The organism is Planctomycetaceae bacterium (assembly GCA_041398785.1).
GTDB lineage: Bacteria > Planctomycetota > Planctomycetia > Planctomycetales > Planctomycetaceae > JAWKUA01.
The window spans coordinates 115,343-157,309 of sequence record JAWKUA010000020.1 but is presented as its reverse complement, the minus strand read 5'-3'; the positions used below and the strand labels follow the sequence as shown (position 1 = coordinate 157,309).

The 41,967-nt window shown below is 60.3% G+C and carries 30 protein-coding genes (1 of these 30 running past the window's edge); 10 read left to right on the top strand and 20 right to left on the bottom strand.

The genetic code is table 11. The annotated features are described in order from the left end of the window. A partial coding sequence (locus R3C19_21060; protein MEZ6062841.1) for a deoxyribodipyrimidine photolyase occupies nucleotides 1-442 on the top strand: 442 nt, incomplete at its 5' end. A gap of 141 nt (nucleotides 443-583) precedes the next feature. Beyond that, nucleotides 584-1,090, top strand: coding sequence for a PH domain-containing protein (locus tag R3C19_21055; GenBank protein ID MEZ6062840.1), 507 nt, complete (start codon nucleotides 584-586; stop codon nucleotides 1,088-1,090). A gap of 10 nt (nucleotides 1,091-1,100) precedes the next feature. On the opposite strand, the gene R3C19_21050 is transcribed toward R3C19_21055, so the two are convergent. Both R3C19_21050 and R3C19_21045 read right to left on the bottom strand, forming a co-directional pair. Continuing rightward, nucleotides 1,101-2,153: a hypothetical protein gene (locus R3C19_21050; GenBank protein MEZ6062839.1), complete on the bottom strand. Its 1,053-nt coding sequence runs from the start codon at nucleotides 2,151-2,153 to the stop codon at nucleotides 1,101-1,103. 121 nt (nucleotides 2,154-2,274) lie between these two features. Continuing rightward, nucleotides 2,275-2,958: a hypothetical protein gene (locus R3C19_21045; protein MEZ6062838.1), complete on the bottom strand. Its 684-nt coding sequence runs from the start codon at nucleotides 2,956-2,958 to the stop codon at nucleotides 2,275-2,277. Between the two features lie 320 nt (nucleotides 2,959-3,278). Between R3C19_21045 and R3C19_21040 the strand changes: the two genes are divergently transcribed. Continuing rightward, nucleotides 3,279-4,901 carry a transglutaminase-like domain-containing protein gene (locus tag R3C19_21040; protein MEZ6062837.1) on the top strand — a complete coding sequence of 541 codons (1,623 nt, stop codon included), beginning with the start codon at nucleotides 3,279-3,281 and terminating at the stop codon, nucleotides 4,899-4,901. A 17-nt stretch (nucleotides 4,902-4,918) separates the two neighbouring features. On the opposite strand, the gene R3C19_21035 is transcribed toward R3C19_21040, so the two are convergent. Then, nucleotides 4,919-6,490, bottom strand: coding sequence for a hypothetical protein (locus tag R3C19_21035; GenBank protein ID MEZ6062836.1), 1,572 nt, complete (start codon nucleotides 6,488-6,490; stop codon nucleotides 4,919-4,921). A 387-nt stretch (nucleotides 6,491-6,877) separates the two neighbouring features. Between R3C19_21035 and R3C19_21030 the strand changes: the two genes are divergently transcribed. After that, entirely contained in the window at nucleotides 6,878-7,303 is a 426-nt protein-coding gene (locus R3C19_21030) for a biopolymer transporter ExbD (GenBank protein MEZ6062835.1), read from the top strand. After that, nucleotides 7,300-9,696 (top strand): hypothetical protein, encoded by a 2,397-nt coding sequence (locus R3C19_21025; GenBank protein MEZ6062834.1) that lies wholly within the window; start codon nucleotides 7,300-7,302, stop codon nucleotides 9,694-9,696. The genes R3C19_21030 and R3C19_21025 overlap by 4 nt, the downstream gene beginning before the upstream one ends. 59 nt (nucleotides 9,697-9,755) lie before the next feature. Here the strand turns inward: R3C19_21025 and R3C19_21020 are convergent, their stop codons facing one another. Further along, nucleotides 9,756-10,796, bottom strand: a complete 1,041-nt coding sequence (locus R3C19_21020) for a hypothetical protein (GenBank protein ID MEZ6062833.1) — start codon at nucleotides 10,794-10,796, stop codon at nucleotides 9,756-9,758. Then, on the bottom strand, nucleotides 10,793-12,724 hold the full coding sequence (locus R3C19_21015; protein ID MEZ6062832.1) for a hypothetical protein: 1,932 nt from the start codon (nucleotides 12,722-12,724) through the stop codon (nucleotides 10,793-10,795). Before R3C19_21015 ends, R3C19_21020 begins: the two co-directional genes overlap by 4 nt. Nucleotides 12,725-13,216: 492 nt before the next feature. Here R3C19_21015 and R3C19_21010 point away from each other — a divergent pair, with 492 nt between their 5' ends. Continuing rightward, on the top strand, nucleotides 13,217-16,213 hold the full coding sequence (locus R3C19_21010; GenBank protein MEZ6062831.1) for a c-type cytochrome: 2,997 nt from the start codon (nucleotides 13,217-13,219) through the stop codon (nucleotides 16,211-16,213). A gap of 222 nt (nucleotides 16,214-16,435) precedes the next feature. Here the strand turns inward: R3C19_21010 and R3C19_21005 are convergent, their stop codons facing one another. Continuing rightward, on the bottom strand, nucleotides 16,436-17,233 hold the full coding sequence (locus tag R3C19_21005; GenBank protein ID MEZ6062830.1) for a hypothetical protein: 798 nt from the start codon (nucleotides 17,231-17,233) through the stop codon (nucleotides 16,436-16,438). A 152-nt stretch (nucleotides 17,234-17,385) separates the two neighbouring features. Between R3C19_21005 and R3C19_21000 the strand changes: the two genes are divergently transcribed. After that, nucleotides 17,386-18,345: a DUF1572 family protein gene (locus tag R3C19_21000; protein ID MEZ6062829.1), complete on the top strand. Its 960-nt coding sequence runs from the start codon at nucleotides 17,386-17,388 to the stop codon at nucleotides 18,343-18,345. A 102-nt stretch (nucleotides 18,346-18,447) separates the two neighbouring features. Here the strand turns inward: R3C19_21000 and R3C19_20995 are convergent, their stop codons facing one another. The 13 genes from R3C19_20995 to R3C19_20935 all read right to left on the bottom strand — a co-directional run bounded on the left by R3C19_20995 (nucleotide 18,448) and on the right by R3C19_20935 (nucleotide 37,132). Beyond that, entirely contained in the window at nucleotides 18,448-20,385 is a 1,938-nt protein-coding gene (locus tag R3C19_20995) for a VCBS repeat-containing protein (GenBank protein MEZ6062828.1), read from the bottom strand. Between the two features lie 2,405 nt (nucleotides 20,386-22,790). Then, nucleotides 22,791-25,223 (bottom strand): DUF1549 and DUF1553 domain-containing protein, encoded by a 2,433-nt coding sequence (locus R3C19_20990; protein ID MEZ6062827.1) that lies wholly within the window; start codon nucleotides 25,221-25,223, stop codon nucleotides 22,791-22,793. Nucleotides 25,224-25,341: 118 nt separating this feature from the next. Further along, the gene (locus R3C19_20985) at nucleotides 25,342-27,174 is read right to left on the bottom strand and encodes a hypothetical protein (protein MEZ6062826.1); all 1,833 of its coding nucleotides are present in this window, start codon (nucleotides 27,172-27,174) and stop codon (nucleotides 25,342-25,344) included. A gap of 393 nt (nucleotides 27,175-27,567) precedes the next feature. Then, entirely contained in the window at nucleotides 27,568-28,233 is a 666-nt protein-coding gene (locus tag R3C19_20980; protein ID MEZ6062825.1) for a class I SAM-dependent methyltransferase, read from the bottom strand. Between the two features lie 8 nt (nucleotides 28,234-28,241). Further along, nucleotides 28,242-28,979, bottom strand: a complete 738-nt coding sequence (locus R3C19_20975; protein MEZ6062824.1) for a TylF/MycF/NovP-related O-methyltransferase — start codon at nucleotides 28,977-28,979, stop codon at nucleotides 28,242-28,244. Between the two features lie 262 nt (nucleotides 28,980-29,241). After that, nucleotides 29,242-29,643, bottom strand: coding sequence for a sulfotransferase domain-containing protein (locus R3C19_20970; protein ID MEZ6062823.1), 402 nt, complete (start codon nucleotides 29,641-29,643; stop codon nucleotides 29,242-29,244). Then, nucleotides 29,640-30,071: a sulfotransferase gene (locus R3C19_20965; protein MEZ6062822.1), complete on the bottom strand. Its 432-nt coding sequence runs from the start codon at nucleotides 30,069-30,071 to the stop codon at nucleotides 29,640-29,642. The genes R3C19_20970 and R3C19_20965 overlap by 4 nt, the downstream gene beginning before the upstream one ends. 319 nt (nucleotides 30,072-30,390) lie before the next feature. Next, complete coding sequence (locus R3C19_20960; GenBank protein ID MEZ6062821.1) at nucleotides 30,391-31,656, bottom strand: DegT/DnrJ/EryC1/StrS family aminotransferase; 1,266 nt, start codon at nucleotides 31,654-31,656, stop codon at nucleotides 30,391-30,393. Next, nucleotides 31,653-32,240: a hypothetical protein gene (locus tag R3C19_20955; GenBank protein MEZ6062820.1), complete on the bottom strand. Its 588-nt coding sequence runs from the start codon at nucleotides 32,238-32,240 to the stop codon at nucleotides 31,653-31,655. Before R3C19_20955 ends, R3C19_20960 begins: the two co-directional genes overlap by 4 nt. Beyond that, nucleotides 32,233-34,350 carry a tetratricopeptide repeat protein gene (locus R3C19_20950; protein MEZ6062819.1) on the bottom strand — a complete coding sequence of 706 codons (2,118 nt, stop codon included), beginning with the start codon at nucleotides 34,348-34,350 and terminating at the stop codon, nucleotides 32,233-32,235. Before R3C19_20950 ends, R3C19_20955 begins: the two co-directional genes overlap by 8 nt. Nucleotides 34,351-34,602: 252 nt before the next feature. Continuing rightward, a complete protein-coding gene (locus R3C19_20945) occupies nucleotides 34,603-35,835 on the bottom strand; it encodes a hypothetical protein (GenBank protein ID MEZ6062818.1) in 1,233 nt (410 codons plus the stop codon). Nucleotides 35,836-35,857: 22 nt separating this feature from the next. Continuing rightward, nucleotides 35,858-36,604 carry a WbqC family protein gene (locus R3C19_20940; protein MEZ6062817.1) on the bottom strand — a complete coding sequence of 249 codons (747 nt, stop codon included), beginning with the start codon at nucleotides 36,602-36,604 and terminating at the stop codon, nucleotides 35,858-35,860. Between the two features lie 120 nt (nucleotides 36,605-36,724). Continuing rightward, nucleotides 36,725-37,132 carry a GNAT family N-acetyltransferase gene (locus R3C19_20935; GenBank protein MEZ6062816.1) on the bottom strand — a complete coding sequence of 136 codons (408 nt, stop codon included), beginning with the start codon at nucleotides 37,130-37,132 and terminating at the stop codon, nucleotides 36,725-36,727. Between the two features lie 396 nt (nucleotides 37,133-37,528). Here R3C19_20935 and R3C19_20930 point away from each other — a divergent pair, with 396 nt between their 5' ends. Together R3C19_20930 and R3C19_20925 are read left to right on the top strand one after the other, a co-directional pair. Next, on the top strand, nucleotides 37,529-38,596 hold the full coding sequence (locus tag R3C19_20930; GenBank protein MEZ6062815.1) for an APC family permease: 1,068 nt from the start codon (nucleotides 37,529-37,531) through the stop codon (nucleotides 38,594-38,596). Next, nucleotides 38,550-38,768 (top strand): hypothetical protein, encoded by a 219-nt coding sequence (locus R3C19_20925; protein MEZ6062814.1) that lies wholly within the window; start codon nucleotides 38,550-38,552, stop codon nucleotides 38,766-38,768. Before R3C19_20930 ends, R3C19_20925 begins: the two co-directional genes overlap by 47 nt. Nucleotides 38,769-38,901: 133 nt before the next feature. Here the strand turns inward: R3C19_20925 and R3C19_20920 are convergent, their stop codons facing one another. Then, nucleotides 38,902-41,058, bottom strand: a complete 2,157-nt coding sequence (locus tag R3C19_20920; GenBank protein MEZ6062813.1) for a hypothetical protein — start codon at nucleotides 41,056-41,058, stop codon at nucleotides 38,902-38,904. 760 nt (nucleotides 41,059-41,818) lie between these two features. Between R3C19_20920 and R3C19_20915 the strand changes: the two genes are divergently transcribed. After that, a protein-coding gene (locus R3C19_20915; protein ID MEZ6062812.1) for a plastocyanin/azurin family copper-binding protein crosses the window boundary here: on the top strand, nucleotides 41,819-41,967 show its start. 1,768 nt of this gene lie beyond the right edge of the window; the window shows 149 of its 1,917 coding nt (coding positions 1-149); the start codon lies at nucleotides 41,819-41,821; the stop codon falls past the right edge of the window.

Sequence of the window (41,967 nt, the reverse complement as noted above, 5' to 3'; positions counted from 1 at the left end):
TCCCGACTGGGCACTGAAGACGATTCAGGAACACGCCGGCGATCCGCGTCCGGAAAAATATTCTGCCGACGAGTTGTGCCACGCTCAGACGGCCGACGAAATCTGGAACGCAGCCCAGACGGAATTGGTCACCGAAGGCCGCATGCACAATTACCTGCGGATGTTGTGGGGCAAGAAGATTTACGAATGGTCCGAGACTGCTCAGCAGGCTCTGGACGTCATGATCGATCTGAACAACCGCTTCGCAGTCGACGGCCGCAATCCAAATTCGTATTCCGGCATCTTCTGGGTGCTGGGCCGCTACGACCGAGCGTGGGGGCCCGAACGTCCGATTTTCGGCAAGCTGCGGTACATGACGTCGGAGAGTACTCGCCGGAAGCTGAGGTTGTCCGATTATCTGAGCTGGCATTCGAAGGCGTCGCGGCAGGATCGCTTATTTTGAGAAGTCGCAGGTGCGCGAACTTCCCGTTCGGGCGAAACGTTCCGGTGCTACAGCGGGACGGTAGAATTCCAGAGCCTGCACTGCTAGTTTCCGCCGTCGTTCTTGTGTTGTTCACACGCTTTTCGTAAGTGGCGGTTTCTCATGTCCGTGCAGGCGATTGCAGGCGTTAGTCCCGGCTCCGAAGCCGTTGTGATGACCGAATATCCGTCAATTTCCTCCGGCGGTATCGGTCAGATGCTGGGAAGCCTCTATGAGTCGATTCCCTTGCGAGTCGCCGGGCCGAAGTTGTCCTATCTGCTGTTCACGCTGCCCACCGCTCCGATCGGGATCCTGCTTTATCTGTTCAGCAAAGTGTTCGGCGAACGCTACGTATTGACGAATCGATCGGTGCAGATCTGGGCGGCCCGCAGTGACCGCATGATCGGCAAGGTGGATCTCGATGCGATCGAAACTGTGGAACTCGATCAGCATCCCGGACAGGTGTTCTTTCGAGCGGCGGATCTCCGTCTGAAAGATGCTTCGGGAAAGACGCTGCTGCAGTTGAAGGGCGTGCCGGATGCCGGATCGTTTCGCAATGCTGTTCTTAGTTCCGCCAGCGCTCGCCGTCTGACGAAAGCCGCCGCTGCCACGATCGCGGCACGCGGTTGAGTCTCGCCGCTTACGGAACCGGCGGCAAATCGTCCGCGGGATCGTGAGGCGTGGCGCCCATCGCGGACGGTGCGGACGGTGAGGCAGGCGGCTGTGACGTTCCTGCTGGCTGATCCAGCATAGGAACCGAACGGCCTTTGCGGTTGCGCCGATCGGCGGACGTCCGGAGTTCTGCGTTGCGTTTGGTCCAGCGCGTGGCGAAATCTTCTTCCAGCAGCATGTTCAGCAGCGAATCGCCGTAGCGTGCCCAGAGTTCCTCGGCCGGAGTGTTGTCAGGGATGGCAAGCGTCATCACTTCGCAGAAATCACTTTCGGCAAGGAAGCGTTCAAGCGTTCCAGTTGCCGACTGGCCCGGCAGTTCGACCAGACCGAACTGCAGCCAGTTTGCCAGTTCCGTTGCAGGGGACAGTGCCGAACGATTTGCGGCGACGACGCCCCGGCTGTCGGAGATCGTGCGCAGGTGGATGACGCGATCCGGCTGTCGGCTTCGAACTTCATTCAGCAGGAATCGGACCTCGGGAGCGCTGCCGGACAAATCATCGCTGTTCGATGCCTCGGGGAAAGCTCGATGCAGAGCGATGCCGTCGGCGTTGGTGTGCGTCGACGACGCTTCGCCGTCCGGGTTGCCGCTTCGGATCACGGTGACGTGGACTCCGCCGAGCACAAGTTCGTTCTGGTGCAGGTATCTGGCGAGCTGCTCGTTCAGTTGAATTGCCAGGGGATCATGTCCACCCAGACTCCCGACGACAATTGTCTGCCGTTCGCCATTGCCGATCGTCACGGTCTGAATCAGCCGTCCTCCCGCGCTGAGGGCTGACGTCTTCCATGCGAATGGTGTTGGCGCGGAAACCAGGCCGCGTGAAGGATCCTTGCCGGCGATTTGTCGCGGCGGAGTGCCGTTCGATTCCGTGGCTGACCCCGGAAACTCGCCTGGCTCGAACACCGGAGCATCCGACGCGGCATACTGCGGCAGCGACTGCCGGAACGCCGCGAGCGAACCGCAGCCGCTGGCAGCCAGCAGCGGCAGCATCACACAAACGGCGAACGGTACGCGAACTTGCATGATGTGATGGGGAGTCCACATCGGCGTGTTTCGAAGTCAGGGGATTCGATCGTGAACGGGCGCTTCCGGGCCGACCGGCGCACGGCCGCTCGACTCCGGCATCCGGCCGGCGTCGCATCGATCAGTCATCGATGCCAAGCTGGTAGCAAAGCTGATCGAAGCGTTCGTGGAACTCATCCGTCGACGAATGAATGTGCTCGGATTCCGTAATAAACCGCATCTCCTCGCGGCATTTCACTCCGTTGTCTTCTAAAGCTCGCTTGTATTCGGCGTTGTCCTGTCCATAGACGAACAGCAGCTTGTGTTCATCAAGCTGAACTTCCATCGGTCGGCGCGGATTCAGGACGGCGATGCCGCAGCAGCCGTCGTCCAGCAGCAGATCTTCAAAGTCGTACAGGATGCTTTGCAGCACCGGCAAATCGATCTGTTCGCGATATAGATCCGTGTGCTCGCCGTTGTTCTTGTCGTGGCTGGTTTCCAGTACGACGTCAACCGATTCACCCAGCGGATCCAGCAGCGACAGAAATGTGTCGAACAGTTTTTCGCGGCTGACGGATGCCATCAGGACGGGGATGCGAGTTCCGGATTCCTGATCGACATACCATTCGTGGCGATATCCCGTCTGAGGAACGACATCCAGCTTGTACGACGGACGAACCGCGTCGGTCAGCGTGAAGTCGCCGTACCGCGCCACACTCATGTGGGCTTCCAATTCATCTTCGGACAGATGCTGAAAACTGCTGGTGCCGTGTGACATTTCGTCGTCGCGATACGTCGATTTCAGGAATTTCTTCAGGAAACCCATCAGAACCTCACGGTTGTTCGGAGCGGAAAGTTCGTCGATTCGTGCAGCACGGCGACCGGCACTCGGACAACGGCATTGCACCCGCGACGCAACCCTAGCACGTGATTCGCCTTCGACGTGTGGGATTTAGTCCCGTCACCGATTTACCGGCACACAGCACATCACCAAGCGCGAACGTGCCGTCAGGCAAAACTCTGACGGTCTGGCGAAAATCGACGGCTGAGCGTTCGAAGTCGCATTTACCCGCAATTGGAATCCCGAAAGAATGCTGCAATCGGCAGAACTGACGCAGACGTTATCAACAGAACCGGATTGCAATCGTGGCAGACTCTCACCAGCGGCAACAGCAACAGCGGCAGCTGCCGCAATTGAGCCCACAGCACCAACAGAACGCCGTCAGTTCATTCGCAGCGAGACGGTTGCCGGCAGTCAGCCTTCTGGTCCTGGTCGCCCTCACCGCGTTTCCCCTGTCGGCGGCGAAAGCGCAGTCGACGCCTGTGCATCCCGCCGGCAACAGTCCCGTAGCGACCGCCGACTGGTATGTGATTCGGTTCAATGACGACGCCGTCGGCTACGAGCGGATTACATCGCAGCCGCCGATCCGCTCCGAACGATCCGGTTCCAGCGCCGTTGCCCTACTGCGGCATCGGCTGACCAGGCTGCAGTTGAAGCGACTCGGCCGGGATCTGTCGGTGGCGGCCTCTCTGGAAACCTCCGAAGCGACCGACGGAAGCCTGCTGAGTTTTTCCCTGCAGCGCACCGACGCATCAGGAGCCTCAATCGAGCGGTCGGGAGTTCGGCAGGAAGACAGCGGATCGTTTGAGATTGAAGAAACCGTTCAGGCGACACATCGCAAGTATCGGCTCACCGCGCCGCCGCATGTGTGGTCGCCGATCATGGCCGCGTGGGTTGGTGGACCGGTTCTGGCGAACATCCGGCGCGACACGCGTCCGGTGCTGTTTCCCGAAACGGCGGGCATCAGTGATATCGTTGTGGAAAGCGGACGGACACGAGTTGTGCGACTATCCGACCAGCAACAGTTGAAGCTGCAGTCCGCCGCCTTTTACCCGTTTTCCGATCCGACGCAGCGAACCGCCATCTACATCGACGACGGCGGCACCGTGATCGTTCAGGAACAGCCGCTGCTTGGAGGAACGCTGAAGCTGGAAAAGACGTCGGCGGAAGTTGCTCTGTCGTCGCTGAACGGGAAATCCATCGATCTGGACACGATGGCTGTGATCCCCGTCGACACGGCGGTCCGGAACGCGACGGCCGGCGAATCACAGATACTGGAACTTCGGACCAAAGGGCCGCTGCGGAATTTGATACCGGCCGGTTCGTTCCAGCACGTGGAACTCGCGGGCGACCGTTCGGCACGGATCACGCTGCTGCCGGTGGAACGTTCCCGGCGGCGAACTCCCGCCCCTCTGGGACAGCGTGAAAAGCTGCCGTCCACTCGCTGGATGCCGACGGACGATCCGCGAATTCAGCAGCTTGCCTTTTCCGGCGCGGTCGGAGAAACGGATGGCATGCAGCTCTGTCTGCGGCTGGAACGCTTCCTTCATTCGAAGATGCAGCATTCGGCGTTTTCCACAAGCATGGTTCCGGCCGATGAAGTGGCACGCACTCTGCGCGGTGACTGTACCGAACACGCCGTGCTGCTGGCGGCGATGATGCGAGTTCACGGAATTCACTCGCGAGTCGTGTCCGGCCTGGTGGCAGCCACCCGCGGCGTTGGATTTGTCGGACACATGTGGACGGAAGCCAGAATCGGAGACGAATGGGTGCCGTTCGATTCCACGCTGCAATCCAGTGAATTCGACGTCCCTCACATTCGCCTGGCCGATTCAGAACTCCCCGACGACATGGTCAGCGGCGTTACGCTCTTCATCCCGGTCCTGGACCTGGCGGGACGCGCGGAGATTCATGTCATCCGGGAGTAATCAGCAGCGGCTGAAGCTCAGGCTTCGACTCCCAGAAGCCGGCATGCTTCTTCGTAACCGGCGGCCCGGAAGCCGTGCTGATCCTCCCGGTTGTAGCCGTAGCTGCTGGCAGTCACGCGCGCCAGGCCGACAATCTGTCTCCAGCGGAACGCCGGACGGATGGTGCGGTATTCTTCGCGAACGGTGTGGAAGTATTTCTCTCCGTGCAGGCGACCGTCTTCGCTGACGGCATACTTCAGCATCAGCGCGAAGACGGGTTCGACCGGATGTCCGTGTTCGCCGTAGATCTGAATCGCAGCCGTCGCGCGGCCCTGATCGTTGTGACGGATCGCGTCTTCCGCTTCGGCCAGCAGTGCCGACTGATCCGTTGCCTGAATCTGAGCACGATGTTCCTCGGTCGGGAACGCCGGTGTCTGATACGGTGCCGACTGCACTCCGGCGTGATACGCGGCGACAATCAGGCCGGAAACAGCATGCCGCGTGTCGACCACGCGAGCCATGTTTCGCCAGGCGTTCGTCGCGTCGGACGAATGGACGCCCGCCGAATCACCATGCGTGCGCCAGTTGTCCGTTCCCTGCCGCAGCACGTACAGATTCGACGCCAGCGATATGGCTTCGCCGATAACCTCCGGATCGATGCCGTCCGCGAGGGCTGCGGCAACGGCTTCGGCGGCATGTTCGCGGGAACCCTGGTAGATCACTTCGCTCAGTTCGTTGACTGCAGCGTCGCCGGGATCGCGCGTTCCAGGTGTCCTGCCAGCCAGTTTGAACTGATCCAGCAGTTTCGGCAGCAGTGCACGAACCGGCGACTCCGTCCCGTGCTGGTCGATGCGCATCTGCTCGTGGTTGATGCAGAATCGAACGCACTGTCGCAGCAATGAATAGGAATAGTCAGCGCCCAGCAGATCCACCAGACCGTAGGTGCGATGAGCGAACACAAATCGGTGTACGTTCAGATCGTCCTGAATCGCGGGCTGCAGAGCGTTGAACGCGGCCAGCGGAGTCGTTCCGGCCTCCGCGAGCAGTTGTTCGCCGAGATTCACGTCGACGTTGCGACACGCGGCGCGGATTTGGTCGCCGACATCTTCTGCGGCGTGCTCCGCTGCCGCTGCGGCATTCAGGTCATGGAGCTGCGTCGTTGAAGCGCCTCCCACATTCTGAATCTGCTGAGCATTGCGAAACAGGACCTTCAGCACCGGCAGCGCACTGCGGCCGGAAGACAGTTGCTTGCTCATTTCCAGCGCCGGCAGCATTGCCATCGCCGTGTGGAATCCGACATAGTCGCAGCCGCCGAATGACACCGCGTTGGCCAGCGCTCCGGCCGCTGTGAGTTGCTTCAGGCTGGCTTCGCCCTTCATCAGTTTTCCGGCCAGAATCGGCTGCAGAGTTTCCGCAGGCGTGCTGCGCATCAGTTCAACCAGTGCCGCGTATTCGCCCAGCGGAATGGAATCAGAACCCTGGTCGGCGAAGACTGTCGGGAAGCCCAGGTCGTGAGCCAGCGCGCCTCCCAGACCGGCCACCAGCATTCCACGGCCAACATCAGACAGGAACGTTCGACGACTTGCAGACGCCAGTTTTGTGCGCGACATGGGATGCTCCCGTTGCAGGGGCCGAAGTCGGTCACCGGGAAACCGGGAACGCAACGACGACCTGGATATGTCCATAGTGTCCCATTCCGAAATCAAATTTGCGAGTGGCATGTTCGAAAATGGAGGCGTTGCAGCGGCAGCCCTCCCCTGGCAGAACACTGGCGTCCCTCGTCCTGGAACGAAAGACGCATGTTTCCGTGACCCGGCAGGCATCGGCGTGATCGGCCTGCGCAGGAAAAGCACCGAATGATGTGACGCATCCTGATGCGCGGTTCATTGCGTTCCATGCGGCCCGGCGGGAGGTCGCGCAAATCTCTGTCTGAAATCGTCAGCGGTCTCGATATACTTTCCCGACACGCCTTCATCTGTCTGTTCGGATTCCGTCCCATGCCGCTGCGAACTGAGTCGCTGGAACAACCCAGCCTGAACCTGACGCCGATGATCGACATCGTGTTTCTACTGATCATCTTCTTCATGGTGGGGACCCGATTCAGCGAAATTGAGCAGCAGTACGACGTGGAGCTTCCCACGGCGGCTGCCGTTGAGCCCATGTCGCGCCGTCCGGACCCGCTGGTGGTCAACGTCACGCGGTCCGGCGAATTCAGCATCAACAACGAACGGCTATCCGCGGAGGCACTCCAGCAGCGGCTGGAGGCGGCGCGCAGGGCATGGTCGGATCAAGCGGTGTTGATTCGCGGAGACGGCGAAGGCACGTACCAGGCAGTCATTGACGTGATGAATATCTGCCACCTGGCTCAGATCAAGAGCTTCTCACTGGCGTTTCAGCCGACTTCGCCGGAGACCTCCGAATGAACACGCTTCGAGCCGTGGTTCTGAAGATCTGGCACGGCGATTCACTGAACGGCGACGATATCGTTGCGCTGGTTCTGCTGCTGGCGATGATTGCGTCGCTCGCTCACCTGCTGACGATGCTGATTACTCGCTGGGGTGACCGCCATATCGCGCTGAAGTCGCTGGCCGCTTCGCTGCTGGTGCACACCGTTTGTATTCTGGGACTGGAAGTGTTTGATCCGCTGGACCGAAATCTGGCGAGTGCCGCAGTTGTGGAATTCCGCCGCCCGGACCTGCAGACACATATCCTTGTGGAAAGCGACGACACCGTTCCTCTGAGTGAATCGGGAAACACGCCGCTGCCCGATCGGCCCACGGCCCCCGATATCCAAATGCAGCGGCTGCCGACGGAATCTCGTCAGATGCAGCTTCCGGAAATTCCGGATCGTGAGCAACAGCCGCTGGAGGCACTTCGTACCGAACAGGACAACGTGTCGCAATTCGAACCGGATGACAGCGCAGCCGCTGCGGTTCCCGTCGATCACGGCGAACGCGGACCGAAACAGATTGCCGCCGAAGATCCGCTGGCCGACATGGAGACAGAACTCGAACGCAGCACCGCAGACGTTTACGTTCCCGAGAGTGAGCGAACGGTTACCGAACGAGGTGCCATCATTCCCGATGAATTCCCGCGCGAACGGCAGGTTCCGGCTGGCGCCGTCGGTCGGCTCGACAGTGAAATCATTCCCGATGATGTTTCCATCGCGGTAACAACGTCTAATGATCCGGATGCGGCGGTGGCATTGCCGATCATCGAACCCACCGGAACTCCCCGGCGCAGTGCGGCTCCGGTGACCGGAACGGATCCTCTGGAAACGGCCGGCCTGAACATCGAGGCACCGACGGAACGCACGCTGCCGGCGCGGTCATTTGAATCGCGGCTGCCGCGACCGGAACGTTCGTTCGCCACCGACAATCCATCCGATCGACCGGTGCGTGAGACGTTTTCGAATCCACGGACGGAGATTCCCCTGTCGACGGATTACAACGAAGTCCGCGTCGGCCGGATCGCTCCCGCGATGAGCGACGCATTGAGGTCGGCGGCACTGCTGGTGGACACCGACGTTCACAACATCCGTCCTCGCGATGCGGTGGCTCCGTCTTATCAACTGCGAAATCTTGAACTTCGTCGCGAAGCGGCTCGGCGGTTCGGCGGAACGGCCGAATCCGAATCGGCGGTCGAGCGCAGCCTGCAGTGGCTGGCAAACATGCAATCCGCCGACGGCCACTGGGATGCCGCGACGTTCGGAGCCGGGCAGATTCAACACGACGAAACTCGCCGGTCTCAGGAATACGTGGGCCGGGATGCCGACACGGGACTGACGGCACTGGTGATGCTGTCGTTTCTGGGAGCCGGCTATACCCATGAAACCGGAAAGTATGCTCTGAACGTCGATCGGGCGATGGACTGGCTGATCTCCGGCCAGGACGAAAACGGAAACCTCAGCGGCCGCGCCGGGCACTATGCCCGGATGTATTGCCACGCGATGGCGACCTACGCTCTGGCCGAAGCGTTTGGAATGCAGAAGGCCGATCTTGCCTACGGGCCGATCGTCTCCCCGCATGTGTTTCAAAGCGGAGCGACAGTCGCCAATTCCGTGAATGCCGCGGTGATTTCGTCGCATGGAATCCCGGTGATCGCGGGATTCAGCGTTTCGGAATACTCGACGTCGACGGCCACAGATCTGACGGCCTATCACCTTCGACGAGTCGATGATCTGCGACTGCGGGCGGCGTTGCTGCGAGCGATCACGTTTACCATCAGTCAGCAGAACCCGGACACGGGCGGCTGGAGATACAGGTTTGGCCAGGAAGGCGACGTCAGTATGTTCGGCTGGCAGATGATGTCGCTGAAAAGCGCGGAGATTGCGGGAGTGCGGATCGATCCGCAGGTTCGTCAGCGAATGGTCGCGTTTCTGAACAGCGTAAGGCAGGGAAACGACGGCGGCCTGTTTGGTTACCGTCGCGGCGAGAAGGTGAGTCCGGCGATGACGGCGGAAGCGCTGTTCTGCCAGCAGATGCTTGGCTATACCAGGGATTCGCCCAGCAGCCAGGAATCCGTTCGCTACCTGCTGCAGAACATGCCGCGGCTGTCCGAACTGAACCTCTATTATTGGTACTACGGAACTCTGGCGATGTATCAGTTCGGCGGAGAACCGTGGGAACAGTGGAACTCCGCCGTTCGAGACACGCTGATTCGGCAGCAGCGAACCGACGGCAACTTCGCCGGAAGCTGGGACCCCGACGATCCGTGGGGACGCTACGGCGGACGGCTGTATTCGACGGCCATCGCGACGCTGACGCTGGAAGTCTACTACCGTTTGTTGCCGCTGTACCGGATGAACGAAGAGTGACGCTGCCGGGATGCGTCGGCACGCGGCTCACCCCGACTCTATTTGTACCAGCCTGTCCTTCAGGCGGCGTGTTCCGCGGAGGTCTCCCGCTTGGCTTCCAGTTCGCCGTGAATCAGCAGCCCGCGCAGGACGGCGGTTGTTTCATCATCCGCGTTTCGCACAAACTGAATGCGGGGAGCGATGTCGTGATCGACCAGACGCTCAGTCAGCGCGCTGGCGAATCCCGCCGTTTTTGTCGCGCCTCCCGCGCACAGGACGGGCAGCCGCTGATCACCGAAGTCGCTCTTCACGCGAGTATCGTTCAGCAGCTTGTGGATTGAACGGGCGACTCGGTCAAGCAGCACGCCGTACAGTCGCGAGAACATCTTTTCCCGTTCACCGACGGCATTGCGCAGATGGACATCCGACTCCAGCTTCCACTGTCGCACGGCTTCCGGATCAAGATAGCAGACACCGGAATCGTCCCAGATCTGCAGTTTGAACTGCCGAGCCATCTCCATGTCGACCCATTCCGCGCCGGCGGAGATCACGGACGACACCAGTTCGACTCCCTGGCGAGCGATGCTGATATGTGTCGTTTCCGCTCCCATAACGATTGTGATTCCGGAGAACGCCGTTTCGCTGCCGGCAGCCAGCAGCGCCGCCTGCGTCGGGCGGACGCTCATGGGAACGTAGCCGTTCATCAGAATCAACCGCGCCAGAAACTGTTCGTTGCGCATTCGGTGTTCGGAACCGGGGACCGTAAAGACGCAGATCCGGCGATTGTCGCGCTGCACGGGAAGCATGCAGTTCACCAGGATGTTCAGCATCTGCCGTGCGGGAGCGTCATCGGACGGCACGCATCCGTCGCTGAAGATCGCTGCGCGCGGACGCCGGCTCAGCCAACTGACGTCGGCCGCTCGATTGCCAAAAATCACCAGACTGTCCTCACACTCGGCATACGGCGTGTGGGCCGCTTCCAACGCATTGCGGAACGGTTCCGTGTTCGGCAGCTCCGCGTATTCGGTACGCTCACAGAACATCGTGATCCGGTCGGGAGTCCGCGGGTCGCGATAGGCGGAACGAATGGCGTGGCAGCCGAAATCCATTGCTGTAATCATGATTCCGTCGGTTCCTGAAGTGAGTTCAGTGCGCGATCCAGATGGCTGGGCGATGCGGAAGGCGCGATGGTTTCACCGGACATCATCGGTTTGGTCGCAGACGACGATGCGGCGGAAACAGATGATCCCGCGGCAGTTGCCTGCTGTGCCGGACGATTGGCATTCCGGCCGGCCGTGTTCATATGCGGAGCCGGCACTCCCTGGTGTGCCGCGTCAATCCGCAGCCGGCGCGGCCCGGCGGGGCGTCCGAACAGGGCAATCCTCAGCGGCAGGTCCGCTACCTGAAGATTGATCGGCAGGCGGTTCTGAATCATCGCTTCCAGTGCATCGATCGTTTCAGACGTGTCACTGATTTCGTCCATCGCTGCCGGGTCCATCGCTGCCGATTTCATCACGGCCGAGTCCATCATTGCCGGACGGCGTCGGATCTCGTCCGTCGAATCACAGGCGACCATTTCAGCACGCGTTTCGTCCCGTTCATCCGTCGGACACGAATCCGACGCAATCCCGGAGGGTGCGGCCGAAGATATCCATTCGCCTCCAAACCACTCAACGTCGCCCACAAGTGCTCGTGGCGGCGCGGTGGCTTCCGAGGCGATCTGATCCTGACTGATGGTCGCCGCGTCTTCGATGTCGGCGGCGGGTGCTTCTTCACGCGTTTGAAGCTTCGGCATGACGGATTCGGCAGCGGAGGTCTGCATGTACTGCAGCAGCGAAGAAGAGTCTTCGGCAAGTTCGTCACTGGCTTCGTTGTGACCGGTCTGGTCACGATCGATGGCCGTCTTCGGGCTGACGAACCGGCTGAGTTTTGAATCCCGTTCGGCTCGCTGTTCGTGCTCCGCGCGACTCTTCAGCCACCCGGACACCACCAGGCCCAGTGACATCACCAGCCCGGCAATAAACACCAGGTTCCAGAACGCGGAATTGCTGTCAGAAGCTGCTTTCGGGAAGGCGTCGTTGAGCGCTGCGGTCAGGGCGGCGCTTTCAGCCGTGTCAGCTTTGGACGCGGTGGAAGTGAACTCGTCGTTCGCCGACATCGCGCCGGCGTTCGCCGACACGGAGGGAGCCGACGGCTGTGCAGCACCGCCTGCCATTCCCGGAATCAACAGTCCTCCACCAGTGGTGATGGACGCGGTGTCGCCGGCGTCGGATGTTGTCTGCAGCGAAGCCGTTGTCATCGGCGGCGCCGAATTCAGTCCCGTCGGAAACGTCAGCGGACGCTGCGTGTCCAGTGCTTCCGGGACGATCGTTGTTTCACGAAGCTCGACCGACGGATGTCCGATGTGAACTGCCGGCCCCGTCTGCGGTCCGCGCTGCCACGTTGGCTGCTGTCCGTTAAAGATTTCCGAAATTCGCTGTCCCGACACCGTTACGACGGAAGCCAGCAACAACACGTCACCGTGGCGAACGGAATCCGACGGCATCAACCGCAGCGAAACCGGACGTCCCTGTTCCGTACGGATCGCGGGAATCGCGGCGTCGGGAGGAATCGTCGTCTGAAGTCCCTCCAGCAGCCGTTCGAGCAGTTCTGTTCGGCCGTCAAACTGAAGCACCAGCGGCAGGTCATCTGTCACTAGCACGACGTTGCCGCCGGCATCGGTCGGTGCCGCTCGATGCAGCAGGACTATGTCGCCGGGGGCCAGCAGGCTGCCGGCATCGGCCTGGCCTTCTCTGATAAACTCGCTGCCGATCGGTCGCGGCGGTGAATCTCGCAGGATGACCGCACTGCCTTCAAACAGTTGAGTTCCGCTGCTTTGCACCAGATCCCGCAAATGGACCGGCTGCCCCGCGGCGTAGCTGTACGAATCGGGCTGATCGGCGTCGCCGCCAATCGTGTAACGCACGTTCTGAGCCACCGCGGACGGCGCGAGCCCGATCGGCAGGAGCATCGCGACGATCAGCCCGGAAAGGACGGTCTGCCGATTCATGACATCTACCTTCATACAGCAACGCGGAAGTGCCACTCCGCCGAAATCGAAAACCGTTGCCGTTTGCATTCCGTCGCCCATATCAATGACACGCGGCGAACAGAGTGAGAAGCTGCAGCAACGAACGCCGGCAGCCTCTTCAGGAACGGTCCGGCAGAATCCGCGCGAACGCGTCGAAGCGCAGGACTCCGCGACTTCTTCAGAATCGGCAATTCAATCCCGTCAATTGATTGTTTCCATCTGCGCGGCACAGTCGCCCCAGACTGCCTCGATGACCGGTGGCTTGAACTTCCGTCTGTGCGGATTCACGATTCACACGTCGCGCGATCGCCGCCGCCTGAATGTGTCGCCGCCGGAACTGCCGTCGCGCGGCGGGAACAGCCGTGCAGCGATCAAAAACCACCAGAGAAACTCGGCCGGGCAGAACGCTGTGAGTCGGCTGAACGACGGCGTCCCGTGATTCGAAAAAGGCACGAACCAGGAAGACCTGTGATGAACATTCGAGATCTGTCCGTTTCCTTCGTCATCGCAGTTCTTTCGGCATCGTTCGCCGCTGCTCAGGAACGCGACCAGGTGATTCCGCATGCTCAGGACGTGCCGCCCGGTCCCGCTCTGACGCCGCAGCAGGCCATCGCCAAAATGACCGTGCCGGAAGGGTTCTCCGTTGAACTTGTCGCGTCGGAACCGGACATCGTGAATCCGGTGGCGATGACTTTCGACGAACAGGGCCGGATCTGGATCACGGAAAGTCTCGAATACCCGCGCCGCTCACCCGGCCCCGGACGCGACCGGATCAAGGTCCTGGAAGACACCGATCACGATGGCGTCGCTGACAGGTTCACCGTGTTTGCCGAGGGGCTGAACATCCCGTCGGGCATCGCCGTCGGCCACGGCGGTGTCTGGGTAGCGAACGCTCCTGACATCCTGTTCATGCGAGACACCGACGGAGACCTGAAGGCCGACACCAGCGAAGTCGTTGTCACCGGCTTCGGACGTTTTGATACTCACGAGTTGCCGAATTCTCTGACGTGGGGACCGGACGGCTGGCTTTACGGCCTGAACGGCGTCTTTAATCGCAGCGTTGTGAAAACGCAGGACGAGACGTTCGACTTTACCTGCGCACTGTTTCGCATCGATCCGAGAACTCGCAGGTTTGAACTGTTCGCCGAGGGGACCAGCAATCCGTGGGGAGTCGCCTGGAACCCCGTCGGCGACGCCTTCCTGAGCGCCTGCGTGATCGATCATCTGTGGCATCTGACCGAAACCGGCTACTACCATCGCCAGGGCGGCCCGTATCCGCCGCATACCTGGAAGCTGGAATCCATCGTCGACCACAAGCATCAGAAAGCGGCGTACTGCGGCATTCACTACTTCGACAGCGATGCGTATCCGGCCGAATATCGCGACCGGCTGTACATGGGCAACATCCACGGAAACTGCGTCAACGTTGACGTGCTGGAAGATCGCGGAGCCACGTACTTCGCGAAGCCTGCCCCCGACTTTCTGTCTGCGAACGACGCATGGTTTATGCCTGTCGTGCAGAAGACCGGCCCGGACGGCTGCCTGTATGTGCTGGACTGGTACGACCGTTATCACTGCTATCAGGATGCAAATCGTGACCCCGAAGGAATCGATCGACTGAAGGGCCGGCTCTACCGTATTCGCTACCAGGACACGCCGCGAGCGCCCGCGTTCGACGTTGCATCGGAATCAAGTGCTCAGCTTGTTGAACGCCTGCGCAGTCCGAACGTCTACTTCCGCGATATCGCTCAGCGGATCTTCTCCGAACGAGCGTCGCCCGAAGACGTGCCGTTGCTGGAAGGTCTGGTGCTGAGTGATTCGGAGACGCTCAGGACCCGCATGCACGCGCTGTGGTCGCTTGCCGGCGCCGGACCGCTGCGGAACGAGTTTCTGGCCGCGGTGCTGGAACTGGCCGACGATAATCTGCGAGCGTGGGGTGTGCGAATCGCCGGAAATCAGCGAGTTACAGACGAAGCACTTGTGGCGAACATCCACGAACTGCGGTTCGACGACAGTCCGCGGGTTCGTGTGCAGGTGGCCATCGCGGCACCGAAGCTTGATGGCCTGCCGACGATGCCAACGCTGATTGACGTGCTGTCGGCGTCCGGCGATGACCGCATCATTCCCAGCATCGTGTGGCAGAATCTGCATCCGCTTCTGGAAGACAACGCGACGGAATTCATCGCGGCTTATGGCGGGTTGTCGGAAGAACGGCAGGCTCAGGTCAGTCACGTCATGCCGCGAGTCATCGACCGACTGCTGGCTTCCGAGTCTCCGGACACGAAGCATACGTCGGAGCTCATCAACCTGTTGTTTGATCAGCGTCGCGACGACCGGAAGCTCAAAGATGCGACGGCACCGGAATCTCTTCGACTGATTTCGCAGCGAGTTCAGGACGGCGAATTGTCACTGCAGAACGGACTCCGCATCTTCGAAGCGACCTCCGCTGTCTTGCAACCTCTGCTGAATTCAAATCCTCCCGATGTCCTGTCGGTCGATGTCGCGGAGTTCACCGCATCACTTGGCCTGGAATCAGGACTCGAAGTCGCCGCCAAAATCGTGCGGGAACGAACCGGTGACAACCGGGTTCGCATGATGAGAGCACTCGTGGCGGGGAACTCCGATTCCGTGCTGCAGCTTGCCCGCGAGTTGCTGCAGTCGGAAGGCACAGCAGCCGACGAGCAGCGTCAACTGCTGCAGGTGATCGGTGACTTCGATTCGCCCGAAATTGCGGCGTTGATTCTGAACCAACTGGCGTCACTGCCGGAAAACGTTCGTCCCGTCGCCATCGAAACGCTGACCGGTCGCACCGACTGGGGACTGGCTCTGATGAACTCGATCGCCGCCGGCGACCTTCCGCCGGAGACTCTGAACGCCAATCAGGCGCGGAAGCTGCTGAGTCTGAACGATGAGACGCTGTCCGGCCTGCTGAAGAAACACTGGGGCACCGTCCGCACCGAACGCGATCCCGATCGAGATCGCTTTGTCAGGCAGATGGATCGCCTGCTGCATCAGACGAAAGGCGATCCCGTTGCCGGGCAGGCGGTCTTCAAGAAGGTGTGTGGTCAGTGCCACAAGATGTACGGCGAAGGCGCCGAAGTTGGTCCCGACATTACTCGCAACGGCCGATCATCGTACGACCAGTTGCTGTCCAATGTGTTCGACCCCAGCCTGGTGATCGGAGCCGCCTACCAGGCGGTCACGGTAGTCACGACGGACGGTAAGGTCATCAATGGCCTGCCCGTGGAAGACAACGATCAGCGCATCGTGCTGAAAGTTCAGGGAGACAAGCAGGAGACAATTCCGCGTTCAAAGGTCGAAGAACAGTTTCGCAGCGAATTGTCACTGATGCCTGAAGGTCTGGAAAAACAACTCACGCCGCAGGAAATCGCCGACCTGTTCGCGCTGCTGGTTCTGGATCGTCCGCCCGGCGATCCGAATGCACGCAGGATTCCGGGCGCGGAGTAGTCATTCGTCAGCCGAGTCTTGATGGATCCCACGAGCAGTTTCATCGGGAGGGCGAGGATCCTGCCGTGCCGCTGCCGCGTCGGGCACCCTTTGGCACAGGCAGCTCAGCGGGATCCTCTCACTCCCGGCCATCCGTGCCACACCTGCATTCATCGATTCACGCCTGACAGACCGGTAGCGCGCAACCAGATGGCCGTCCGTGCGTTTCGCGCACTCGCCGCGTTATCCAAACCCGCCGGTCACGACCACGCCTACGGTCGGGGCGATGAGCGACATTTCACACACAAGCGACTTCAGGAAGGGTTTCCTGTTTTCGTCCCATCGAGTCACCAGGTAGTACAGAAAATACGGCCCGAATGCCCAGCACAGAAAACCGCACAGCGTACTTTCTTCATACGCATTGCCGATGATGCGCCAGTGCTGAAACGCGCTGGCAAGTGCCAGCGGTATCAGGGATATGAAGCTCAGGATCCGTCCCGCGTCGGGCACCGAAAACGTCAACACACCACCGACGATCCCGATCACGCCGAACAACAGACAGAAAATCAGCACCGGCGCATAGGTCTCTTCCGGCGGATCAGGCTCCCAGTCGTCGCCGACCAACCGTCCTCCCGGACCTCTGCGCCGCGGACGATTTTCAATCCCGTAGGCTTCATACTCTTCCTCCGGAATTGCCGGGGACGAGTAGCTGGACAGCGGCTGATTCCAGATATTGTCGGGCGTGATGGCGGCGGCCTGGCGAGGACGACGTTTCCCGTCCGTCGCCGGTCTGCCCGCGGTTCGAGGACGCCGCGGTTTCGCCGATTGTCCGCCTGTGTTCGCACCGGACGCCACTCGCGATGAACGCCGTTCGCCGCCGGTCGTCGCTGACCCAGCCCTGGACACGGCGGCCGCAGGTCGAGCAACCTGCGGCAATTGAACAACGCTTTTGCATGCCGGGCAGCGGATCTTCTTGCCGGCGTGCTCTGCCCCGACGGACAGCGTTTTTTCACAGGATGGGCACGCCGCAGTAATCTTCATTCGCCTGCACCTGACCGGATGTGTTTCCTGAACCGCTGTAAGCCTTAACCGCTGTATGACCGTGTCGCAAGCGTCGATGTCGAGTCCATTCGTATTACGGGATGCAGCGTACGGTTCGACACAGCTCGACACAAGATTATCATCAGCGGACCATGAGAGAAGTCATCCCCAGTTTGCTGTGGATCGGTAATGCGGCTGACGTGCGAAGCAAGGCGGACACGCTGCGGCACGAAATCGCCGCCACCATTGATCTGGCGATCGACGAAACTCCGGCGACGTGGCCGCACGACATCATTCACTGCCGCCTGCCGCTGATCGACGGCACCGGAAATTCGCCTGCTCTGCTGCGGGCAGCCGTCGAGATCACAGCCAACTTTGTATCGGCCGGCGTCCGGACACTGGTGACCTGCGGTGGCGGCATGAGTCGATCTGTCGCGGTTTCCGCTGCCGTGGTTGCTCGCCTGGAATCCACACGACTGAACGACGCTTTGCAGAAGGTAGCCGCGACCGGTGCTCACGACGTCGCTCCGGGACTTTGGGCCGACATGACCGCTGTGTTCGAACAATCACCACCGGACACTGAGCGGTCGTTCCTTCTCGCAACCGTCGACACATTCAAAGCCAACAGGCGTCTTGCGGAACGAGCCGTGGAACAGACCTCCGATCAGCATCTGCACATCGCTGTCGACGACAACACGAATTCGATTGCCGTCATCATGAAGCACGTTGCCGGAAATCTGATTTCCCGATGGACCGACTTCCTGACCAGCGACGGTGAAAAGCCTGACCGCAATCGTGACGACGAATTTGTCGATTCCTTTCGCGACCGCGCGGAGCTGTTGTCTTACTGGAATCGCGGCTGGACCGTCCTGCTGGATTCACTGAACGGTTTGACGCCGGAAGATCTGCACAAGACCGTCGTGATTCGCGGCGAACCGCATTCCGTTTCTCTGGCAATACAGCGGTCGCTCGGACACACCTGCTACCACGCCGGCCAGATTGTCCAATTGGCGCGAGTTCACGCCGGAGATAACTGGAACGTGCTCACGATTGCCCGCGGGCAGTCGGAACAATTCAATCGCGATCATTGGGGACCGACAGGCCGCTCGTAGTTGCGGGCTGTGGCTGACCGCGAGGCTGACGTTTGCAGATCGCGCCGGTCGAACGCGGTCGCGTCCGTATCGAGTCCGGCACGCGGCCGGTACCGACGGTCTCTAGCGGCTCTGGTGATACAGGAACCCATCTTCCGCGCCGACCAGCAGGTCCGGAATGCCGTTGCCGTTCAGGTCAATCGTAGCCGGGCTGCTGGTGTGTCCGGCAAGTTTCCGAACGTCGACGGTGCCCGTGTTATGCAGCGTGACGCGGCCACTGTCGTCGGTACCCAGGTTTTCATACAGATCCGCGTTTTCGCTGTTGGCGAGCAGATCGAAGTCACCGTCGCCGTCCCAGTCCACAACGTGCAGTTTTCGTCGACCGCTGCCGCCCGCGCGGTTGGCGTTGAGTTGCAGGGGCTGGCCGGTCTTGTCGACGAAGATTCGCCGCGGCGGCAGCAGTTGGTATAGGTCTTTGTCGTCGCGTCGACGTTCAAAGAAACTCAGGAAGCCCTGCTGGTCGAGCATCACCAGGTCGGTGGCTCCGTCTCTGTTCCAGTCCACTGCAATCGGTGTCGTCCGCCACTGAGTCACCAGTTCTCCGTCGGCGGGATCCCACCAAGTCCATTCCGGCTTCGGCGGATCAACCTGCCATTCAACGGTAACGGGCTGCGCGGCCGCCAGCGTCGGCAGGCCTTCGGCATCCTGCCCCGTGTTGCGGTACCAGACGACTTTGCCCCAGATGGAATTGGCAACGATGTCGGTCCGTCCGTCCATGTCCCAGTCGGCGGCCGTGATCGTTGTGTAACCCCATTTGGCCTCGCAGGGTCCCTGGATCGAACCATTCGGTCCGGCCTGAATACGGATCGTCGCGCCGTCGGCTGCCAGCAACCGGGGCGCGGCCCAGCGAACGGGGCTGCCGCCGAGATTCTGAAAGTAGCCGATGTATCCGGCCGTGTTACCGCAAAGGATGTCTGTGTCACCATCGCCGTCCCAGTCGACAGCAAACGGAGTCGCCAGCGCGCCGAACTTCAGTCGATCGGCCTTCTGCTGAAAGTAAACTGGCCCTTCGAAGACCGGTTCAGCTCCAGACGGAGTCACGTTTTCGACGAATGCGACGCGGCCGTCTTCGTCACCGACAATCAAATCGTTATCACCATCGCTGTCCCAGTCAATCGGTGTCGGGACAATCATCTGCAGGTCCATCCGCAGGTCACTTCCGTCTGTTGACTTGACGCGCGTTCCGGCGGCGAATTCGGGTGCATTATCGGTCGCCGTGTTTTCGAACCATGTAAACCGGTCAAGAAACTCGCCGCAGATCAGGTCGCGATCACCATCGCCGTCGAAGTCCGCCAGACAGGGACTCGGCCAGCCGTAAACGTCAATCGGCTTCCCGCCCGCTTCGACCTTCGCGGGCTCGCTCCAGACAGGTGCCGCATCCGTGCCGGTGTTGGTGACAAGGAACACGAATCCGTGCAGCGGACCGTTCTTCCACGTGCCCGAGCTGTCCCAGGCGTCGTCCCAGCCGTAGTCGTCCCAGATGCCGACACCGATCAGCAGATCATGATCGCCGTCTGCGTCCCAGTCGGTTCGGTGCCACTGATTCGCACGGATCTTACTGGCATTGACGATCTTCGCCGGCAGCTTCATTTCCAGCGGGTCTTCGAAGCGATGATGCGGAAAATCCTGAAACACCGTTGCCGGAGTCATCACGTCCACTCGCCCGTCGACGAAGGAAGCGCGAATGTTGTGATGCCCCGGACCAATCCGCACCGGCGGTTCGAACACCGGCAGCTTCACGCGGCCAGTGGAGTTTTCGAAGAAGTACGTTCCGTTGAACGGCTTGTCGGGACACGACACCACCAGGTCCAGATCGCCGTCGTTGTCATAGTCCATCGGCATCGGCCACGCCCACAGACCGACGCCAAGATCGACAATCAGCTCCGGATCATTGTATGTCAGCGGCAGCAACTCGCTGTTTGCCGCCGTCTGGCCGCAGCAGGATTCGGTCACCACTGCAATCGAAACCAGCAGACAGAAAACTCGGCAGATGAGTTTCATCGAAGTCACTTTGTTCTGGTGGAATATCTGACGGAATGCAGCGGCCAGTTGCGGCCGTCGTCGCGCCGTCAGCCTACCAGATTCGGCAACGTGTGTCGTTTCCGTGTTGCGTCGTCAAAGCCATCGTGACCGCTTAACGCGATGCCCAGCGCGAGATCAGAATGGCGGACCTGGTCAATGCGGCAGCTCTGCGGTCGTTGCATTCGAAACACGTCGGCTGCTCGGTCGTGCCGTCCGACAATTCGACGAGACGCGCCGGAGAGCCGCGCAATGCGCTCAGTCACCGGTAGGGTGGGTCAAGCTCGCGCTGAACGCCGGTGGGGCAGCGCAAACCGAATGACGTTTGCAGGCAGCCAACGCGACTGAGGCCGATCAACCAGCGAGCGCCGCCCCGCCGCTCCAACGGTTTGCTTGTCCCGCCCTACGGACTGAATCAGGCTGCGACGGGTCGCACCGGCGGAATTCCCGCACCGTTGAATATCCGGCTGGACGTCCGACAGGCGTGTATCAGCACCGACGATGTCGGGCGGAATGGCATACCTCGAGGCACCGACGTTGCTCTCCTCCCGTAAGGCGATCGGCAGATAAGAGTTTGCCAGTGCAGAGCGTCAACTGCTTTACCCTTCCGTTTGAACGGGAGGGACGCCGATCGAATGCCTTCAGGGCGTTCGGATCGCGGGGAGGGCTGGGCACAGGGCACTCCCGTTGGGCGGCCCAACCCTCCTCGTTGATCGGCAAACGCCGATCATCCTCGACCCTAGTATCTTCAGTCAGGTGAAAATACCTGGTGAATTTGTTGACGGTTGGATGGATCCGGTACTGGTATCGAGCCGGAATCAGGCGGCCATGCAGATCGATAATCGACCCTTGATGCATCGACATCGTGCGGGAGCTGTCGCATGGCTTAATTTTCGAACCCGAACCGTCGCTGGAGCGGTCGAGTGTGACCAGCTCGTTTCACCAGGATGGACAATGATAAGCTCAAACCGGCTGGAACCGGTGATTGGTGTGGACGTGGCAAAGGACAGCTCGACGTCTGTGATTCTCAGGGATGAAATCGGAGGTGATCAATTCAACGGCAGCCGTCGTCAAACACATCGTCGAAGAAATTGAGCCCCGAGACGACCTTCGTCGTTTGCGAAGCGACTGGTGACTAGAACGAACTCTTGTCAGGGCACTGCAGAACGCCGGCATTTCCGTGTTCGCGTTGCCAATCCTGCCAGGTGCGACAGTTCGGCAAGGGAGTCTGTCGCTGGAGAGACCGATCCGATTGATGCAAGGCTGCTCGACATTCGGCGAAACCGTCGATCTCATGCCCACGCTTCCCAAAACAGAAGCTCAGGAGGCCACGAGCCGCTGGTGCGTCGCCGCGAGCAACTGCTGCATCTGATCAATCAGGAAGAAAACCGTCGCCGGCAGGCATGGGACAAGACCAGCCGCAGGTCGATCGACAGCGTTATCAAAATGCTGAAAACAACAGGATTGATCGAACAGAAGATCCGCGAATTTCTGAACCGCCAAGCCGAACGAATCCCGCCGTTGAGATCATTCAAAGCGTTCGGAGTCGGGGTCGTCACAACGTCGACACTGCCAGGCGATCTGCCGGAACTCGGAACGCTCAATCGTCGTCAGATTTCGAACTGGCCGGTGTGCCGCGCCGTCGTCAGACAGTCGAATCAGACAAACAGCGTTCCGTTCGGAGGCCTCAGAAATATCCGGAAGAGTCTCACATGGCTGCCCTGGTGGCAACACGGAGACCGCCATCCAGATTGTCTACAAACGCCTCTGATCGCGGCAAAGCAAAAGAAAGTTGCACTGGTGGCCTGCATGCGAAAACTGCTCACCATCCTCAACACCATGGTCCGAACGGTCAGCCCCCGAGAATCAGTGAAAAGGTGGTAACCGGCACGCAAACGTAACCGGCCACCACGCTGGTGCTACCTCCGAGCATGCGGTCGCGGCACTGGCAGAGTTCCGGGTGCACGACTTTGCCGGTCACGTGAAGGGGTCAGCCGCGGCTGAACGCCGTCTGCGCAAATCGAATGACTTGCACAGCCAACGCACTGAGGCCGCCAACCAGCGAGCACCGCCCCGCCGCTCCAACGGTTTGCTGCCCCTGCGACTCCGGTTACGCGGCCGGCATTCACGTCTTCTCTGATCGCCTGAACGGCGTCAAGCCCGTCGCTCCCGTTGAAACGGGAGGATAGGTTCACATCTGCCGCTCTCCTGACGTTATGCCGTTCAACGAAATGCCGTTTGTCGTGGCAGGGCACCCGGCAGACGGGAACCAGCAGGTGTCCCGGTTCGGCACGCATCACATCGGAATGCTGCGCCGTGCCATGTCGTTCTGCACTTGCATCGCTCCGCTGCTTGTTCAGAACAAGCGGTCGAGCATTCCGTTGTCGTCAGTGCTGGAACAGGAATTCTTTGCTGTTGATGACGGCCCAGGCGACGTCTTCCACGGCGGTTGTGCGGTCCTCGCTGTTGGTGATGTGACGCAGCGATGTCTGCAGTTCCGCAGGTTCCGGCTCCCGGCTGAGTGCGATCAGATAGAGCTGTCGGATGATGTCTTCGTCGGTTTTGCCGGATGTGATCCATTGATGAACGTTGCCGTTTTCGGCTCGCAGTTTGTCGTGGACAGTCGGGCCGTTGATCAGTTGCAGGGCCTGTGAAAGGTTGCTGTCGGTGCTGCGTTCGCACTCGCAGGGAAGTTCCCGCTGCGGCTGGCCGAACACCTGCAGGAACTTGTGGCCGTCCGGCGGATCGACCAGAGCGACGGCGCGAGTTCCCTGCGGCATGCCGCCGAACGATTCCTTCACACCGGTCACCTGGCAGATGCTGTCGAGCAACTGTTCGGCGGTCAGCATGCGGGTATTGGTGTGCGAAAAGTAGATTTCGTCATCTGCGTTGAATTCGTTTCTCTGTGAACTGAGCTGATAAGTCCGGCTGGTCATGATGGTGCGAACGAGGTGCCGGGCGGAGAAGTTATTTCGGCTGAGTTCATCGGCCAGGAATTCCAGCAATTCGCGATTGGACGGCGGGTTGGAGTCGCGAAAGTCATCGACCGGCTCCACGATCCCGCGACCCATGATGTGACCCCAGATGCGATTGGCGATGGCTTTCGCAAAGAACGGATTGTCGGCCGTCGTCAGCCAGTCGGCGAAGACTTCGCGACGATCCTTGTCATCCGGAACGGCTACGTCTCCCTGCAGCAGCAGTCGCGTCTGCATTGTCTGTCCGGTCCGCGGCTGAGTGACGTCACCGCTGGTCGTGAAGTAGATCAGTTCATCATCCGGCAGTTTTCCGCCTTTGCGGCCGACTCGCTTGAACGCTGCGGCGATGCCGTAGTAGTCGTCCTGTGTCCATTTTTCGAACGGATGGTTGTGGCACTTGGCGCATTGAATCCGAATGCCCAGGAACAACTGAGCGGTCGTTTCCGTCGCGTCGATTTCGTCACGGCTGGCTCGCCAGTAGTTTGCCGCGGGGTTCTGCCGGGTGCTGCCGGTTGCGGTGAGCAGTTCGTGGGCAAATTGGTTAAGCGGTTTGTCGTCGCGGACAACGTCAAACAGCCAGCGGCGAAACTTGTGGACTCCCGATGCTGTCATGCGACGGCTGTTGCATCGCAGTACATCGCCCCACTTCATCGACCAGAATTCCGCATAGTCATCGCTGGCCAGCAGGTGATCGACAAGGTTCGCCCGCCTGGTGTCTGACGGATCCGCGAGGAAGGTCCGGGTTTCGTTCAGGGAGGGCAGCCGTCCCGTCAGATCCAGAGTCGCTCGCCGCAGGAAGTCGGTATCGCTGCACAGGTCCGATGGCTGAATCTGAAGCTGGCTGAGCTTGTCGAACACCAGCCGGTCGATTTCATTGGCGATCGGCGGATCGGACCACTGGAATGTCGGTCGTTCGGTCAGGAACGTAATTCGCGAGGTGGCCATGCGGTCCAGGTAGCGAGCCAGCACCGTCGCTTCGCCCCGACCTTCGCGGCGAACGACGGCCGACGACGATACGCTGGCGATTTCTTCGTCGGAGGAATCAAATGCGGTCAGAGCGGTCACGTCACGCGCGGAGCCGTCGCTGAAGTGGCCGGTGACCACCAGTTGCTGGCGATCGGCACCGTCCCGCAGGACTCGCAGCGCCGGATAGACTTCGATGCGTTCCAGCGTGGCGGTTCCTTCCGGTTCTGTTTTCATGCCGTCAGCAATCCAGCCGCGCAGCGCATTGTGAATCGGGTCTCCTGCGGTGAGCCGTCGTCCGCCGCCGTGAGCCATTTGCATCAGAGGTTTCTGCAGCAACAGGCTTTCATCCGGCGCAAGCAGGTTGGAACGCCGGTTGAAGAATTCGCCGCGCAGAGTCAGCAGGTCCAGTTTCGGATCGTAGCCTCGCAGAGAAAGCCGAAAACCGCCCTTCCCCGACGGTGAGCCGTGGCAGGCTCCCATGTTGCAGCCGGCTTTGGTCAGTGCCGCCAGAACTTCCGTGTGAAAGGCGACGGGGGAAGGCTGTTCGAACTGCGTCACCGTAACCTGAACGGCAGCGCGGGCATCATCGCTGACGGCCTGAATCGTTGCCGTACCGTTTCCGACCGGGACGACGACTCCGTCCTTTACGACGGCGACACTTTCGTCCGACGATGAAATTTGCGCGGAGGAAGTGACATCACGCACGGTCGACTCTTCCGCGTCGGTCGTCACCGCGAGCTGCTGCACGGCTCGTGGTCCAACCAGATGGATTTCCGTCGGGCTGACCGTCAGAGAGACGTCTGCCGCATACGCGCTGCCGGCGGTCAGCAGGGCGGACAAACAAAGCAGTGAGGGGCGGATGGAGCTTCGGGTATTCATGGTTGATAGCCTGAATCTCTGAGATTTCTGCGACGAAATGCGCCGCTGGTTTCGTTCGTCAACAAGTGATGCGATTGTCCCGATGTCGTACGCGACCGAGCGTCCCCGAAAAGTCTTGTCAGGGGTTTTTGACGTGAATCAGAATCGGCGGAACAGGTTCAGTAATCGTGGTGTTGTCTTTCTTCGATGTGCCCTGCAGGAACAGCGAATACATCCCGGCAGCGGCGCTGGCATCCGCAGTGATGGTGATCGTTGCGGAATCCGCTTCGATTGTCGCCGCCGAAATTGTGATTCCGCCGGGCAGTTGATTCGGTACCGTCGCGGCAATCGTCACCGGTTCCTTCCAGTCGCCGGTTCGCGAAGCAAGAAGATTGACCGTAGTGGAACCGCCCGGCGCCAGTGTGACGGTATCCGGATCCGACTTCAGGGACACGGCCGCTGCCGGCCGAGTCGCCACGAATAATTCCGGTGCATGTAACGGCGAGCGGTAAGGTGCTCCGTCAGGTGGCGCAAGGACCAATTTTGCTGTCGCGGTTGCCGAGGAATCCTGAGCGATGGCCGTGAGATTCAGGGGGCCATGAAAGAAGGCACGTTCCGCATCGGCGGCGGCTGTTGACGTGATGGTCAACGGCACAGAGTCCTGATTTGCGGCAAGGTACAGATCCGGCGCCGTGAGTGATTCCGGCAGGCCCTCCGCAACGATGCGCACCGGACCGGTGAGGCCGATGCGCTTGACGTTCAGCGTCAGGCTGGCCGACCCGGCGTGCGGTACTGTGACGCGGTCAACCGATGCGGAAACTTCCAGCCGCGGAGTCCCCTGGTTCAGTTCCAGCACGTAGTTCCAATTAGTCCCGCCGTTGCGCGTGAGTTCATTGACCGTGACGAAGTAATTGCCGTCTGCCGGCAGCGTGGCGGACAACTGGGCATCCGCGGGTCCGACATCGTCAATTTCGGCCAGCATAGATCCGTCGGCATTCCACAATCGAAGCACAGCGTCCGCCGGCGATCCGATATCTCTTGTGTGCGCTGTCACACAAAGCGTTTCGTTGGCAGTGCCGGTCAGTTGGTACCAGTCGGCGTCGCCGGTGCTTTGAAACCTGCCTTCGACAAAATGTGCCGCGGCATCGACGGGAGTTGCCGTCTCCTTCGAATCATTGGGCTCCGCTTCATGAACCGAAGGCTGAGCCTCTGACGGCGCGGGATACGGTGAAGGATGAATCAGCGGACTTCCGCCGACTCGCAGGTGAAAGAAGTGTCGCACCGAACCAGTGTACCTGACGTCGCGAAGTTCCAGCACGTAGCGCCCTGCTGCCGCCGGAGTGAACCGCAGGCGGGCATCACCTTCCAGACCGTCGACGTCGTCGCAGAACGCAACTTCGGCCCCCTGTTCGTTCGTGAGACGCAGGACAGGATCCAACTCAGAATTTAGCCGCCGCGCGAAGGCTTCGATGTGAACAGGTTCGGCGGCCGCAAGTTCCAGAGCGAGATACTTCGATTTCAACGGATTCATCGATCCATTGATGCAGCACGGAATTGTCACGGCGGCCGGCGACTGCGCGTCTTCGGCCGACGCGGAAACGTCGGCGCTGGGAAGGCTGTCGAAAATCAAAGACGCCGCTTCCGACACTCCCTGCTGAGTCACGACTCGTGCTGAATACACACCGGGAACGGTTTCGCCGGGAACGGTGCCGGTAAACACAGCCAGCTTGTCGTTTGGCGGTTCCGCCGGCGGCTGCGGCGCAAATTCGCCGATGTCTGTCCACAGGCTCCGGATTCCGGTCAGGTTCTGTCCGTCGACTGTTAGGACGGCATTTTGGCCGGGTTGACCATCAGTGATCACAATTCGCTGAATTGACGGTTCCTGAGCGAGCACTGCAGCATTTCCGATCAGCATCGTGACAACGGAAATCGCAGTTCCGAAGAGTCCTGCAACCGGGAACGGTCGTTGCATGAAATGTTTGCCTGGGCGGGAAATGACGTGGCGTGGAAAGCAGGTGGGCAGCCGGTCTCAGAGATCCCGCTGCCACATGATTGCGGCAGCGACCAGCCATCGCGGCTGGTGACTGACTCCGGCGGAGTTCCAGTGTAGGAACCCGGCAGCGGGGCCGTCAAAGTAAAACGCAGCCGGAGCGACCTCGCGCCGGAGATCAGCGGTTCTGACTCCGCGGCCAGGCGATTCCGCGCGGGCTCGATTTTCAGGGCTTGCGCCCCGGGAACGGATTTCCTGGCAGACGCCGTCTTTCCGCACTCCGACACGGCAGCGCGAGGTGAAACTCAGGCAAAGGCTGCCAGGCAGCGCGTTCCACGGCAGGAGGCCCGGATCGAAATGAGAAGCGAGAAGGAATTACTCGCCGATGTTCTGATGAGCGTCCCTGTAAACGTAGGTCGTGAACTCATACAGACCGTAGTCATTGCGAACGACGAAATTGCGGCTCAGGTTGTGACAAAGAAACCAGGCCATGTCATCCAGCGGCAGGTGAAACAGATCGTTCCGTTCCCAGTCGACCTGTTTGCTGATCGCGTTGAACGCTATGCCTCGGCGACTGCGGGAATACAGCAGCCGGATCACTCGCTGAACGAAACAGAACATCTCGTCGTGGCTCATCGAACACTTCGATGTAAACACGCCGTTAATGACAGCGTAGTCGAAGTCGGGCAACAGGCCGGGATCGGTCAGTGCGTCAAGCTGCTGAAAACCGGCATCCGGATGTTTGCGCTGACATTCCGCGATGAAGCGTTCGGAAAGATCGACGCCGCGGTAGTCGATGTGAGTCAGTCGCTGCGCGAGAATGTACTCATACAGGTGACCGGTGCCGCAGCCGAAATCCAGCAGCGTCGTGCGCTGGTCGGCCGGTTCGCGAATCACATCCAGCATGACCTGATAGCGGGTCAGCGCGTCGCGTTCATTCGGCCAGCCCATTCCCAGCGGTGAGTCTCCCAGCCGGTCGAAGTAGGATTCCGTGCAGGCCGTGATTTCGTGATACCGAGGCAGCGGAACGGCATGTGTCATTGGACGCCTCAGACGATAAAGTACGACTCGTCCGCGCTGAATCGGCTTCGACGCAGCCGGATGTTTTCGAGTCCGAGGAGTTCTCGCACGGCCAGCGTTTCGCCGGGAAAGACGGCGTGGTTGAGTTCGTCGAAGCCAATAATCGAACCCTGAGTCACCCGGCCGCGCAGCAGCTTCAGGCAATCCGCTGTCGGCTGGTAAAGATCCATGTCGAAGTAGGCCAGGGCCACGATCGTTTCCGGATGTTCTGCGAGATATTCGGCAAACTTCTCGGGAGCGTCACCTTTGATGACACGGAACTTTCGCACGTCGCTCATGGGAGACTGTTGTTCCCGCAGCGACAGAATGTGTTCCAGGTGAAGCTCGTAGTTCTGCGTCACCGAGTACGCTCCGGCAGTTGCCGCGTCAGCGCGGCCGTCTTTGTCGGTGACGGCGGGGAAACCTTCGAATGTATCAAAGCCCACGATCGTGCGGCGGTGATGATACGGTTCCAGGATCGCTCGCAGCGACTGCAGTGTTGCCAGGTTCTGGCCCCAGCGCGTTCCGAATTCGACAATGATTCCGGGAACGTCGACGATCTGCTGATACAGATCTGCGAAAAACATCTGCCGCTTCATTTCCATGGGCAGCATGTAAAGACCCAGATTGCGGATCAGTTCGTGCCGCGGAATCGGCGAACTCAGCAGTTCATCGCACAGGTGCGTCCTTCCGTCCACGACTGCTTTGGCCATAACGGACGGGTCCACTCGCGGTTCCGGACGGACAGCACCCGAGCGATGCGGCTTGTCGATTGAATGGATCATTTTCCGAACGCCAAATCTGAAGTATCCGATGCCGGCCTGGTCCCCAATGTACCCTCAGGCGAGCGGCAGATGAGCTGTTACCGGCCCGCCAGCCGCGGTTGTGTCCACAGAGAACCGGGGCCAGCGCCCGGCGGGTAAGTTCTCATCTGCCGCACGCTCAATCGGGCCGCGTGAGTCCGGCCGCGATGTTCCTGAAGCACTTCCGTCACGCGGCGTTTCGAGAGTAGTCGAACCATTCGAAGAACTGACCGCAGCGGTCTTCCACCGTGGCAATTTCCGTCGGTGTGAGCACTTTTCGGAAGTTGCCGACACGGCTGGCGGAAAGATTCCGGCCCGTCACGTCGGTGACCCACGGTGAGTACATCGGGATTGACGAGGTGTCCTTCAGCTTCACATGTCCGGTGTCCAGCGGATCGGCGGGATCGATTTCGTCGAACGGAATGCCCGTGAACCCAGCCACTTCGGCCAGCATCTGCTTCGGGTCGGACACCAGTTTTTCATAATGCACAACCGCCAGGCGACGGCGAAATTCTTCCGATGTCTGATTAAACGATGGTGCATAGAACGACAGAAAGTGTTCGCACAGCATCGGAATGTCGCGTTTCACAAACGCGTAGTTTTGTCCCAGAGCCTTTGCTTCCGGCCGACTTCCACCATGGACGCGATGGCGTCTCGCGGATCACGAATCATGATGATGAAGATGGCTTCCGGAACGAGTTCGAACAGATCCGGCCAGAACAGTGTCAGATGCGGCTCCTTCAGCAGAAGATGTTCGCAGTTGCCGAGTCGGGACTGAGCGTACGACAAAAAGGCATGCACGACGCCCTGATTGAAGGAGCGCAGGCCCTGCAGGTCACCAAAGTAACTCGCGTGATTGCCGCTGAAGTTGTCGCGAGCCTGGCAGTAGCATTCCAGCAGTTGTCGCAGGTAGCTGGCTTCATAAACGTACGGATTTGTCGAAGGTAACTGACACAGCAACTGCTGCATGATCGACGTTCCCGTGCGCTGACTTCCGCCGATAAAGATGTAAGCCATGAGTACCAGTCTCCGTAGTTGAAGGCCGTTGGGTTGTAACGTTTCCGGTGAAGTGAAGTGGTGAAGACGTGCGGTGAAAAAGCCATCGTTCGCGATCGGGAGAATCGACGAGGTTACGGGCCGATCTCTGCTGGTCTGTCTGCGTTATTTGATGGTCGGGAATGTGCGATCGAACGTTCGGGCGGGTGAGGCTCCCGCCTAGCCGCCTCTGCAGCAGACGTCCTGTGGCATGCGCGGCTCGGCAGGAGTATCGCCCTTCCGAATCGCGCCCGATGGCAGTACTTCCCTCCCAACTCATCAAGACTTCGCTGACGCAGCACTACGCAGCCTCGCGCCTCTGCGGCGCCTGGTGTGCCGGATCGTCGGCATGTGAATACTGCAGCGCGCCGGACGCCGTCAGTCGTGTTCGAATCTCCGCGGAATTGCGCTCGGTGAATCGCACGACGTGAGCGATCTTCCAGATGTCCTGCTGATCGACGGCGCGACCGGTGGGAAACTGCAGCACGCTTTGCAGCAGGAGTTCCGTTACCGGCAGCGGAACCGGACAGTGACTCATGTCGTCGCGATACGGTGCTGCCCGATGACAGCCCGGCGAAAAATAGCTTCGCGCGAACGCGCCTTCGGCGCGCAGGATGGCCACGAGCTCGTTGCGACTCAGCCCGAATTCTGATTCGTCCACGGTTGCGACGGCGTATTGCGAATTGCCGCCGTCATCGGCGGTGCTGGCGGCAAGTCGGATGCCTCGACAATCGCGAAGTGCGGTTCGGTAGGTTTCGGCATTGGCTGCGTTCTGACAAACAAGCGACGGGAACACATCCAGAATCGTCAGGCCGACGGCTGCGGCAACTTCCGACAGTTTGCCGTTGATGCCTGCGTCATCGATTTCCGTCAGACCGGTGATACCAAAGTTTCTCAGCCGACGGCAGCGGTCCGCGAGTTCATCGCTGTTTGTCGTGATCACGCCGCCTTCCAGGGTATGAGCAATCTTGGTGGCATGGAAACTGAACGCTTCCGCGTCGCCGAAGGTTCCGAGACTGCGGCCGTTGATCCGGCATCCGAAGGCGTGGCTGGAATCAAACAGCAGTCGCAGGCGATGAGTGTCCGCGATGGCCTGCAGCCGGTCCGTGTGACACGGGTTGCCCCACACGTGGACACCCAGAATCGCAGTTGTGCGAGCCGTGATCGCCGCCACGACGGAGTCCGGATCGAGTGTGTGTGTGACGGGATCAACGTCGGCGAATATCGGCTTCAGGCCGATCCATTCCAGGGCATGCGGCGTGGCGATAAATGTCATCGACGGAACGATCACTTCCCCCGTCAGGTTACAGGCGCGTGCCATGATCTGAATGGCCGTCGTTCCATTGCAGACCGCGATGCAGTGGCGCACTTTCAGCATGTCGCACACGCGTGATTCGAATGCTCGCACCTGTGGTCCGTTGTTCGTCAGCCAGCCGCTGTCCATGACCGACTGGATCCTGCGCAGCAAATGGGACGTGTCCGGCAGGTTCGGCTGTCCGACGTGACGGCCGGTTTCGAACAGTGGTCTGCCGCCGAAGATTGCCAGTTGTTCAACTCGCTGCTTCATGCTGTGGGCCTTTCGTCATTGAGCGTTCCCGCTGCAAGGCACGGCACCGATGAACGGTCGCACCACACTTTGACCCGGCCCGGGGTCATCATCGCGAACCGCGATTCCTTCAGTGGCACCGAGTTTTCTTCGCAGCAGAAGTCTCGCATGTGAACAGGGTTGAAGACGACTCCGGACCAGATCGGACCGGACGGCTGACGGCCGTGATCGGACGCCCACAGCAGACGCCCCGTCAGCCAGGCATGAATCGTGCGGCGATTGGGCAACGGACCCTGTTCAGCAAGCGTCTGCCGCCGTCCGGCTTCGTCGACGCAGAACCGTACCTGTTCGAGTGCGACAAAATCTGCCATTCCCACCCGCTGACCGCAGGCGATTGCGAACACGCGGACTTTGTCATGTCGCAGGAAGACTCGCACAATCTTTCCGCGCCAGGTGTTGGTGATGACCGCGGGAGCAAGTGCTCGCCGCGAAACTTCCTGAATGTACAGCGCGTTGAGTTCGGCGACTTCCACCGGCACGTGCCACCTGGCGGTCGTCGAGGCGTTCGGCGTCGCGGCGTGCGAATCGTGAAGCAGGCTACTCATGAGGTGACTCCTGCACAGCGGGCGCAGACCGCCGATGCGTTTCTTCGTTTTCGGGTGACGAAAGGCGATCCACCATTTGTCGAAATGCAGCTTCGATGTCCGCCGCGAAGCGAGCGCCGTTGCAGACCGTCTGCAACATTTTCGGGCGAATGCCGCGTCGCAGATTCGTCAGACGTTCGTGGTCCCGCGCCAGTTCGGTCACCAGCCGCACGTAGTCATCGGCGGACTCGGCGACAAGTTCCGGAAGGCCGCAGTGGTGCATCATTGACGCCGTTGCCCGGCAGGCGCCGCGGTCGCCGGCGATTGTGGGAATCGGCACTCCCATCCACATCGATTCATAGGCCGTGGTTCCGCTGCCCCACGGAAAGACGTCCAGCAGAATGTCGATTCGCGAATACACTTCCAGATGGTTCGACGGCAACTCCCACGCAAAATCGACTCGTCGCAGATCAACGCCGGCTGCCTGCATTCGGCGACCAAGCTGTTGACGCACCGCCTCGTGCCGCAGGACGTCGCGAAACAAAAACAACTTCGCATCGGCTGTTTGTTGCAGCACACGGCTCCACACGGCCAGGCATTCGTCGGAGAACTTTTCCAGTCGGTGAGTTGACCCGAACGTAACAAAGCCGTTGCTGTCGAGCGGGCCGGACGACTCGGTCAGATCCGTTCTTCCGATTTCGAAACAGCAGGCTCCGCCGGGCAGAAAGAACAGCGTCTCCGTGAAGAATTCCGCTGAGGCTGACGATTCTCGTACGGCGTCCGTCAGAAAATAGTCGATGCGGCTCAAACCCGTGGAATTCGGATATCCCAGAAACGACACCTGGACCGGCGCCGGTTTCGCAGCCATCATCGCCAGGCGGTTTCCCGCCGTGTGTCCGGCCAGATCCACCAGCACGTCGATCCCGTCTTCAACGATCTGCGTGACCAGATCGCCGTCGGTCATCGGCGACGTGTGCCGCCACTGATCCGCATGCTGACGAACGGACTCAGTCGTGGAATCTTCCCGTTTTGTTTCGGAATAGCAGAAGACTTCGACGTCGCGGCGTGAGTGATTCTTCAACAGCGGCAGGAAGAATTTCATTGTGGCGTGGTTGCGAAAATCGGGCGACAGATAGCCGATTCGCAGTCGCTGATCGGAGAACTTGCGGCGCGAATGCCGGATGGCGGGAGTTGCCGCTTCGATGGCCCGGCCCCATTCGGCGTGATCGTCGATCAACTGCCTTCGGCTGAGGTTCGGGGACAGGCTGGCGCAATACAAACGATTGCTTTCGAAGCGGCGATTCGGCGCGTCCAGGCGGCAGGCCAGATCAAATGCTTCCTGAGCCTGCTGCCATTCGCCCAGAACCTGCAATGCCCGTCCGAGTCCATTCAGCGCGGTGGGCAGCCGGGGATTCCGTTCCACAGCGCGGCGGAAGTCAGCCAGTGCCGCCGGTATGTCGCCCTGATCCATGAAGACGTTGCCGCGATTCACGTAGCACTCTGCGCAGTCCGGCGCCAGCTCGACAGCTCGATTTAGGCTTTCCGCGGCGGCAGCCAGACTTCCCGAATCACGCTGCGCGACTCCCAGATTCAGATGGACGTGCATCGAATTCGGATTCAGCGCCTTCGCGCGAAGCAGAAACCGAATTGCCTGTTGCGGCTGACCGGATTCGATCAGTGCCGCGCCCAGGTTGCACTGTGCATCGAAGTTGTCCGGATGGCGTTCCACCGCCAGACTCAGCGCCTGCACGGCTTCGTCGGCCCGATTCTGCTTCAGGAGTGAATTTCCGAGCCGCTGCAGCGCGGCGGCGTGTCGCGGCTGGTGCTTTAGTGCTCCGCGACAGATCTGTTCCGCTTCCGAAGCGCGGTTCATCGCCAGCAGCACGGACGCCAGGTTCGCCTGAAAATCGGCCTGACTCGGACGCAGGCTCAGTGCATGACGGATGCAGATTTCCGCGTCGTTGTGTTTGTTGTGCTGGAAGGCGATCAGTCCGGACAAGTGCCAGGCGTCAGGGTTTTGAGGCTCGGCGTCGAGCACTTCCGAATACAGCCGCGCGGCTTCGGCGACATCGCCACTGCGATGCCGGCGAATCCCGTCGTTCAGTTTCTGTTGAACCTGCGCTGCCGCCACTGATCGTCCCTGATCCGGCTGAAAACCCGCATCTCCGCAGCCGTTTCAAGCCGCGCAATCGATATCGCCTCCCGCTGTTCATCGACGCGCCGGCGCGGTGAGTTTTTCTTTTCCCCGGAACTGGGGGAAAACGCCACGTGTGCGGACGCGGTTCAGTGCCGGTTTGAATCTTCCCGTGCGCCGTATTGGCCGGACGTCGGCGCGAACGGGAACTTGTGCGGCATGCCGTGCAGGACCACGGGAACTTGCGCGTCAGCTTCCACTTCGCTGCCAGTCGTCACAGGCATTGCAGATCGTTTCCAACTGCCGCGCATCGAGGTGTTCCGACAGCGGAATTGACAGCACGTGGCTTTCCAGCCAGACCGCGTCCGTCACGTCGAAATCATCCTGACGCTGCAGCAGGTACGGATGCGTCGGCCAGTGAATCGAACAGAACACGCCGCGCGACGCCAGATATGACCGCAGATCGTCGCGGTCCCGGCGACTGTCAAGCAGCCGATTGTGCAACAGAGGACAGTCGTCGCTGCGAAACTGAATCAATGGCCTTCCGACATTCACATGCTGCGAAAGAAATGTGTCGTTCGCATGTCGCTGCTGTCGCACGCGGTCCGTATCCGTCTGCAGCACCACCGCCAGCGACTGGCTGGAAATGTCCGCAATCGACCAGTCACGGTCGGTCATGTTCTCCGCTTCGCGCATGTCGCGCCAGTCGCGAGCCTGCAGTCGCAGCCACGCGTCAGTTCGTCGATCCGGCTCGTAAACCGGATTGAATCGGCCGCGGAGGAAGCCGCCGTCGGCTGTTCGGTAAGCCTTGCGCAGACTGCCGAACACATAGTCCGCCGTGCTGATGCCGTGTTCCAGCGGCAGGTGCGACGCATCCTCCAGCAGCGTCAGTCCTTCCACGGGATTCGGTGCCGCGCAGCGATGTCCGAAATAGTGGACGAACACCAGAGCCGACGCTTCGTCGACGGCAGCCGGAAAGCGGCAGCTCAGATCTCGATCGACGGGATAGAACTTCAGCGTCGAATCCGGAAAGCGCCGCTGCATCGCGGAAATCAGCGACCAGCAGACGAACGAAGGCAGATAAACGCATCTCGGTCGCACCACCTGCCCGATCAGCCAGGCGAACGCCGCACGGCCCGAACTGAAATACGTGGTCTCAGTGCGTTCCGGGGGCAGCCGCGACGCGATGGGCAGCGACGTCGGTCTCGCCTGCCACTGCGAATCGCAACCGTCGGATTGCGCAGTTCCGTTCGCAAGATTCGCCACGATCGTCTTCGCAGCGGTGATCAGACTTCCCGGTTCCGTATCGCGAAAGTCGCCGTGCAGTTCATGCAGCAGTCTGTCGCCGTCAAGAATTCGGTACCGGTACTGCCATTCCGAGTAGTACTGTGCGGAAGGCTCCGCGACGACGCGAAACCGCGGTTCCAGGTGCTGCTTCAAAAAGCAGCAGGTGTCGAGATCGGATTCGCTGCCGCGTGGCATGATTCGTTCCGTGACCAGAAGCCTACGCTGCCCGGCTGGCATGCACGGAGGTCAGCGTTTCGATGTCGTAGTCGTCAATCATCGCCCGCGTGCGTTCGCGACCGTTCCACATCAGCACGTCAATGATCGACAGTCCGGGAAGGAAGTCCGATTGGCCCTGATCGTAGCGCGGCAGCCGATGGTTCAGGATCTGCAGCGAGACTCCGGCCGCTTCAAACTGATCGACGTCAAAGATTCCGCGGCCGCCGGGCGGATTGACGTACCGTTCCGCGCCGAGCTGTCGTGACACTTCCAGAGCCCAGCCGCCCGGCGACGTGACCTCGATGTGCGACAGCGCCGTTTGCGAAAAGATCTCGGGCCGAAATTTTAATCCGACGAAACGACACGTTTCACTCTGGCACTGAACCAGTGTGTCGCACAGCGACCTTCCGCAGTTGTTCAGCGTCGCGGCCAGAAATGCGTGTGTTTCGTCGAAATACGGAGCACGCCGCAGACGGTAGCAGTCGAGATGCCGCAGCATGTCTTCGCGCCAGCCGGAATCTCCGGCGATCTGAACGTCACCGATCCGTCGACTGCGCGGACCTGAAGCCACCGGCACGCGGACGTACTTCCAGCCTGCAGCACCCGTCGACAGGACTCGATTACGATTCACCCAGCCGCGTCGAATGTACTGAGCCGTGTCAAACACAACCCAGCGATCCGTCGCGGCAATCAGCGCGAAGTAGCCGAGATACGGGAAGAAATAGGGCTGCATCATTCCGAGTCGCATGCGCGCTGGCCTCCTCGGAATGACGTCGACAACCGTTCGCCTGACGCGTGAGACGATCCTGGGGGCAGAAACCCGAAGCCGATGCCGATTCAGGATGACGTACCGGCTGATGTCGCCGAATCAGTGTTCGCTGCCGTCAAATATCCACATCGACCGTGTTTCCCCGGCCGGAACAAAGCCCAGCGATCGGAAGAATGCCTGAGCGTTCGAATCCGCGATCAGTACCTGCTGGTGGAATCCTTCGTATCGTTTCATCAGCCGCGACATCAGCTCTCGGCCGACACCCTGCTGGCGATATTCTGGATGGACCAGCACGTGAGAGTAGTACACGACCAGAAAACCATCGGAGAGCGAATTCGCCAGTCCGACAAGAGCTTCTCCGTCCCAGGCCGTTACCAGCGCGTGCGAATTCTTCAGGCCGCGAAGCAACTGTTCCGGCTTTTCGGCCGATGACCAGTGATTCGATCGGTACAGCGCCAGGACGGACTGTGCCGGAAGATCTGTCGTTTCGCGAAATTCGATCGTCAAAACGGGAATCCTTGTCACGTGGTTTCGAAATCGCACGGACCACGACGCAGATCGTTCTGCCGCGAGGTGCCGCAACTCGCCAGGCGAAGCGTAGCAGCAGGAACCGGTGCTGACACGTTTTGTCAGCGTTCGCGCCGTTGACGATCATCGACGAACCGACTACTGCTTTGGCAGATTTGTCAGAACGTGAATCTGTCGTTGAGCGTCATGCCCGCGCATGCGGGTCTCCAGTGTTCGACGCTCTGGATTCCTGCCTGCGCGGGAATGACACGCCCCTGTTCCTGGCGGCGAAGTAGCACTACTCTGCTTTCCGTACGATGCCGCTGAAACATCGAACCTGAAATGCCAGCAATGTCCCAGGACCCTCAGCAACCTGCCCTGAAAAGACAAATCGGAGTGCTTCACGCTGTTGCGCTCGGGCTGGGATCGATCTTCGGAACGGGAGTCTACTTCGGTATCCTCGAAGTTTCGCAGATCAGCGGATCCGCGATCCTGTGGTGCGTGGCCGCCGCGGGTTTGCTGGCCGCGTGCAACGCGTTAAGCAGTGCTCAGTTGGCGGCCGTTCATCCGGTCAGCGGCGGGACGTACGAATACGGATACCGGTTGTTGTCGCCGCGAATGGGGTTTGCCGCCGGATGGATGTTTCTGTGTGCCAAGTCTGCGTCCGCCGCGACAGCCACGCTGGCGATCGCTCAATACCTGACCGATGCCGCGAAACTTGCGACATCGCTGCACCTGCCGATCGCGTTCGGCGTGCTGCTGCTGATGGTCGCCGTCGTGTTGAGCGGAATTCGCCGCAGTGCGTGGCTGAACCTGTTGCTGGTGTTGCTGACTGTCGGCGGGCTGGGCGTTTTTTGCGTGGCCGTTTTTTCGACGCAGATTCCGGATGTGTCCGTCATGCTGCGACCTCCGCCGATCACCAGCCTGTCTGATCTGTTCCGGGCTTCGGCACTGATGTTTGTGGCGTACACGGGATACGGCCGAGTCGCGACGCTTGGTGAAGAAATCACTGAACCCGCTCGCAATATCCCGCGAGCCATCATCGGCACGCTGCTGTGTTCGCTGGTGGTTTACGGAATCGTCGCGGTTGCGGTGTTTTTTGCGTCTGCCGGATCAACTCATCCGGCGGCTGAATCGCTCGCTCTGCTGGCGGAGGGCACGGCGTCACGAACTGGCCTTGGCATCATCACGTTCGGCGCCGTGAGCGCCATGCTGGGAGTTCTGCTGAACCTGATTCTGGGACTGTCACGAGTCGTGCTGGCGATGGCGCGGCGCGGAGACCTTCCCGACAAATTCGGACAGGTAGCGTCCACCAATTCGCAACCGGTGCCCGCGATTCTGCTGGTGGGAGTCATCATCGGAAGCCTGATCGCGATCGGCAGTCCGGGACGGACATGGTCGCTGAGCGCCCTTCACGGTGCTGCTGTATTATGGCCTGACAAACCTCGCTGCGCTGCGGCTTGATGCTCCCGACCGGCGTTTTCCCCGCTGGATCGCGGTACTGGGTCTGGCCGGATGTTTGCTGCTGGCGTTCAGCGTCGATGTGAAGTCTCTGTTGTCCGGAGCCGCCATCCTGCTGGCGGGACTACTGTGGCAAACGATCACGTCGCCAGCAGTTCGTCATCGAGGAGAGTGACGGCGACGAAATCCGGAGTTCCGCTTTTGCGATCCCGACTCCTTCTTCGGTAAAGTCTGATGTCGCAAAATGTCGGGTCGCGCCTATCCGGTCAACAAAGACGCCGGACGCGTTTTTCTGGTCGCGGCCGGAATCAATGCTGTGAATTCTTCAAACGCACAGTGAGTTTGCCAGCGTGGCCCGGTTTGATTTCCACTTCGGCATACAGCTGTCTTTTTGGGTTCGTGAAGACAAGACGGCGCGGTGCATCCGGCGAAACGCAATTTACAGTAAAATGTTCGTCCTGGAGAAACACTTTGAGAACGGGATCGAGCGAGAGTCCTGTCACCACGACTTCTCGCGCGGGTTTGCCGTCCGGATCCAGAACAATTCCCTGTATGTCCCGGCCGCGCACGACCTGCAAGTCCTGCGTTAACGAGTCTGCTGCGTCCGGCGCGGCCAGCAGCGAATCGGGTGGATCAATCAGTGCGAGGGCTTTGCAGCCCGAAGTATCCATGCTGAACGCACCGCGACCGGAATCGATATGGAAGAGGCTTTCGGTATTGATCCACTCCTCCGTGTTCGCACCCGCGAGCACGTCGTCGAGACGCTTCAGATCGATGCGTGGTGACGTGAAGATTTCCTTCCGAGCGAACCACGCGGCCTGGGAGAGATAATGTCTGTCGCGCACCAGAAGGATCCCTGGGCCGGGAAGCACCTGCAGTTCGTACGTTCCGTCCGCGGCGATCGGCACGGACGAACGAGGAATCGCATTGAAGTTTGAGCCTTGGTTGAGTTGCTGTCGTTCGAGATGCTTGTTCGGAAACAATGGGTTGTATTCAACCGTGCCTTTGAACGGTTCACCGGTGTCTCTGTCCGTCACCCGACCACGAGCGGTAATCCCTTTCGGAAGATCAATATCGTATTCAAGGAGCCCGGTCCCGGGTGCGTCCGGTATTGGCACCGCAATGTTGAAATACTGTCCCGAAGTCGTGTCTAACCGGACCTGATACTCATTCTGCTTAGGGTAGCCGGAGATTGTGTAGCGTCCGTCCGCACCAGTTGTCGCGGGAATGCCGTCTCCGTCCAGTTGAACACCGGCAACTGGCTTGTGAGTTTCGCGATCGCGGACAATTCCCGTGAGCGTACGGGCTGGGCGTCCGGTGTGGCTGAAGCGCGCGAAGTATTGATGCAGATCTGGCTCCGACGCACGTCCGAAACCGCCGGCCCCTCCCGCCAGCATTCCCGAAGTCTCACGCTCGATCTCAGCGTTCGGCGCAGAGACGCGCAAAAAGCCGTTGCGCGTCACCACAACGATTGTTTCCGACGGAATTGAGGGACCCGCGATGAGCAGATGTACGATTCGATCGGCTCCGATTCCGTTCAGGACAAAACGACCGTCCTCATCTGTCACCGCATTCGGCTGACCGAAGCGCCTATCCACTTTCCCGACAGCCGGTAACCCGGGCGCCAAGGTCGACCGCCGGTCGAAGAACGAATACCGAGAGCCCCCGGAGCGAACTTCAGCAATATAGTCGTCCAGTGGCGGTTCACCGGGCGGGCGAACGAACAACACATGAACGGCGGTCTCCGCGGCGGGCTGGCCGTCCGACGTCAGCATGCGGCCGATGATCGGCAAATCCCTGACCGTTTCAATCGTTACGCCGGTAAGGCTCTGTTTGTCAGCCCTCGCGGTAAGGGGTGACAGACCGAAGCCAAATCCTTCGGCCGTCGCGGCAAGTTGAGGCGGCGACGGATTCGTGACAGCGTTCCACTCGGCACGATTCACCTCAAGCCGGAAATCACCTGTTGAGTCCGTTGAGGCAACCTCAATCCATTCATTCCAGCCTAATTCCGCGCCAGACTTATGTTCTCGCCGAAGGTGTTCGTCGACCAGCGCGCCGACGAAGACGCGCTGCAACCAGATTTGGGCTTTTGCCAGTGGTTTTCCGTCTGGGGCGAGCACGCGTCCGCCGGCCGTGATTACACCAGCGTCTCGGTTGGCGATTCCCTTTGCGTCCGGTTGGTCGGAAACCGGACTCCCTGCCTGTTGCTGCGCTGCGGCGCCGCCAATTTCCGTGACGCTATTGAGGAGCAACACGGCAGCCGCAGTTAGGCAGATCAGCCGCCCAGTTTCGCTAATCGAAACCTGGACAAGAGATTGCGGTCCATCCGTCCGGTTCGCGGGTAATTGCCTGCTTGTGTTTTCGTACGTGTCTCTGCGGGGCGCGTTTCGGAAAATCGAAGCTGTGGCCCGGCGTCGGTGAGAAGCATCACGATCGTCTGAGGTCTTAACCGGGTTCGCAGTCATTTCTTCAACCTCTTCTGGACGACTTGTACGATCAAGCAGCTGTCGGTGACTTTGTTCGAAACCGTAACCGCTGCCGGATGGTCAGCCGAAGACTCAGGGAATTGTTTACGGACGATTGTGTAAAGCTGGTGCTCCGCGATTCGGGCCACGTGCGGCGTAGATCCCCACATGATCGTCACCATACCACAAACGGCCCGTCATCCCTTCCGCTGTGTGCCGTTTTCCAAACGCGCCTGCGAACTGACGTCGCGCAGCTCGCGGAGGAGCGAATTCGCGTGCGAAACGGAACTCGGATGCGACCGGTTTCACGGTCGGTGGCTAACGCTCATTCCAGAGTTTTCTTCGCACTGGACAGGAAACGCCCTGGAACGGCCCTGCCAGACGTGACCGCTGCCTTTGTCGCGCCGATGGCAACATCGAATCATCCTTGTGGACGACGTCATTGCGGCCATTGCCCCGGCTCGGGACGTCGTCGGCGAACCAACGCGTGTGCCCTGGATGTTCGTGGCATTCCCGAACTCGAACCGCGCTCAATCAGCCTGTGAAGGAAAATGTCTGTTCCTGCGATTCCCGATATGCGTTGAGACTCCGTGAGTCCTCGGATCGATGGCCTTTTTTGACAGGAATTTGGCCGCGGACGCCGTTAGGATTCCTCCCGCTCTGTGCATAAGAATTCCAGCCCGACGCGATCTGTTCCCGCCTTCCGCAAAGTTACTGTTCGATGCCTGCCGAGACACGTTTCCCTTCTTTCAGAGCTGCGATGGTTCCGATCCTGTTCGGTGCAGGTTTGATCGTTCAGCCGACTGTGTTTGCTCAGCAGCACGAACACGGCGACGTCGGCGGGGACGTGGACCATCATCATCACGACCACGGTGATCCGCCGGTCGAGCGTCCGCGGGTGTTTCTCGA

What these genes read in the sequence shown, in the direction of transcription:
- R3C19_21055 (MEZ6062840.1), top strand. Translation starts at nt 584, where the DNA reads ATGTCCGTGCAGGCGATTGCAGGCGTTAGTCCCGGCTCCGAAGCCGTT.
- R3C19_21050 (MEZ6062839.1), bottom strand. Translation starts at nt 2,153, where the DNA reads ATGCAAGTTCGCGTACCGTTCGCCGTTTGTGTGATGCTGCCGCTGCTG.
- R3C19_21045 (MEZ6062838.1), bottom strand. Translation starts at nt 2,958, where the DNA reads ATGGGTTTCCTGAAGAAATTCCTGAAATCGACGTATCGCGACGACGAA.
- R3C19_21035 (MEZ6062836.1), bottom strand. Translation starts at nt 6,490, where the DNA reads ATGTCGCGCACAAAACTGGCGTCTGCAAGTCGTCGAACGTTCCTGTCT.
- R3C19_21030 (MEZ6062835.1), top strand. Translation starts at nt 6,878, where the DNA reads ATGCCGCTGCGAACTGAGTCGCTGGAACAACCCAGCCTGAACCTGACG.
- R3C19_21025 (MEZ6062834.1), top strand. Translation starts at nt 7,300, where the DNA reads ATGAACACGCTTCGAGCCGTGGTTCTGAAGATCTGGCACGGCGATTCA.
- R3C19_21020 (MEZ6062833.1), bottom strand. Translation starts at nt 10,796, where the DNA reads ATGATTACAGCAATGGATTTCGGCTGCCACGCCATTCGTTCCGCCTAT.
- R3C19_21015 (MEZ6062832.1), bottom strand. Translation starts at nt 12,724, where the DNA reads ATGAATCGGCAGACCGTCCTTTCCGGGCTGATCGTCGCGATGCTCCTG.
- R3C19_21010 (MEZ6062831.1), top strand. Translation starts at nt 13,217, where the DNA reads ATGAACATTCGAGATCTGTCCGTTTCCTTCGTCATCGCAGTTCTTTCG.
- R3C19_21005 (MEZ6062830.1), bottom strand. Translation starts at nt 17,233, where the DNA reads ATGAAGATTACTGCGGCGTGCCCATCCTGTGAAAAAACGCTGTCCGTC.
- R3C19_21000 (MEZ6062829.1), top strand. Translation starts at nt 17,386, where the DNA reads ATGAGAGAAGTCATCCCCAGTTTGCTGTGGATCGGTAATGCGGCTGAC.
- R3C19_20995 (MEZ6062828.1), bottom strand. Translation starts at nt 20,385, where the DNA reads ATGAAACTCATCTGCCGAGTTTTCTGTCTGCTGGTTTCGATTGCAGTG.
- R3C19_20990 (MEZ6062827.1), bottom strand. Translation starts at nt 25,223, where the DNA reads ATGAATACCCGAAGCTCCATCCGCCCCTCACTGCTTTGTTTGTCCGCC.
- R3C19_20985 (MEZ6062826.1), bottom strand. Translation starts at nt 27,174, where the DNA reads ATGCAACGACCGTTCCCGGTTGCAGGACTCTTCGGAACTGCGATTTCC.
- R3C19_20980 (MEZ6062825.1), bottom strand. Translation starts at nt 28,233, where the DNA reads ATGACACATGCCGTTCCGCTGCCTCGGTATCACGAAATCACGGCCTGC.
- R3C19_20965 (MEZ6062822.1), bottom strand. Translation starts at nt 30,071, where the DNA reads ATGGCTTACATCTTTATCGGCGGAAGTCAGCGCACGGGAACGTCGATC.
- R3C19_20960 (MEZ6062821.1), bottom strand. Translation starts at nt 31,656, where the DNA reads ATGAAGCAGCGAGTTGAACAACTGGCAATCTTCGGCGGCAGACCACTG.
- R3C19_20955 (MEZ6062820.1), bottom strand. Translation starts at nt 32,240, where the DNA reads ATGAGTAGCCTGCTTCACGATTCGCACGCCGCGACGCCGAACGCCTCG.
- R3C19_20945 (MEZ6062818.1), bottom strand. Translation starts at nt 35,835, where the DNA reads ATGCCACGCGGCAGCGAATCCGATCTCGACACCTGCTGCTTTTTGAAG.
- R3C19_20940 (MEZ6062817.1), bottom strand. Translation starts at nt 36,604, where the DNA reads ATGCGACTCGGAATGATGCAGCCCTATTTCTTCCCGTATCTCGGCTAC.
- R3C19_20920 (MEZ6062813.1), bottom strand. Translation starts at nt 41,058, where the DNA reads ATGACTGCGAACCCGGTTAAGACCTCAGACGATCGTGATGCTTCTCAC.